Origin of the sequence: Planotetraspora phitsanulokensis (assembly GCF_016863295.1) — a bacterium.
In the GTDB taxonomy this organism is placed as follows: Bacteria; Actinomycetota; Actinomycetes; order Streptosporangiales; family Streptosporangiaceae; genus Planotetraspora; species Planotetraspora phitsanulokensis.
The window spans coordinates 57672-112026 of record NZ_BOOP01000029.1; the positions used below are offsets into that span (position 1 = coordinate 57672).

At 70.3% G+C, this 54355-nt stretch carries 59 protein-coding genes and 7 tRNA genes (2 of these 66 only partly in view); 24 read left to right on the plus strand and 42 right to left on the minus strand.

Going from position 1 to position 54355, the window contains the following annotated elements:
* Positions 1–73 carry the 5' end (the start) of a zinc-dependent alcohol dehydrogenase family protein gene (locus tag Pph01_RS29150; RefSeq protein WP_204076366.1) on the minus strand. The gene continues 971 nt to the left of window position 1, outside the view, so 73 of the gene's 1044 nt are visible here — the first part of the coding sequence; it begins with the start codon at positions 71–73; the stop codon falls past the left edge of the window.
* A gap of 151 nt (positions 74–224) precedes the next feature.
* Between Pph01_RS29150 and pgeF the strand changes: the two genes are divergently transcribed.
* Positions 225–911, plus strand: coding sequence for a peptidoglycan editing factor PgeF (gene pgeF / locus Pph01_RS29155; RefSeq protein WP_204076480.1), 687 nt, complete (start codon positions 225–227; stop codon positions 909–911).
* A gap of 9 nt (positions 912–920) precedes the next feature.
* Here pgeF and Pph01_RS29160 read toward each other — a convergent pair whose 3' ends face one another.
* From Pph01_RS29160 to Pph01_RS29185, 6 genes are all read right to left on the minus strand, one after another.
* Positions 921–1613, minus strand: coding sequence for a hypothetical protein (locus Pph01_RS29160; RefSeq protein ID WP_204076367.1), 693 nt, complete (start codon positions 1611–1613; stop codon positions 921–923).
* A 122-nt stretch (positions 1614–1735) separates the two neighbouring features.
* A complete protein-coding gene (locus tag Pph01_RS29165) occupies positions 1736–1942 on the minus strand; it encodes a DUF5302 domain-containing protein (protein WP_204076368.1) in 207 nt (68 codons plus the stop codon).
* A gap of 145 nt (positions 1943–2087) precedes the next feature.
* Positions 2088–2162, minus strand: a tRNA-Val gene (locus tag Pph01_RS29170).
* A gap of 14 nt (positions 2163–2176) precedes the next feature.
* Positions 2177–2247, minus strand: a tRNA-Cys gene (locus Pph01_RS29175).
* A 34-nt stretch (positions 2248–2281) separates the two neighbouring features.
* Positions 2282–2353 (minus strand) — tRNA-Gly (locus Pph01_RS29180).
* 55 nt (positions 2354–2408) lie between these two features.
* Positions 2409–3071 carry an ACT domain-containing protein gene (locus Pph01_RS29185; protein WP_204076369.1) on the minus strand — a complete coding sequence of 221 codons (663 nt, stop codon included), beginning with the start codon at positions 3069–3071 and terminating at the stop codon, positions 2409–2411.
* Between the two features lie 104 nt (positions 3072–3175).
* Here Pph01_RS29185 and dusB point away from each other — a divergent pair, with 104 nt between their 5' ends.
* From dusB to Pph01_RS29200, 3 genes are all read left to right on the plus strand, one after another.
* Positions 3176–4288: a tRNA dihydrouridine synthase DusB gene (gene dusB, locus Pph01_RS29190; protein ID WP_239117101.1), complete on the plus strand. Its 1113-nt coding sequence runs from the start codon at positions 3176–3178 to the stop codon at positions 4286–4288.
* A gap of 107 nt (positions 4289–4395) precedes the next feature.
* Positions 4396–6348, plus strand: a complete 1953-nt coding sequence (locus Pph01_RS29195) for a TRAP transporter permease (protein ID WP_204076370.1) — start codon at positions 4396–4398, stop codon at positions 6346–6348.
* The gene (locus tag Pph01_RS29200) at positions 6345–7310 is read left to right on the plus strand and encodes a TAXI family TRAP transporter solute-binding subunit (RefSeq protein ID WP_204076371.1); all 966 of its coding nucleotides are present in this window, start codon (positions 6345–6347) and stop codon (positions 7308–7310) included. Before Pph01_RS29195 ends, Pph01_RS29200 begins: the two co-directional genes overlap by 4 nt.
* Positions 7311–7350: 40 nt before the next feature.
* Here the strand turns inward: Pph01_RS29200 and Pph01_RS29205 are convergent, their stop codons facing one another.
* Positions 7351–9840, minus strand: coding sequence for a DEAD/DEAH box helicase (locus Pph01_RS29205; protein ID WP_204076482.1), 2490 nt, complete (start codon positions 9838–9840; stop codon positions 7351–7353).
* 136 nt (positions 9841–9976) lie between these two features.
* On the opposite strand from Pph01_RS29205, the gene Pph01_RS29210 reads away from it, so the two are divergent.
* Entirely contained in the window at positions 9977–11140 is a 1164-nt protein-coding gene (locus Pph01_RS29210; RefSeq protein WP_204076372.1) for a sensor histidine kinase, read from the plus strand.
* A 250-nt stretch (positions 11141–11390) separates the two neighbouring features.
* Here Pph01_RS29210 and Pph01_RS29215 read toward each other — a convergent pair whose 3' ends face one another.
* Together Pph01_RS29215 and Pph01_RS29220 are read right to left on the minus strand one after the other, a co-directional pair.
* Positions 11391–11792: a nitroreductase family deazaflavin-dependent oxidoreductase gene (locus Pph01_RS29215; protein ID WP_204076373.1), complete on the minus strand. Its 402-nt coding sequence runs from the start codon at positions 11790–11792 to the stop codon at positions 11391–11393.
* Positions 11793–11818: 26 nt separating this feature from the next.
* Positions 11819–12379: a TetR/AcrR family transcriptional regulator gene (locus Pph01_RS29220; protein ID WP_204076374.1), complete on the minus strand. Its 561-nt coding sequence runs from the start codon at positions 12377–12379 to the stop codon at positions 11819–11821.
* A 102-nt stretch (positions 12380–12481) separates the two neighbouring features.
* Here Pph01_RS29220 and Pph01_RS29225 point away from each other — a divergent pair, with 102 nt between their 5' ends.
* Positions 12482–14071 (plus strand): MDR family MFS transporter, encoded by a 1590-nt coding sequence (locus Pph01_RS29225; protein WP_204076375.1) that lies wholly within the window; start codon positions 12482–12484, stop codon positions 14069–14071.
* 122 nt (positions 14072–14193) lie between these two features.
* Here the strand turns inward: Pph01_RS29225 and gnd are convergent, their stop codons facing one another.
* Positions 14194–15615, minus strand: coding sequence for an NADP-dependent phosphogluconate dehydrogenase (gnd, locus tag Pph01_RS29230; protein ID WP_204076376.1), 1422 nt, complete (start codon positions 15613–15615; stop codon positions 14194–14196).
* Positions 15616–15819: 204 nt separating this feature from the next.
* On the opposite strand from gnd, the gene Pph01_RS29235 reads away from it, so the two are divergent.
* Positions 15820–16716, plus strand: coding sequence for a hypothetical protein (locus Pph01_RS29235; RefSeq protein WP_239117102.1), 897 nt, complete (start codon positions 15820–15822; stop codon positions 16714–16716).
* Between the two features lie 10 nt (positions 16717–16726).
* On the opposite strand, the gene Pph01_RS29240 is transcribed toward Pph01_RS29235, so the two are convergent.
* Entirely contained in the window at positions 16727–17701 is a 975-nt protein-coding gene (locus tag Pph01_RS29240; protein ID WP_204076377.1) for a sulfotransferase family protein, read from the minus strand.
* Positions 17702–17852: 151 nt separating this feature from the next.
* Between Pph01_RS29240 and Pph01_RS29245 the strand changes: the two genes are divergently transcribed.
* Genes Pph01_RS29245 through Pph01_RS29255 form a run of 3 tightly spaced genes read left to right on the plus strand, consistent with a single transcriptional unit; the run spans position 17853 to position 19886 of the window.
* Complete coding sequence (locus Pph01_RS29245) at positions 17853–18164, plus strand: hypothetical protein (RefSeq protein WP_204076378.1); 312 nt, start codon at positions 17853–17855, stop codon at positions 18162–18164.
* Complete coding sequence (locus tag Pph01_RS29250; protein ID WP_204076379.1) at positions 18161–19639, plus strand: C2 family cysteine protease; 1479 nt, start codon at positions 18161–18163, stop codon at positions 19637–19639. The genes Pph01_RS29245 and Pph01_RS29250 overlap by 4 nt, the downstream gene beginning before the upstream one ends.
* A gap of 1 nt (position 19640) precedes the next feature.
* Complete coding sequence (locus Pph01_RS29255) at positions 19641–19886, plus strand: DUF6406 domain-containing protein (protein ID WP_204076380.1); 246 nt, start codon at positions 19641–19643, stop codon at positions 19884–19886.
* A gap of 164 nt (positions 19887–20050) precedes the next feature.
* Here the strand turns inward: Pph01_RS29255 and Pph01_RS29260 are convergent, their stop codons facing one another.
* The gene (locus tag Pph01_RS29260; RefSeq protein ID WP_204076381.1) at positions 20051–20629 is read right to left on the minus strand and encodes an ATP-binding protein; all 579 of its coding nucleotides are present in this window, start codon (positions 20627–20629) and stop codon (positions 20051–20053) included.
* Between the two features lie 188 nt (positions 20630–20817).
* Between Pph01_RS29260 and nhaA the strand changes: the two genes are divergently transcribed.
* On the plus strand, positions 20818–22707 hold the full coding sequence (nhaA, locus tag Pph01_RS29265) for a Na+/H+ antiporter NhaA (protein ID WP_204076382.1): 1890 nt from the start codon (positions 20818–20820) through the stop codon (positions 22705–22707).
* Between the two features lie 26 nt (positions 22708–22733).
* On the opposite strand, the gene Pph01_RS29270 is transcribed toward nhaA, so the two are convergent.
* The 4 genes from Pph01_RS29270 to Pph01_RS29285 all read right to left on the minus strand — a co-directional run bounded on the left by Pph01_RS29270 (position 22734) and on the right by Pph01_RS29285 (position 27065).
* Complete coding sequence (locus Pph01_RS29270) at positions 22734–24029, minus strand: hypothetical protein (RefSeq protein ID WP_204076383.1); 1296 nt, start codon at positions 24027–24029, stop codon at positions 22734–22736.
* A gap of 141 nt (positions 24030–24170) precedes the next feature.
* A complete protein-coding gene (add, locus tag Pph01_RS29275; RefSeq protein ID WP_204076384.1) occupies positions 24171–25163 on the minus strand; it encodes an adenosine deaminase in 993 nt (330 codons plus the stop codon).
* 59 nt (positions 25164–25222) lie between these two features.
* Positions 25223–26737, minus strand: a complete 1515-nt coding sequence (locus Pph01_RS29280) for an LLM class flavin-dependent oxidoreductase (RefSeq protein WP_239117103.1) — start codon at positions 26735–26737, stop codon at positions 25223–25225.
* Positions 26718–27065, minus strand: coding sequence for a winged helix-turn-helix transcriptional regulator (locus tag Pph01_RS29285; RefSeq protein ID WP_204076385.1), 348 nt, complete (start codon positions 27063–27065; stop codon positions 26718–26720). Before Pph01_RS29285 ends, Pph01_RS29280 begins: the two co-directional genes overlap by 20 nt.
* An 87-nt stretch (positions 27066–27152) precedes the next feature.
* Here Pph01_RS29285 and Pph01_RS29290 point away from each other — a divergent pair, with 87 nt between their 5' ends.
* The 6 genes from Pph01_RS29290 (at position 27153) to Pph01_RS29315 (ending at position 32187) form a co-directional block, all read left to right on the plus strand.
* Complete coding sequence (locus tag Pph01_RS29290) at positions 27153–27857, plus strand: nucleotidyltransferase domain-containing protein (RefSeq protein WP_204076386.1); 705 nt, start codon at positions 27153–27155, stop codon at positions 27855–27857.
* On the plus strand, positions 27854–28615 hold the full coding sequence (locus Pph01_RS29295) for a nucleotidyltransferase domain-containing protein (protein WP_204076387.1): 762 nt from the start codon (positions 27854–27856) through the stop codon (positions 28613–28615). Before Pph01_RS29290 ends, Pph01_RS29295 begins: the two co-directional genes overlap by 4 nt.
* Positions 28616–28680: 65 nt before the next feature.
* The gene (locus Pph01_RS29300; RefSeq protein WP_204076388.1) at positions 28681–29484 is read left to right on the plus strand and encodes an SAM-dependent methyltransferase; all 804 of its coding nucleotides are present in this window, start codon (positions 28681–28683) and stop codon (positions 29482–29484) included.
* Between the two features lie 15 nt (positions 29485–29499).
* Entirely contained in the window at positions 29500–30402 is a 903-nt protein-coding gene (locus Pph01_RS29305) for a TIGR03619 family F420-dependent LLM class oxidoreductase (protein WP_204076389.1), read from the plus strand.
* Between the two features lie 112 nt (positions 30403–30514).
* The gene (locus Pph01_RS29310; RefSeq protein WP_204076390.1) at positions 30515–31765 is read left to right on the plus strand and encodes an esterase/lipase family protein; all 1251 of its coding nucleotides are present in this window, start codon (positions 30515–30517) and stop codon (positions 31763–31765) included.
* A 188-nt stretch (positions 31766–31953) separates the two neighbouring features.
* Positions 31954–32187, plus strand: coding sequence for a hypothetical protein (locus Pph01_RS29315; protein ID WP_204076391.1), 234 nt, complete (start codon positions 31954–31956; stop codon positions 32185–32187).
* Positions 32188–32351: 164 nt separating this feature from the next.
* Here the strand turns inward: Pph01_RS29315 and Pph01_RS29320 are convergent, their stop codons facing one another.
* The 6 genes from Pph01_RS29320 to Pph01_RS29345 all read right to left on the minus strand — a co-directional run bounded on the left by Pph01_RS29320 (position 32352) and on the right by Pph01_RS29345 (position 35643).
* Entirely contained in the window at positions 32352–32639 is a 288-nt protein-coding gene (locus Pph01_RS29320) for a DUF6295 family protein (RefSeq protein WP_204076392.1), read from the minus strand.
* A gap of 11 nt (positions 32640–32650) precedes the next feature.
* The gene (locus tag Pph01_RS29325; RefSeq protein WP_204076393.1) at positions 32651–33394 is read right to left on the minus strand and encodes a dienelactone hydrolase family protein; all 744 of its coding nucleotides are present in this window, start codon (positions 33392–33394) and stop codon (positions 32651–32653) included.
* Positions 33395–33472: 78 nt separating this feature from the next.
* The gene (locus Pph01_RS29330) at positions 33473–35209 is read right to left on the minus strand and encodes an MFS transporter (RefSeq protein WP_239117104.1); all 1737 of its coding nucleotides are present in this window, start codon (positions 35207–35209) and stop codon (positions 33473–33475) included.
* A 192-nt stretch (positions 35210–35401) separates the two neighbouring features.
* Positions 35402–35476 (minus strand) — tRNA-Val (locus Pph01_RS29335).
* A gap of 10 nt (positions 35477–35486) precedes the next feature.
* A tRNA-Cys gene (locus Pph01_RS29340) sits at positions 35487–35557 on the minus strand.
* A 14-nt stretch (positions 35558–35571) separates the two neighbouring features.
* Positions 35572–35643 (minus strand) — tRNA-Gly (locus tag Pph01_RS29345).
* Positions 35644–35774: 131 nt separating this feature from the next.
* Between Pph01_RS29345 and Pph01_RS29350 the strand changes: the two genes are divergently transcribed.
* Together Pph01_RS29350 and hutH are read left to right on the plus strand one after the other, a co-directional pair.
* A complete protein-coding gene (locus Pph01_RS29350) occupies positions 35775–36599 on the plus strand; it encodes an ArsR/SmtB family transcription factor (protein ID WP_204076394.1) in 825 nt (274 codons plus the stop codon).
* Positions 36565–38112: a histidine ammonia-lyase gene (gene hutH, locus Pph01_RS29355; protein WP_204076395.1), complete on the plus strand. Its 1548-nt coding sequence runs from the start codon at positions 36565–36567 to the stop codon at positions 38110–38112. Before Pph01_RS29350 ends, hutH begins: the two co-directional genes overlap by 35 nt.
* Before the next feature lie 8 nt (positions 38113–38120).
* Here hutH and Pph01_RS29360 read toward each other — a convergent pair whose 3' ends face one another.
* Together Pph01_RS29360 and Pph01_RS29365 are read right to left on the minus strand one after the other, a co-directional pair.
* Positions 38121–38348: a hexameric tyrosine-coordinated heme protein gene (locus Pph01_RS29360; protein WP_204076396.1), complete on the minus strand. Its 228-nt coding sequence runs from the start codon at positions 38346–38348 to the stop codon at positions 38121–38123.
* A gap of 109 nt (positions 38349–38457) precedes the next feature.
* Positions 38458–39681 carry an NAD(P)-binding domain-containing protein gene (locus tag Pph01_RS29365; protein ID WP_204076397.1) on the minus strand — a complete coding sequence of 408 codons (1224 nt, stop codon included), beginning with the start codon at positions 39679–39681 and terminating at the stop codon, positions 38458–38460.
* An 83-nt stretch (positions 39682–39764) separates the two neighbouring features.
* On the opposite strand from Pph01_RS29365, the gene Pph01_RS29370 reads away from it, so the two are divergent.
* Genes Pph01_RS29370 through Pph01_RS29380 form a run of 3 tightly spaced genes read left to right on the plus strand, consistent with a single transcriptional unit; the run spans position 39765 to position 42577 of the window.
* Positions 39765–40697 (plus strand): LysR family transcriptional regulator, encoded by a 933-nt coding sequence (locus tag Pph01_RS29370; RefSeq protein WP_204076398.1) that lies wholly within the window; start codon positions 39765–39767, stop codon positions 40695–40697.
* A gap of 27 nt (positions 40698–40724) precedes the next feature.
* Positions 40725–41732: an anthranilate synthase component I family protein gene (locus tag Pph01_RS29375; protein WP_204076399.1), complete on the plus strand. Its 1008-nt coding sequence runs from the start codon at positions 40725–40727 to the stop codon at positions 41730–41732.
* 14 nt (positions 41733–41746) lie between these two features.
* Complete coding sequence (locus Pph01_RS29380; RefSeq protein ID WP_204076400.1) at positions 41747–42577, plus strand: aminotransferase class IV; 831 nt, start codon at positions 41747–41749, stop codon at positions 42575–42577.
* A gap of 106 nt (positions 42578–42683) precedes the next feature.
* On the opposite strand, the gene Pph01_RS29385 is transcribed toward Pph01_RS29380, so the two are convergent.
* Positions 42684–44120 carry an LVIVD repeat-containing protein gene (locus Pph01_RS29385; RefSeq protein WP_239117105.1) on the minus strand — a complete coding sequence of 479 codons (1437 nt, stop codon included), beginning with the start codon at positions 44118–44120 and terminating at the stop codon, positions 42684–42686.
* Between the two features lie 39 nt (positions 44121–44159).
* Here Pph01_RS29385 and Pph01_RS29390 point away from each other — a divergent pair, with 39 nt between their 5' ends.
* On the plus strand, positions 44160–44810 hold the full coding sequence (locus Pph01_RS29390; RefSeq protein ID WP_204076401.1) for a DUF305 domain-containing protein: 651 nt from the start codon (positions 44160–44162) through the stop codon (positions 44808–44810).
* Between the two features lie 52 nt (positions 44811–44862).
* On the opposite strand, the gene Pph01_RS29395 is transcribed toward Pph01_RS29390, so the two are convergent.
* On the minus strand, positions 44863–45279 hold the full coding sequence (locus Pph01_RS29395; RefSeq protein ID WP_203884823.1) for an SsgA family sporulation/cell division regulator: 417 nt from the start codon (positions 45277–45279) through the stop codon (positions 44863–44865).
* A 445-nt stretch (positions 45280–45724) separates the two neighbouring features.
* On the opposite strand from Pph01_RS29395, the gene Pph01_RS29400 reads away from it, so the two are divergent.
* A tRNA-Val gene (locus Pph01_RS29400) sits at positions 45725–45799 on the plus strand.
* Positions 45800–45870: 71 nt separating this feature from the next.
* Here the strand turns inward: Pph01_RS29400 and Pph01_RS29405 are convergent.
* The 15 genes from Pph01_RS29405 to Pph01_RS29470 all read right to left on the minus strand — a co-directional run.
* On the minus strand, positions 45871–47136 hold the full coding sequence (locus Pph01_RS29405; protein ID WP_204076402.1) for a tyrosine-type recombinase/integrase: 1266 nt from the start codon (positions 47134–47136) through the stop codon (positions 45871–45873).
* Between the two features lie 2 nt (positions 47137–47138).
* Complete coding sequence (locus Pph01_RS29410) at positions 47139–47384, minus strand: helix-turn-helix domain-containing protein (protein ID WP_204076403.1); 246 nt, start codon at positions 47382–47384, stop codon at positions 47139–47141.
* Complete coding sequence (locus Pph01_RS29415) at positions 47344–48798, minus strand: replication initiator (protein WP_239117106.1); 1455 nt, start codon at positions 48796–48798, stop codon at positions 47344–47346. The genes Pph01_RS29410 and Pph01_RS29415 overlap by 41 nt, the downstream gene beginning before the upstream one ends.
* Positions 48795–49031 carry a hypothetical protein gene (locus Pph01_RS29420; protein ID WP_204076404.1) on the minus strand — a complete coding sequence of 79 codons (237 nt, stop codon included), beginning with the start codon at positions 49029–49031 and terminating at the stop codon, positions 48795–48797. Before Pph01_RS29420 ends, Pph01_RS29415 begins: the two co-directional genes overlap by 4 nt.
* On the minus strand, positions 49028–50164 hold the full coding sequence (locus tag Pph01_RS29425; protein ID WP_204076405.1) for a DNA cytosine methyltransferase: 1137 nt from the start codon (positions 50162–50164) through the stop codon (positions 49028–49030). The genes Pph01_RS29420 and Pph01_RS29425 overlap by 4 nt, the downstream gene beginning before the upstream one ends.
* The gene (locus Pph01_RS29430; protein WP_204076406.1) at positions 50161–50412 is read right to left on the minus strand and encodes a hypothetical protein; all 252 of its coding nucleotides are present in this window, start codon (positions 50410–50412) and stop codon (positions 50161–50163) included. The genes Pph01_RS29425 and Pph01_RS29430 overlap by 4 nt, the downstream gene beginning before the upstream one ends.
* A 224-nt stretch (positions 50413–50636) precedes the next feature.
* Positions 50637–50786 carry a hypothetical protein gene (locus Pph01_RS29435; RefSeq protein WP_204076407.1) on the minus strand — a complete coding sequence of 50 codons (150 nt, stop codon included), beginning with the start codon at positions 50784–50786 and terminating at the stop codon, positions 50637–50639.
* Between the two features lie 309 nt (positions 50787–51095).
* Positions 51096–51293, minus strand: coding sequence for a hypothetical protein (locus Pph01_RS29440; RefSeq protein ID WP_204076408.1), 198 nt, complete (start codon positions 51291–51293; stop codon positions 51096–51098).
* 23 nt (positions 51294–51316) lie between these two features.
* On the minus strand, positions 51317–51478 hold the full coding sequence (locus tag Pph01_RS29445) for a hypothetical protein (RefSeq protein ID WP_204076409.1): 162 nt from the start codon (positions 51476–51478) through the stop codon (positions 51317–51319).
* A gap of 25 nt (positions 51479–51503) precedes the next feature.
* Entirely contained in the window at positions 51504–51662 is a 159-nt protein-coding gene (locus Pph01_RS29450) for a hypothetical protein (RefSeq protein ID WP_204076410.1), read from the minus strand.
* A 12-nt stretch (positions 51663–51674) separates the two neighbouring features.
* Positions 51675–51995, minus strand: a complete 321-nt coding sequence (locus Pph01_RS29455; RefSeq protein ID WP_204076411.1) for a hypothetical protein — start codon at positions 51993–51995, stop codon at positions 51675–51677.
* Positions 51996–52021: 26 nt separating this feature from the next.
* On the minus strand, positions 52022–52735 hold the full coding sequence (locus Pph01_RS29460; RefSeq protein WP_204076412.1) for a DUF2637 domain-containing protein: 714 nt from the start codon (positions 52733–52735) through the stop codon (positions 52022–52024).
* A gap of 108 nt (positions 52736–52843) precedes the next feature.
* Positions 52844–53986 (minus strand): FtsK/SpoIIIE domain-containing protein, encoded by a 1143-nt coding sequence (locus Pph01_RS29465; RefSeq protein WP_308441926.1) that lies wholly within the window; start codon positions 53984–53986, stop codon positions 52844–52846.
* A gap of 42 nt (positions 53987–54028) precedes the next feature.
* Complete coding sequence (locus Pph01_RS43580) at positions 54029–54256, minus strand: hypothetical protein (protein WP_308441927.1); 228 nt, start codon at positions 54254–54256, stop codon at positions 54029–54031.
* Between the two features lie 96 nt (positions 54257–54352).
* Positions 54353–54355 carry the final stretch of an SCO3933 family regulatory protein gene (locus Pph01_RS29470; RefSeq protein ID WP_204076413.1) on the minus strand. 327 nt of this gene lie beyond the right edge of the window, so 3 of the gene's 330 nt are visible here — the last part of the coding sequence; its start codon lies off the right edge, out of view — the gene reads right to left on this strand; the stop codon is at positions 54353–54355.

Below are 54355 nucleotides of genomic sequence, written 5' to 3' on the forward strand. Positions count from 1 at the left end.
GGGACGCGACGGGCTCGGGGACCTCCCGCACCTCGGGATCTTCGCCGAACCCCTCGTACACCACCGCGCGCATCGGTTCTCCTCGCCCGCTCCATCACGTCCTGTCCGCCAGGTCGCGCCCGACAAATCATGCCCTGCCGTACGCGCCTGGTCCTCATGGCGGGGCGGCCGGGCCGTCCCGCGCTGAGTACGCTGGTCCGGTGATTGCGATCGAGCGGGTCCGCATGGCCTTCACCGACCGGCACGGCGGCGTGAGCGCGCAGCCGTACGGCTCGCGCAACCTCGGCGGGGCGGTGGGCGACGCCCCGGCGGCGGTGGCGGAGAACCGGGCCAAGACCGCGGCCGAGTTCGGCGTCGAGCAGGTCGTGTTCATGCGGCAGGTGCACAGCGCCGACGTGGCCTACGTAGACGAGCCGTTCGGTACGGAGCCGCCCGCACTCGACGCCGTCCTGACGGACCGGCCCGCGCTCGCCTTGGCCGTCCTCGTGGCCGACTGCGCGCCCGTGCTCGTGGCCGATCCCGCCGCGGGCCTGGTGGGGGCCGCGCACTCGGGGCGGCCGGGAACCGAGGCCGGGGTGGTCACCGCCCTGGTCGAGGCCATGACCGCGCGGGGCGGCGACCCCGCCCGGATGACGGCCGCCATCGGGCCGTGCGCCTGCGGCCGGTGTTACGAGGTGCCCGCGGATCTGCGGGAGCGGGTCGCCGGTCAGGTCCCCGAGACGTGGTCGACCACCAGTTGGGACACGCCGGCGCTGGACATCAGGGCCGGGATCGCCGCGCAGCTGGCGCGTGCCGGAGTCGCCGACGTCCGCCATGACGACCGCTGCACGATCGAGACGGCCGACCTCTACTCCTACAGGCGGGAACAGCGGACGGGCCGGTTCGCCGGATACGTGTGGCTCGGCGCCTGAGCGAGCCGCTCAGCGGGCGGTGATGCGGCAGGCCTCTCCCCAGCGGACCGTCTCGAACGCCGCCTCGGTCTGCGCGGGTGCGCCCGTGAGAGCCCTGCAGTCCTCGATCGCCTTGGCCAGCAGGTCCCGCAGCAACGGGTTCGGGTCCTGGACACAGGCCTGGGCGATTCCCCTGACAGCCAGCTGAACGGTGTTCGGCGCGGCGTAGCGGCGGAACCCCTTGGCCGAGATGCGGACGCCCCGTCTGAAGGCGAGAGCCCACCGCATGGCGTCGGGTACCTGCTCGAGCGCCTCACGGCTGGCGTCGCTGAGGCTTCCGGCCGGCCGGCCGTCCAGTTCGGCGAGGACGTGCTCGGCCGACAGGATCGAGACCGCCATGGCCAGCTGCCGTTCGTGCGCGACGACCGGCAGCGCCGTGGTCGCGGCGCGCAGGGCGATCTGCGCGTCGATCCGCAGATCGTCGCCGGTCAGCCCGATGACGGACGGGATGAGCTCGGCGAGATGTGGCCGGGCGGCGTCCGAGGTGTGATCGTTGACCAGCCGAGCGAGCCCCGCGAGCAGCGGATGGGTGCACGACGGGTGGTCGCTCCACCGCTCGCCCGCGAGATACGACGCGAGTTCCATGAAACACGCGCCCTTACTCGGGTTGCGATGCTTGCCGCGGGACAGCAACGGCATTGCTTGGGGCATCTGACCGTGCATGAGCTACTCCCACCAGAATCGCCCATCATGTCCCTTCCAGTGTGCGCTCAGGCGGGGCCGTTGAGAAGGACCCCGCCCGAGGCGGCATCGGAGGAGGGCTGGACGCCCGTGGGAGTGGGAGATCAGCCGCCGCTCTTGCGGCGGAAGGATCGCCGGCTCGCGGCCGGGCCCTGCGCTCCGTGGATCTTCGCGGAACCCTTGCCCTGGCCGCCCGAGTTGGCCTCGTCGTGGGCGCGCCGCTTACGTTCCAGGGCCTCCCGGAACTTCCGCTTCATATCGTCCTCAGAAGCTTCGGGCTCGGATCCGGGTTCCGGTTCGGTGGCAGCCATGAGGACCTCCTGCTGGGATGGGACCACCGCGCGGAACAGGTGAACCCGGCGGTGTGAGATCACTCTATCGCCACCCGTCCGCCGCCGGACGTCAGGCGGGGGTGCCCTGTCAGGAGGTTGTCAGACGCACCGGTGATGACGCTGGTGGTGGGCGATACTGGGATTGAACCAGTGACCTCTTCCGTGTCAGGGAAGCGCTCTCCCGCTGAGCTAATCGCCCTTCGTTCACATCAGAGGTGGAGACGGGATTTGAACCCGTGTACGCGGCTTTGCAGGCCGCTGCCTCGCCTCTCGGCCACTCCACCGAGCGAGGCCCCCGCAATTTAAAAGACCTCTCGGAGCGGAAGACGGGATTCGAACCCGCGACCCTCACCTTGGCAAGGTGATGCTCTACCACTGAGCCACTTCCGCGTGACGCCTCACGGCGACGACGTAACTGTATCGGGTTTTCGCGGCGGGTGCGTACTCATAGTCGCTCGGCCGACGTCCTCCGCAGTGCCCGCTCGGTGCCGCGCTCGATCGCGGGCAGCATCAGGAAGATCTCCAGGATCCGGGTGAGCCGATGGACTTCGGTGCGGTGGAACGCGGGCCCCTCGGTCCGCGCCAGGACCAGGGACAGCGCCAGCGGGGGCAGCGGGGCCGTGATGACGTGGATCCCCTCCGGGAGTGTCGCCGCGGCCGGGCGCGCCGGGATCTCGGCGGGGAAGGCGATGTCCGACGGCGCCCGCCAACTGGAGTAGACGATCGAGCGCGGGCTCCGCTCCGTGGCGGCCGCGGCCCAGTCGGCGCTGAAGAGCACCGGCATGGAGTCGATCAGGGTGGCGAGCGCGCGGTCGCCCGCCGTCGTGAGGAACTTGAGGATCTCCAGCTCCGGATAGGTCCCGGGAGCCTCCCGCGTCGTCCAGACCCCGTCGATCCGCACGTCCGCGACGCTCTCCAGTGCGTGCATGAGTTGTTCCCGCGGGACCGAGTCCGGCCAGTAGACCGTGAAGTCGTCCAGAGCGCGGCCGTCGCCCCTGTCCAGCACGACGACCTGGGTGATGTCGGCGCCGACCGTGCCCAGCGCCCGGGTGACCTGGCCGAGCGATCCAGGGCGGTCCGGCAGGCCGATTCTCAGCCGCAGCAGCATGGGTGACCTCCCCCGACCGTTGTCAGGCCCAGCGTAACCGGGGCAAAAGTCCCACGTCCACGATCTTGTACTGCTCACGCCCCGGCTCGGGCGAAAATGAAGAAGTGAAAATCGGGACGTTCGAGGTGTGGCCCCCTGTCGTGCTCGCGCCAATGGCGGGCATCACCAACAGAGGTTTCCGCAGACTTTGCCGGGAGCAGGGCGGCGGTGTCTTCGTCTCCGAGATGATCACCTCGCGGGCCCTCGTGGAGCGGATACCCACCACTTTCGAGATGATCCGCTTCGGCGACGAGGAGTCGCCGCGCAGCATCCAGCTCTACGGGGTCGACCCGGCCGTCATCGGCAGTGCTGCCCGGATGATCGCGCAGGAGGGTCTCGCCGACCACATCGACCTGAACTTCGGCTGCCCGGTGCCCAAGGTGACCAGGCGCGGAGGCGGGGCGGCCCTGCCGTACAAGCGGAACCTGCTGCGGGCGATCATCAGGGCCGCGGTCGAGAACGCGGGATCCCTGCCGGTGACGATGAAGATGCGCAAGGGCATCGACGACGACCACCTCACCTACCTGGAGGCCGCCCGGATCGCCGTGGAGGAGGGCGTGGCCGCCGTGGCCCTGCACGCCCGTACGGCGAAGCAGCACTACGGGGGGTTCGCCGACTGGGACGCGATCAGACGCCTCAAGGAGGCGGTGCCGGAGGTGCCCGTCCTCGGCAACGGCGACATCTGGAACGCGGACGACGCGCTGCGCATGGTCGCGGAGACCGGCTGCGACGGGGTGGTCGTCGGACGCGGCTGTCTGGGCCGTCCCTGGCTGTTCCGCGATCTCGACCGGGCCTTCGAGGGCTCGCCCGAGCGTGCGCGGCCCTCCCTGGGGGAGGTCGGCGCCATGATGTTCCGCCACGCCGAGCTGCTGTGCGAGGTTCTGGGCGGCGAACGGCACGGGCTGGTCGACTTCCGCAAGCACGTGGGCTGGTATCTGAAGGGCTTCACGATCGGCGCGGAGACCCGCCGCGCGCTCACCTCCGTCGCCACGCTGGCCGAGTTCGAGGCCAGGGTCGCCGAACTGGACCCGGACCAGCCGTGGCCCGACCTGGTCGACGGCCCGCGGGGCAAGAGCGGGGAACGGGCGAAGGTCATGCTGCCCCACGGCTGGCTGGACGATCCCGAGGACATGGCCGTCCCGGGCGCCGGCGCGGAGGACCCCACGTCCGGTGGCTGACCGGTCACGTAATGAGACTGTGATCAGATCATGACTCGCGGGAGTCAGCCTCCGGCGTAGCGTTCGGTCAAGGTTCGTCGGACTACCTCACGCGAGGGACGAGACGCTTGACCGGGACAGAGCAGGGGACGGCGCAGGCCTCGGCCGAGAGCCTGATCGCCGAACTCGACGCCGAACGGCCGGGCAGGCGCCTGCCGGGACGCGTGGCGGCGGCGGTGACGATCGTCGCGCTGGGGTTGTCGCTCTACGCGTTGTACTGGACGTTCCGGCCGGGGCCCGTCCTGCCGTACCGGATGGTCTTCCTCGCGGTGGTGCTGCCGCTGACCTTCGTCTGCTACAAGCCCAGGCGGAGCGGTGGCGACACCCCCTCGGTCCTCGACTGGGCACTCGCGGCGCTGTCGCTGGCGGTGTGCGCGTACCCGCTCGTCGTCTTCGACGACTTCATCCGGCGTGCCTTCGCCCCGACGGCGGGCGACGTGATCGCGGGGACCCTGCTGACGCTGCTGGTCCTGGAGGCCTGCCGCCGCACGGTGGGCTGGATCCTGCCCGCGGTGTGCCTCGGGTTCCTGGCGTACGCCTACTACGGCGGCTACCTGCCGATGGACTGGGCGATCGGGCACCGGGGCTACGACCTGGAGCGGATCGTCGCCTCGTTCGTGATGGGCACCGAAGGCGTGTACGGCGTGCCGCTCGACGTGGCCGCCACCTACATCATCCTGTTCACGATCTACGGGGCCGTGCTCGACCACTCCGGCGCGGGGAAGTTCTTCGTCGACGTCTCCTTCGCGGCCTTCCGCCGCTCACGCTCGGCTCCCGGCCGCACGGTCACGCTCGCCGGGTTCCTGCTCGGCACCGTGAGCGGGTCGGGGGTGGCGACGACCGTCAGCGTAGGCAGCGTCGCCTGGCCGATACTCAAGCGGGCGGGCTACCCGCGCGAGCAGGCCGGGGGAGTGCTCGCCGCCGCGGGCATCGGCGCGATCCTGTCGCCGCCCACGCTCGGCGCGGCGGCGTTCATCATCGCCGAGTACCTGCGCGTCAGCTATCTGACCGTGCTCGTCTACGCCACCATCCCGACGGTCCTGTACTACCTCGGCATCTTCCTCGCGATCGAGATGGACTCGCGCAGGTACGGCACCGAGAGCGTGGGGGTGGACGGCCCCCGGGCAGGGGAGCTGGTCAAGCGCTTCGTGTACCACTTCAGCTCGCTGTTCGTGATCGTCGTGCTGATGGCCCTCGGGCAGTCGCCGTTCCGCGCGGTCGTCTACGCCACGGTCCTCGCGTTTCTGCTGTCCTTCCTGGACCGGGAACGCCGGCTGACGCCGCGCCGCGCCGCCCGGGCGCTCGCGGAGGGCACCACCGGCGTCCTGCCGGTCGCCGTCACCTGCGCCGCCGCCGGGACCATCGTCGCCGTGGTCACGCTCACGGGCCTCGGGCTGAAGGCCAGTTCCGTGATCGTCGGCCTGTCCGGCGGGGTGCTCGCGATCACGGCCGTCGCGTGCGCGCTCGCCGTCCTGCTGCTCGGACTGGCCGTGCCGGTCACCGCGTCCTTCGTGATCGCGGCCGTCATCATCGCCCCCGCGCTGCTCGACCTGGGCGTCGAGCGGCCCGAGGCCTACATGTTCATCTTCTATTACGCCGTGCTCTCCGAGGTCAGCCCGCCCACGGCGCTGTCGGCGTTCGCCGCGTCCGCGATCACCGGCGGGAACGCCCACCGGACGATGCTGGCCACCTGGAAGTACACCCTCCCGGCGTTCCTCGTGCCGTTCGCGTTCGTGCTCGCGCCGTCGGGCTCCGCGCTGCTCGCCCAGGCGCCGGCCGGGGAGGTCCTCCTCGCGGCGGCCGTGTCCGCGCTCGCGGTGGCGGCGCTGGCGGTCGCCACCGGCGGCTGGATGCTGGGCCCGGCCGGCCCCGTCGAGCGGTCGTTGTGCGCGGTGGCCGCCGTGCTGCTCCTCGTGCTGTCCCGCACGCCCGTGCTCGCCGGGCTCGGCGTCGCGGTCCTGGCGCTCGTCGTCCATCTGGTCCGGAGAAACGTCCTGAGAAACAGGGAGGCGTCCTCGTGAGGTCCACGAAAGGCATCAGGTCCCTCGTCGCGCTGGTCGCGGCGGCCGCGCTGCTGGCCGGCTGCGGCGGCGACCGGTCCGGCTCGCGGAGCGGGGGCGGCACGCGGCTGTCGATCGCCACCGGCAACACGACCGGGGTCTACTACGTGCTGGGCGGAGGGTTGGCCGAGCAGATCGGCAGGCACCTCCCCGGCTACCAGGCGACGGCGGAGGCGACCGGCGCCTCGGTGGAGAACATCCAGCGCGTGGCCAAGGGGCAGTCCGACATCGCGTTCACGCTCGCGGACACGGCCGCCGACGCGATCGCCGGGAAGGGCTCCTTCACCGCCCCGCAGCCGATCCGGGCGATCGCCCGCCTCTACGACAACTACACCCACGTGCTCGCCAGGACGGACGCCGGTGTGAAGTCGGTCGCCGACCTGAAGGGCAAGCGGGTCTCCACCGGCTCGCCGAACTCCGGCACGGAGGTGATCGCGCTCCGGCTGCTCGCCGCCGCCGGGCTCGACCCCGACAAGGACGTCACCCGCCAGGCCCTGTCGCTGCCCGAGACCGTGCAGGGGCTCAAGGACGGCACGCTGGACGCGCTGGTGTGGTCGGGGGGCCTGCCCACCTCCGGCATCACCGACCTGGTGGCCGGCATGGGGGACGACGTGTCGTTCGTGCCGCTGGACGGCTCACTCGCGGCCATGCGCGGCGCCCACGGCGAGGTCTACGCCGCAGGGACGATCCCCAAGGCGGTCTACGGCACGCCGTCCGACGTGCCGACCATCGTCGTCCCCAATCTCCTCGTGGTGAACGAGTCGATGGACCCGGCCCTGGCGGAGAGCCTCACCCGGCTGCTGTTCGACCACAAGGCGGACCTGGAGAAGGTGCACGCCGCCGCCGAGGACATCACCCGGGACGCCGCGCCGAAGACCGACCCGGTCCCGCTCCACGACGGCGCGAAGAAGTACTTCGGCTGAGGTCTGCGCCCCGCCGGGCCCCGTGGCCCGGCCGGGCGGCTCACATCCGGGTAAGGCCGGTGACGTGCAGGACGGCCGTGCCCTCCTCGTCGGAGGCGGCGAGGTCGACCTCGGCCCCGATGCCCCAGTCGCGGTGGCCCGCCGGGTCGTCGATGACCTGGCGGACCCGCCACAGCTCCTTCTCCTCCTCGATCTGGAGCAGCGCCGGGCCGCGTGAGGCCGGGCCGGTGCCGATCTCCTCGTGCTCGTCGTAGTAGGCGTCGAGGCCCGCCGCCCAGTCCACGTCCGGGTAGAGCTCGACGAGTTCCTCCTCGCGGTCCAGGGCGGCCAGCTCGACCATCCGGAACATCGCGTTGCGCACCAGCACCCGGAAGGCCCGCGTGTTCGCCGTGACCGGCCGGATCCTGGTCTCCAGCTCGTCGCGGGACTCCAGGGCCTCGGACGGGTTGGCCAGCTTCTCCCACTCGTCGATGAGGCTCGAGTCGACCTGTCGTACGAGCTCGCCGAGCCACTCGATGAGGTCGATGAGGTCGTCGCTCTTGAGGTGCTCGGGAACGGTGCGCGACAACGTCCGGTAGGCGTCGGCGAGGTAGCGCAGGACCGTGCCCTCCGACCTGGCCAGCTCATAGAACTGGATGTAGTCGGTGAAGGTCATGGCCCGCTCGTACATGTCGCGCACGATCGACTTGGGGCTGACCACGTGGTCGCCCACCCACGGGTGCCCGCGGCGGTAGGTCTCGTACGCGCCGAACAGCAGGTCGGCGAGCGGCATGGGATGGGTGACCTCGGCGAGCAGCTCCATCCGCTCCTCGTACTCGATCCCGTCGGCCTTCATCTGGGCGACGGCCTCGCCGCGCGCCTTGTTGAGCTGGGCGTGCAGGATCTGGCGAGGGTCGTCGAGCGTCGACTCGATGATCGAGACGAGGTCGAGCGCGTAGGTGGGGGACTCCGGGTTGAGCAGCTCGAACGACGCGAGCGCGAAGGTCGACAGCGCCTGGTTGAGCGCGAAGTCCTCCTGGAGGTCGACGGTCAGCCGCGCCCGGCGGCCGTGCTCGTCGGGCTCCGGCAGCGCCTCGACGATCCCCCCGGCGAGCAGCGACCGGTAGATCGCGATGGCGTGGCTGATGTGCCGCCGCTGCGCCTTGCGGTCCTCGTGGTTGTCGGTGAGCAGGCGCTTCATCGCCTGGAAGCAGTCGCCGGGGCGGTTGATGACCGACAGCAGCATCGCGTTGCTGACCTTGAACCGGGACGTCAGCGGCTCGGGCTCGGCCGTCTGCAGCTTCTCGAACGTCTCCTCGGTCCAGCCGACGAAACCCTCCGGCGGCTTCTTGCGGGCGTAGCCGCGCCGCCGCTTCGGGTCATCGCCGATCTTGGCGAGCGCCCGCTCGTTCTCGATGACGTGGTCGGGCGCCTGGCAGACGACGTACCCCACCGTGTCGAAGCCGGCCCGGCCCGCCCGCCCGGCGATCTGGTGGAACTCCCGCGCCCGCAGCCGGCGCACCCGGTTGCCGTCGAACTTCGACAGCGCCGTGAACAGGACCGTCCTGATGGGCACGTTGACGCCGACGCCGAGCGTGTCCGTGCCGCAGATGACCTTCAGCAGCCCCGCCTGGGCGAGCCGTTCCACGAGCCGGCGGTACTTCGGCAACATCCCCGCGTGGTGCACGCCGATGCCGTGCCGTACGAGCCGGGACAGGGCCCGGCCGAAGCGGGTGGTGAACCGGAAGTTGCCGATGAGGGCGGCGATCGCCTCCTTCTCGGCCTTGGTCGCCATGTTGATGCTCATCAGCGCCTGCGCGCGCTCCATCGCGGCGGCCTGCGTGAAGTGGACCACGTAGACCGGGGCCTGCTGGGTGGACAGCAGCTCCTCGAGCGTCTCGTGCAGCGGCGTCAGCCGGTAGGAGTAGATCAGCGGGACGGGCCGCTCGGCGCTCTTCACCACCGCCGTCTCGCGGCCGGTCCTGCGGGTGAGGTCCTTCTCGAACCGGTCGACGTCGCCGAGTGTCGCCGACATCAGCAGGAACCGGGCCTGCGTCAGCTCGATCAGCGGCACCTGCCAGGCCCACCCCCGGTCCGCCTCGGCGTAGAAGTGGAACTCGTCCATGATCACGGTGCCGACGTCGGCCTCCGCCCCGTCCCGCAGGGCGATCTGGGCGAGGATCTCGGCGGTGCAGCAGATGATCGGCGCGTCCGCGTTGACCGACGCGTCGCCGGTCATCATGCCGACGTTCTCGGTGCCGAACAGGGCGCACAGGTCGAAGAACTTCTCCGACACCAGGGCCTTGATGGGCGCGGTGTAGAAGCTGACCTCGTCCCTGGCGAGCGCCGCGAAGTGCGCCCCGGCCGCGACGAGGCTCTTCCCCGAGCCGGTCGGCGTGGACAGGATCACGTTGTTGCCGGAGAAGACCTCGATCAGCGCCTCCTCCTGCGCCGGGTAGAGCGTGAGGCCCCGCTCGGCGTTCCACGCGACGAAGGCGTCGAACAGCGAGTCCGGTTCGGAGTCGTCCGGGAGGTGCCGCAGCAGGGTCATGTTCTCGCTCACCTCTCTATCCTGCCGAAGCGAGGCCGCTGGTTCGACCAGCACACAGACGACAACACCCGGCCAAGGTGCGCCAAAGGGCGTGGCGCTGTGAGAACGCCGCAGGTCAAACCCACAAACTAGGCCTATGGGGGAGAAGCGGGCCGGGTTCGTCTCGCGGCACCGGGACGAGATCGTCGACGTGCTGCTCGCGACCGCCGTGATCGCCTACACGGTCCCGCAGACGCTGCTGCGGCCGGACGCGTGGTTTCCCGTGCCCCTCTGGTTGTCCATCCCCTCCGCCGTGGTGGCCGCGCTCACCCTGCTCGTACGGCGGCGCACCGCGTGGCCGTCGCTCGCCGCCTCGATCGTGTGCGCGGCCTTCACCGGGCAGGGCGTGGCGCTCGCCGCCGCCGCCTACTCGATGGCGGCCGCGAACACGGTCCGCGCGTGGCGGGCGACGGCCGGCGGCCTGGCGGTTGTTTTCCTGCTGGCCGACTATCTCGCGCCGGAGGGCCACCGGATGGCCTTCCTGAGCGCCTTCCGGGCCGTGGCGTTCGTCTACCTCCCCGCGATGATCGGGAACTGGGAGTGGGCCTACCGCATGATGGTCAAGGACCTGCGCGAGTCGATGTGGCTGCGGGAGGAGCACGCTGCCTCACGGGAGCGCCGGCGAATCGCGGGAGAACTGCACGACACGGTGACCCACGCCGTCACCGTCATGGTCCTCAACGCGGGCATCATCCAGGACAACGAGGATCCCGGCGAGATCCGCAAACTGGCCAAGAACGTCGAGGACAAGGGCGTCCGGGCGCTGGCGGAGCTGCGGGAGCTGCTCACGGTGCTGCGCCGCGCGGACATGCCGGCCTCCGCGGCGGGGCTGGAGGCGATCCCGGCGCTGGTGGCGGAGGGCAATGTGACCGGTCTCCAGATCACCCTGCACCTCGACGTCCCCCCGGGGCTGCTGGAGAGGCAGGCGGAGCACGCGTGCTTCCGGGTGGTGCAGGAGGGCCTGAACAACGTACGCAAGCACGCGCCGGGGGCCCGGGTCCAGGTCGACTGCGAGGCGTGCGGTGACGTCGTGAACGTGTCGGTGGTGAACGGCCCCGGCGCCGACCATGATGGGCACCCCTCGGTGGAGCACCCGGGCAGATCGGGCTACGGCCTGGTCGGCCTGAAGGAGCGGGTCAACCTCGTCGGCGGCTGGATCATGTCGGGGCCCACGCCGGAGGGCGGTTTCGCGCTCACCGCCCGCGTCCCCTGCGTCCCGCCGGACGCTGCGTCCCGGCCTTCCGCGGTCAGCGCTCGCTGAGCGCCCTGAGCCGGCGCAGGGCCTCGTGCGGCCGCGAGCCCGGCACGGGCGCGCGGCCTGAACGGGCACTCCGGTCACCGGTCACCGGTCACCGGTCACCGGTCACCGGTCACCGGTCACCGGTCGGCGGTCACCGGTCGGCGGGGCAGGGCGCCGCGATAGCCGTACGGCCGGCCCTAGTCGACGAGAGCGGCCACACGGGGGCGTTCCTCGACGACGGCGGCGCGCTGCCCTGGTAGCGGCCCTGCCGTCAGACGCGTTCGATCACCACGACGGGGATCTCGCGAGAGGTTTTCGTCGTGTAGGCGTCGTAGTCGGGCCAGGTGGCGGTCATCGTCCGCCACATGTCGGGCCGCTCCTCCGGCGTGGCGGTGCGGGCCCTCGCCTTGAACCGGTCGCCCTTGACCTGGAGTTCGACGTCGGGGTCGGCCACGAGGTTCTTGTACCAGAGCGGGTGCTCCGGTGCGCCGCCATGGGAGGCGACGAGCAGATATGCGTTGCCGTACGGCTGGTAGATCAACGGTGTGCTGCGCTTCTCACCCGACTTGCGGCCGGTCGTGGTCAGGATCGCCACCGTCGTGCCCCGCCAGTCGTGGCCCTCTTCGCCGTCGGTCGCGATGTAACGCTCGACGTGTTCTTTACCAAAGAGCATCTTGCTCACCTCGCCTTTCCTCCGCGTCAACCGGCGGGGGCGTCGACCAATTCCAGGGCGACGTCGAGGGCGGCCTGCATGCGCTCCTCGTCTGTCACGTCCTCGTCGACGAGGACGAACCAGACCGCGTGCATCGCGAAGACGGCCATCGACCGCCTGAGCCGCACGGTGGGGCTGTCGCCGGGCTCGCAGAGCATGTCGAGGAGGCCGGTCATGCGCTCGCGCATCTCCTCGACCTTGCCGTGCCCGCGCAGGGCGGTCTGGTTGCGCTCCATGAACCGCATGACCTCGTGGTGGCGGCCGCGGGTCATGTCCTCGGAGTACCGTCTGATGATCTCCCGCCGGGTCTCCGGGGTGCGGGGCTGCTCCTTCGCCCACGCGACCAGGGCCTCGATGGCCTGCGCCCGGTCCTCGGTGAGGCTGGCGACGATGTCCTCTTTGGTCTTGAAGTGGTAGTACAGCGCGGCCTTGGTCACCCCGAGGGCTTCGGCGATCTCCCGCAAGGAGGTGGCCTCGTAGCCCTGTTCGGTGAAGAGCTTGATGGCGACTTCCTGGATGCGGGTCCGTGTGTTCGTTTGTGCACCCATTGTCCGATTATCCCTTATTAACTTGACGGCCGGCAAGTAAGGAGAATACCTTAGGTGTCTAACTTGCCGGGCGGCAAGTAAGCCACGAGGGGGGCTCCACTGATGACGGAAACCGCGGCCGCGCCGGCGCGGTCCAGAGAAGTAATGATCGTGCTCCCGGGTCTGGTGCTGGCGATCATGCTGGCGATGCTCGACAACATGATCGTCGGCACGGCGATGCCGAGGATCGTGGCCGAGCTGAACGGCCTGGAATATTTCACCTGGGTGACCACGGCATACGTGCTGGGCACCACCGTGTCGACCCCGATCTGGGGCAAGCTCGGCGACCTCTACGGCCGTAAGAACATCTTCCTCGGCTCCATCGTCCTGTTCCTCATCGGGTCCGCCCTGTGTGGAATGGCCGGTTCGGCGATGTTCGGCGGCACAGGCGACGGCATGACCGAGCTGATCGCCTTCCGCGCCCTCCAGGGCCTCGGCGCGGGCGGCCTCATGGTCAACGTGATGGCCATCATCGGTGACCTGGTGCCTCCGCGCGAGCGGGGTCAGTACCAGGGCATCATGGCCGCGATGATGTCGCTCGCCATGATCGCGGGCCCGCTCGTCGGCGGTTTCATCACCGACCACCTGAACTGGCGCTGGGCGTTCTACGTCAACCTGCCGCTGGGCGGCGTCGCCCTGGTCTGGCTGATCGCCAAGCTGCACCTGCCGAAGAAGCGCACCGAACACCGGATCGACTGGCTGGGCGCGGGCGTGCTCACCGTCGGCATCACCGCGCTCGTGCTGATCACCTCCTGGGGTGGCCAGGCACACGGATACGCCTGGGGTTCCTGGCAGATCATCCTGCTGGCGGTCCTCGCGGTCGTCTCGCTCGCCGTCTTCCTCCCGATCGAGAAGCGCGCGGCCGAGCCGATCATGCCGCTGCACGTGTTCCGCAACCGGAACTTCTCGCTGACCTCGCTGATCGGCTTCCTGCTCGGGTTCGCCATGTTCGGCGCGATCAGCTTCATGCCGCTGTTCCAGCAGACCGTCCAGGGCGCCTCGGCGACCAACTCCGGCCTGCTCCTGCTGCCGATGATGGGCGCGATGATGGTCGTGTCCCTCTTCGTCGGCCGGGCGATCACCAAGACCGGCAAGTACAAGATCTACCCGGTGATCGGCGGCGCCATCATGGCGGTCGGCATGTGGCTGCTGTCACTGCAGGACGTCAACACCACCACCTTCCAGACCGGCGTGTTCATCGCGGTCCTGGGTCTCGGCATGGGCTTCCTGATGCAGACCAGCATGCTGATCGCGCAGAACAGCGTCGAGCAGCGTGACCTGGGAGTGGCGAGCAGCGCCTCGACGTTCTTCCGCTCCATCGGTGGTTCGTTCGGCATCTCGCTGTTCGGCGCGATCTTCAACAACCACCTGACGGCGAGCCTGACCGAGAAGATCGGCCCGCAGGCCGCCGCGGCGGTCACGGCGAGTGGCGGGCAGATGAACACGGCCGCGCTCGACCAGTTGCCTCCGCAGATCAAGGGCGGGTTCCTGGAGTCGCTCGCCGGCTCGATCAGCTCGGTCTTCGGCTGGGCGGTCCTGTTCGCGGTGCTGGTTCCGATCCTCGCCCTGTTCATCAAGGAGATCCCGCTCAGGGGTGGCCCCACTTCGGCGAGCGAGGACCGCGAGCCGGTTCCGGCCGTGGCCTTCGAGTGACCCGCCCCGGGCGGCTCCCCGAGTAGACGTCCCTGAGAAAAGCCGTACGGCCTGCGCCCCCAGCTTGGGCGCAGGCCGTACGGTCTTCTGCGAGGTGGCGCGAGTTCTTCGGGCCGCCCTGGTCAGGCGGGGTTCTCCGAGCGGTCGGCGGACCAGTCGGTGTGGAACGAGCCGTCGCGGTCCACGCGGCGGTAGGTGTGGGCGCCGAAGAAGTCCCGCAGGCCCTGGACGAGCGCAGCGGGCAGGCGGTCCCTGCGCAGGGCGTCGTAGTAGGCGAGCGCGGAGGAGAAGCCCGGCGTCGGGACGCCGATCGTCGCCGCCGTCGCCACCACGCGCCGCCAGGAGTCCTGGGCCGCGGTGAGCGCGTCGGCGAACGTCGGGTCCACCAGCAGGGTGGGCAGCCGGCGGTCGGCGTCGTAGGCCTCGCGGATCCGGTCGAGGAAGCGCGCCCGGATGATGCAGCCGCCGCGCCAGATCGTGGCCATGGCCCCGAGGTCGATGTCCCAGCCGTACTCCTCGCTGGCCGCGATCATCTGGTCGAAGCCCTGGGCGTAGGCGACGATCTTGGAGGCGTAGAGCGCACGGCGCACGTCCTCGACGAGGTTCGCGTGCGCGGCCGTCCCGTTCGGGCCCGCCAGGGCGCGCGCGGCCGCCCGCTGCTCGGGGTGGCCGGACAGGGCGCGGGAGAACACCGCCTCGGCGATGCCGGTCACCGGGACGCCGAGGTCGAGGGCGCTCTGCACGGTCCAGCGGCCGGTGCCCTTCTGCTCGGCCTGGTCCACCACGACGTCGACGAACGGCTTGCCGGTCTCGGCGTCGACGTGGCCCAGCACCTCGGCGGTGATCTCGATGAGGTACGACTCGAGCTCGCCCTTGTTCCACTCGCGGAAGACGTCGGCGAGCTCCGCGGGGGACAGCCCCATGGCCTGCCGGAGCAGGTCGTAGGACTCGGCGATCAGCTGCATGTCGGCGTACTCGATGCCGTTGTGCACCATCTTCACGAAGTGCCCGGCGCCGTCGGGGCCGACGTGCACGCAGCACGGCGTCCCGTCGACCTTCGCCGAGATGTCCTCGAGCAGCGGTCCGAGCGTCTTGTAGGCCTCGGCGTCTCCGCCGGGCATGATGCTCGGCCCGTTGAGCGCGCCCTCCTCGCCGCCGGAGATCCCGGTGCCGACGAACAGCAGGCCGCGCTCCTTCAGCGCGGCCTCCCTGCGGCGGGTGTCCGCGAAGTTCGCGTTGCCGCCGTCGATGATCATGTCGCCCGGCTCCATGTGGGCGGCCAGCTCCTCGATCACCGCGTCGGTGGGCGCCCCCGCCTTCACCATGATGATCGCTTTCCGGGGCCGGTTCAGCGACGCGACGAAGTCCTGGACGGAGCCTGCCGGGAGGAACGAGCCCTCGGCCGCGTGGTCGTCCATGAACTGGTTCGTGCGCTCCTCGCTGCGGTTGTGCACCGCGACCACATATCCGTGATGAGCGAAGTTTCTGGCCAGGTTCCGGCCCATGACGGCCAGCCCGGTCACTCCGATGTCTGCCTTGTCCATGACACCAGTCATATACCGTTCGGGTGGTCAAGGCGCGACAGGGGGAGGCAGGGGAATCGCCGCTCTCGCTTATCATGTCAAAACCCGGCTAATCCGACGGGTTTTCTATAGAGATGGCAGCCGGGGGCGGGAAATGCTTGGCAGTCGCCTTGATCCTCTGTTAAGAGGAGGGATGCCCGAGGCCGGGCTGACCATCGTCATCATGTGATCAACGGAGAGTTCGACGTGTTCATACCGAAGCCGGAACGGTCGGTCGTCGCGGTGCCCCCGCCCGGGGACGGGGCCGGATTCTGGGCGGGTGCGCCCAGCGCCGTCAGCAGGGACGGGTGGATCTATCTCGCCTACCGGCTGCGCCGGCCCATCGGCGAGGGCCGCGGATACGCGGTCGAGGTGGCGAGGTCGGCGGACGGGGTGCACTTCGAGACGCTGCTCACCATCTCGAAGGAGCAGATGAACACCGAGTCCCTGGAACGTCCCACGCTCGTGGTGACCCCCGACGGCAAATGGCGCCTCTACCTCAGCTGCGCCACGTACGGCACCAAGCACTGGCGGGTGGAGGTCATGGAGGCCGCCGACCCCGCGGCCTTCGACCCCGCCGCCGCCCGGGTCGTGCTCCCCGGAGACCTCAAGACCGGCGTCAAGGACCCGGTGATCCTCCACCACGGCGGCATGTGGCACCTGTGGGCGTCCTGCCATCCGCTGGAGGACGCGCAGGAGGCCGACCAGATGGTCACCGACTACGCCACAAGTCTCGACGGGCTCGACTGGGCCTGGCAGGGGACGGCTCTCGACCGGCGGCCGGGCGCCTGGGACTCCCGGGGTGTCCGCGTCAGCGCGGTGACGTTCACGGGGGAGACCGTCATCGCCTACTACGACGGCAGGGCGTCGGCGGAGGAGAACTACGAGGAGCGCACCGGCGTCGCGATCGGCCCCGACCCGTCGACGCTGACGGCGACCGGCAACGGGCCCGCCGCGCAGTCAGGTCACGCCCGGGGCGGGCTGCGCTACCTGGCCATCGTGCCCGTCGACGGAGGCCACCGCCTCTACTACGAGCTGACCCGGGCCGACGGAGCCCACGAGCTGCGCACCGAACTGCGCTGACCCCGGGCGACTACGCCGCTCCCCGCCTCGGCCGACCGTTGCGCGCCTGCCGCTGGCCCGACGGCCGGCTGCCCACGAGGCCGCCCGACCTCTCCCGGGGACGGAGCCAGTCGCTGAAGTCCTCCTCCGTGATCTCCTGGAGGAGGGCGATGTCCGCGGCGAAGTGGGACAACAACTCCTGACGCTGCGCCCAGGTCAGGGGCCGCCGCGCCCGGCCGCCCCACTGGAGGACCCTCTCCATTGGCGTCGTCAGCCGCTGCCCGAGGACCCGGTCGCCCAGCCGTACGAGCTGGGAGAGCATCTCGTGCCGCCGTGTCTCGGGAGGGTGGGCCGTGACGTTTTCCCGGGGGATCTCGGTGATCACTCCCCGCTCGACCCCGAGGAACACGCAGATGCGGTCCAGGGTGTCGGCGGGCCGGTCGACCAGGTCGCGGTAGCGGAAGAGCAGCACCTGCTCGCGCGGGAAGAGCGTGAAGAGGTGCCTGAGCTGCTCGCCGTACCTGCCGATCGCGACGTAGTGCCAGAACGGCGCCCAGCCCGCGGCGATCCTGCTCCGCTCCCGCGCGCAGGCCTCGATCACGTCACCCATCGGTTCGAGCCCGGCGGACCAGAGATGGGTCCAGTTGGAGTGCGCGCGCTCGACGGGGTCGCGCAGCGAGATGATCAGCTTGGCTCCCGGAACCGCGTCCCGGATCCGCCGCTGGGCGGCCAGGTCGTAGAGGTAGAACGGGGTCGCCTCGCCGCGCGGCGCCCCGGCGGGAGCCGCGTCGAAGAGCGCCTCGTAGTCGGCCCGCCGCCACACGTGCTCGCGGTAGGTCTCGGCGTCTCCGGGGCCCACGCCCGCTGGGGGCGGCCCGTCGGTGAGGAAGAACTTCGGCTCCTTGACGGCCGACATGAACAGCCCCGGATGCCGGTTCAGGGCGGTGTGCAGGGCGGTCGTCCCGGCCTTCGGGACCCCCATCACCAGGAAGTCAGGCAAAGCCATGCTTATCCTCCCTATTTCCCTACAAATTTAGTTGGAAATATCACCTCCTGGAAGCATCCTTTCGGGGTTGGTGTACCACCCTGGCGGCCGTCCTATCGCGGTTCTCCGGAGTCGCCCCCCGGGCAGGATGATCGTCGTTAGCATGGCCTCCATGATCCCCACGGATCCGGTGGAAAGCCCCGAATCCCTACGCAGGCGGGCCCACGAGCTGAGGGAGTGCGCGCGGCGGGCAAGGACCATCGCCGAGACGCTCGGCCCATTCCTCGACCAGGCCGTGGCCGCGGCCACCGCCAAGGACGCCTGGCAGGGCTGGTACGCCAGAGAGACGACCGGCCGCCTGCAGGACCACAAACGGCATCTGAGCGGGATGGCGAACCGGCTCGTCATGGACGCCGGCGCGTGGGTCAGGGAGGCCGAGAGCCTGGAACGGCAGGCCGACGCGGCGAAGAAGGCGGCCGAATGACCTACGCCGGCTTCGACGTCGACAAGATCCGCCTTCTGGCCAGGGAGCTCAGGAAGGCGGGAGGCGGTGCCGGCGGGCTCCAGCGTGACCTCGCCAAGGTGCTCGGCGACGCGGAGTCGGCCCTGAACGGCGCACCCCCGACGTCGTACCAGCCGCTGCTGGACACGATGCGCGGCGGGGAGGCCAGGGGCGTGCCCGGGGTGCTGGCGACCGTCCTGCCGGACACCGCGGGGGAGATCGACCGCCGGTGCGACCGGATCTCACCCCCCGGCGCCCCCTTCCCGCCCGGCACGGTCGTCGACCCGATGATCGTCTTCGACCGGGACGAGCCGGACCAGGGCAAGGTCAACCAGGCGCTCGACGCGATCAAGGGGCTGGGCGGCAAGGACTTCGGGATGAACGGAAACCGCGACGATCTGAGCGCGGTCGCCAAACGCCTGGAGGAGCTCACCCCCGCCGAACTCGACCTGTTCCTGTCGAAGGTGAGCGACGAGGACCTCAAAAGGTACGGCAGGCTCATCTCCGACACCGGGGACAGCTGGCTCAACCCGTTCGACCACAACGGGCTGCCCGACGGCGAGCGGCGCGAGCACCTCAGCCACCTCCTCGAGCGCGCGGGGCCCGGCCTGTGGGGCAAGCTCGCCGCCGACCTGCCTGGCGTGCAGCCCGGGTTCGACTCCACCGACGTCTTCCTCGACGGCGTCAACAGCCAGAGCGGCGTGAGCACCACGGGGCTCCGGTACGGCATGCCGAACGTCCCGATGTTCGCCGACGGCGTCCAGGCGGACGAGGTCGCCCAGGGAACGCTGGGCGACTGCTGGTACATCGCCTCGCTGAAGGCCACCGCCGCCGCCGACCCGAAGTTCATCCAGGACGGCATCCGGCAGAACGCCAACGGCACCGTCTCCGTGCGGGTGTGGGACAAGGAGGGGAAACTGCACTGGGTGACGGTGACTCCCGACCTGCCGGTGGACGCCAACGGCAACCTCGCGTTCGCGCGGAGCGTCAGCGGCGGAAAGATCACCGAGAGCTGGCCCGGCTACTACGAGAAGGCGTTCGCCCTGCTGTACGCCGAGGACGGCGGCGGCGCGCCCGACTCGAAGGGCGGCGACGACCGGTACGACCGTGAGGAGCGCGGCAGTTACGGCGCCATCGAGTGGGACTTCACCGAGAAGGCCCCGCCGTACCTCACGGGCAACGACGCCGACGGCCTCGACCTCGACTACGACGATGTGAAGAAGGCGTTCGACTCGGGGCATCCGGTGATCGTCTCGACCCACTCCACGGCGGACGGCGTGCCGGCGAACCTGAAGGGCGCCTACGTGGCCAGGCACGTCTTCTACGTGAAGGGGTTCAAGGACGGAAAGATCATCCTGGGGAACCCGTGGGGACCGGACTCGCCCGACGCCGTGGTCACGCCGGACGAGTTCAAGAAGTGGTTCGACGATCCGCAGAAGCTGAGCGTGGGGGACTGACATGGAAGAGTGGCGGCTGCGCCGAGGCATCCCGTACCGGCTGGAGCACGGCGGGGCGTCCCTGCTCGTGGGGATCAACGACCTGAAGCCCGGGCAGGTCGTCGTCACCGTGAACGTGGACGGCGTGCCGAGCGGCACCTACGAACTGGGCGTCGGTGACACCCTCGACATCGCCGACCGGTCGTACCGGGTGACCGCGATCGAGGCGGACGGGCGGGGATACGCCGACCTGGAGGCCGGGTCATGAGGCGCGCGGCCATCCTTCTCGCCGCGCTATTCGCGGTCTCGGCGTGCCAGTCCACCGGTGAGCAGGCCACGGAGGCGTGTTCCGGGGCCGATCGCGCCGGCGCCGTGCACATCCTCCAGGGCGGCGCCTACCCCCTGGCCGGAGGCGCCCGAGCCGGGCTCAACTCAGTCGGGGACGACCATGAGGCGACGCTTGCGCTGATGGGGGGCGCGGCGGGCGATCCCGGCTCGGTGAGCGTCAAGGTGGGTGACCAGTTCACCGTTGCCGGACACCGGTTCGAGGTGGTGCAGGTCTGCGCCGACCGCGTCTCCGTGGTCGCCGGCTCCTGAGGCCTCCCGCGCCGTCTCGGCGCGGACCTCGAACCACACGTCGTTCCTGCCGCCTTCCCGGATGATCCCCCAGCGGTCGGACAGCACGTCCAGCAGGGGCAGCCCCCGTCCGCTGGAGCCGTTCGGCACCACGTGCCCCGCACACGGTGGGGCTGCGGATCCGTCGTCCTCCACGCGGATCCGCACCCGGTCGGCAAGGCGCGAGACGGTGATGACGAACGTGCCGCCCTGTCCCGATCGTGAGTGGATGACCGCGTTGGTGACGATCTCACTGGTCAGCAGCACGCAGTCGTCATGGCGTGGATGGTCGCGCCCCAGGACGGCGGACACCAGCCGGCGTGCCTGCCTGACCTGCTCGCGCGCACCGGCGAGCCGCGCCACCCGATTTCCCGCGGCGTCCCCCGAGATCTCCATCGAGCCTCCTCTGTGGTCCCACAGATTGGACGCCCGCGAGTCAGCCGGAGATGTCACAAGAAGGTAGGAGTGTAGTTGCCTGCGGCGTATGTCCGCGAGGATCGAAGATTTGTTGTCCATCCGCTGACTTTTGCGAAGTCAATCGCCGTTCCGGGAATGTGTCGCCGACGATATATGTCTCAGGAGACGTGACGGAACCGCGCGAAGCCTCCACCACGTTCTCGGGACGGACCACCTGGGTCCGGCAGCTCGAGACGCCGTTGCGCGAATTCCTGCGCACCGAGACCGGCAGTGCCGCCATCCTGCTGACCGCCACGCTGGCCGCCCTCATCTGGGCCAATGTGGATCTTCGGTCCTACGACGCCGTATGGGGCACCGAGCTGTCCGTACGGCTCGGCGACGCGGCCGTCGCCCAGGACCTGAGGCACTGGGTCAACGCAGGCCTGATGACCTTCTTCTTCTTCGTGGTCGGCCTGGAGGCGCGGCGCGAGTTCGACATGGGCGAGCTGCGCGACCGGCGCAGGCTCGCCCTGCCGGTCCTCGCCGGCATCGGCGGGATGCTCGTGCCCATCGCGATCTACGCGGTGTTCAACCGGGGCCTGCCGTCCGTGCACGGCTGGGGCGCCGCCATGTCGACGGACACGGCGTTCGCCCTGGGGATGCTGGCCCTGGTCGCCTCCCGGTTCCCCGCCCGCGCGCACACCTACATGCTCACCGTCACCGTCGTCGACGACCTCATCGCCCTCTGCGTCATCGCGATCTTCTACAGCGAGCACGTGTCGGCGTTCCCGCTCCTGGTCGCGATCGCGATCTTCGCGGTCACCGTGGTGCTCAAGTCCAGATCGGTGCGCGGGGGATTCCTCTACGCGGCACTGGGGATCGGGGCCTGGACCGCGCTGTTCGAGTCGGGGGTCGAACCCGTCGTCATCGGCCTGGCGATGGGGTTGCTGACGAACGCCTCGCCCGCGGCCCGCACCGACCTGGAGCGGGCGAGCGACCTGTTCCGGCTGTTCCGCGAGCAGCCGACGGCCGAGCTGGCCCGGTCGGCGACCGCGGGCGTGGTGAACGCCGTCTCGCGCAACCACCGGCTCCAGCAGCTCTACCACCCCTGGACGAGCTATGTGATCGTGCCGCTGTTCGCGCTGTCGAACGCCGGGATCCCGCTCAGCGGCGAGTTCCTGGTGCACGCGATCACCTCGCCGATCACGCTGGGGATCCTGATCGCCTATGTGGTGGGCAAGCCCGTCGGCATCATCGGCTCGACCTGGCTGGTCACCCGCCTCAGCGGCGGGCGGGTGCGGCCCCCGGTCGGGTGGGCGGCGGTCACCGGCGTCGGCACCATCGCGGGAATCGGGTTCACCGTCTCACTGCTGATCGCCACGCTCGCCTTCAGCGGTTCCGAGCTGGAGGAGGCCAAGTTCGGCATCCTCGCCTCCGCCCTGTGCGCCTCGGTGATCACGTGGATCGTGTCGCGCGTGACCGCCATGTTGCCGAGGAAGACCAGGGCCAGGGCGCTGCTCGGCACCGCGGAGAGCATCGTCGACCTCGCCGACCCGGTCGACCCGGACCGCGACCATCTGCGGGGCCCGGAGGACGCGCACGTGACCCTGGTCGAGTACGGGGACTTCGAGTGCCCCTACTGCGGCCTGGCCGAGCCGGTGGTCCGTGAGATCCTCGCCGACTTCGGGGACGTCCGGTACGTCTGGCGGCACCTCCCACTGCGCGACGTCCATCCGTCCGCGCAGCTCGCCGCCGAGGCGGCGGAGGCCGCGGCCGAGCAGGGGGCCTTCTGGGAGATGCACGACCTGCTGCTCAGCCACCAGGGCGACCTGCTGCTCCCCGACCTCGTCGTCTACGCCGAGCAGATCGGTCTCGACGCCGAGCGGTTCCGGGAGGACCTCGACGCCCACGCCGGGGCCGACCGGATCGAGGAGGACATGGACTCCGCCGACCTGAGCGGGGTGTCCGGCACCCCGACGTTCTTCATCAACGGGCGGCGCCACCACGGCGCCTACGACATCGTGACGTTGTCCGCCGCGGTCAAGGCCGCGCGGGTGCGCGAGGCCCTGAGGTCGTAGGCGCCCGGCTCAGGCGGGCGGGCTCGTCACCGGCCGGCCGGTCCTCCGTGGACCGACGAACCGTTCATGGACGGGCCGCTCGCCGCCGAACCGGCGGCCGGTGTGCCGCTGACCGACAGGACCGGCTCGTCCACCTCGATGGCCGGGAACGTGCCGGTGTCGAGGATGCCGTGCTCGTTGTAGGCGGCCTCGATCAGGGCGTACGCCTTCGCCTCGAGCTTCCACAGGGAGCGGTACTCGCGGGCGGTGTCGAGCGGGATGCCGATCTCGAGCGCGATGTCGGCCGCGCGGGGCACGTACCTGCGCTCGATCTGCTGGTCCCAGTACTCCCGGGCGGCCCGGATGCCGGCGGCGCGCTGCGCGGTGTCGACGATCTGGGGGGCGTTCGCCCGTCGGATCTCGTCCTCGTCGTCGACCTCGCCCGCGGCCAGGGCGGGGCGGGCGGGAGGCTCCTCCGGCTCTGGCGCCCACGGGACGGGCGGGTTCAGGTCGATCAGCGCCGCCGTGTTGTAGAGCGCTCCAATCTGGGACAGCAGCGCCTCCTGGCGCTCGGCGTCGACCGCGAGGCCGGTGTACTCCACGGCCCGGTCCATCTCCTTGTCGAGCCGGGTGAGCGCGGCGCGCATCCTGCGGTCGGACGCCCCGGCCTCGCGCAGGGCCCGGGCGCGTTTGGCGGCCAGGGCGACGCGGGTGAGCCTGCGGTGCGCGTCCACCTCGCTCGCGGTCCTGTCGCTCGCCTCGGCCAGCCCGATCCGGACCAGCACGCGCTCGGGGGTGAGCCGCCAGTTGATCCGGGCGCGGCCCGTGATGCGGTGCCGCTCGATCGCCATGCCGCGTTCCCACAGCCACGCGGCGACGAGCGGCGCGGCGAGCCGGAACAGCGCCTCGGCGAGGCTCCTGGCGTCCAGGCTGGACAACACCGCCGACAGGCCGGTGAGGGCCCATACGGCGATCCCGTCGATGCCGGCGGAGTAGTTCTCCCGCATGTTGCGGCGGGCCCGGACGGCGCTGGTGATCACTGCGACTTCGATGAACGCGAACAGCAGCAGGCGCAGCGGCCCGTCGAACCCGAGGACGTCGCCGGAGAAGCGCCACATGCCCTGAGCGGAGACGCCGGTGGCGATGCTCGCGGCGACGATGGTGAGGATGTCCTCCGCCGGGCGGCCGGCGGCGTAGCGGCGGAGGAGCCGCGTCACGGCCCGGAAGGCGGCGCGCAGGACGAAGAAGACCAGAGTCAGCACGGCCAGGGATGACACGCAGATCACGACGGTGCCGACCGGATGGGCCGAGGTGAAGGCGGTTATTTCATCTAAAGGTGGCATCGGTCACTGTCTTTCGATCTCCGACACGATATCTGCGAGATCATTCCAGAACGTGGGCATGTTCCGTGAGTAAACCGTTGCTCACCGTCGGAAACGAAGTGATTACGGAGGACCGATACGCCACACGAGTCGCCGCGCGACTCAGGAGTCCGGGGCCGCCAGCCAGTCGTCCACCCGCCGGGTCAGCCGCTCCTTCGTCTCCGCCGGTGCGAACGAGGCCGCGATCGAGGCCCGAGCGAACTCGGCCATGACCTCGTCGCCGTACCCGAAGGCGTCCCGGACACGGGCGTACTCCTGCGACAACGTCGTCCCGGCGATCGACGGGATGTCGGTGTTCAACGTGACGACGAGACCGGCGTCGCGCAGCCGGGGCAGGGGATGGGCGGCGAGGGAGTCCGCGACTCCCAGGGCGACGTTCGACGAGGGGCACACCTCGAGCGGGATCGCCCGGTCCCGCACCTCGGCCACGAGTTCCGCGTCGTCCAGGACCCGGACCCCGTGCCCCAGCCGCTCGGTGCCGCCGCCGATCGCCTCGCGGATGCTCGCCGCTCCGCAGGTCTCGCCAGCGTGGTGGACGACGTGGAGGCCCGCGTCCCTGGCGGCCGCGAACACCTCGGAGAACGGAGCCAGTGGATGGGACTCCTCCCCGGCCACTCCCACGCCGACGACGGCCGCGTGACGGGCGGCCAGCTTCACCGTGCGCCACGCCCGGTCCACCGACCGGCGCCGCGAATGGTCGAGCACCACCCGGCACTGCACGCCGTAGGCCGCCTGTCCCTCGGCGAGCCCGTCCAGCACGGCCTCCAGCGGCATCTCCAGGTCACCGAGCCGTTCGCCGTGGGAGGCCGCGGTGAACGTCACCTCCGCGTATCCGGTGCCCTGCGCCGCCTCGTCCTCGCAGAACTCGACCGCGATCCGGCGGAAGTCCTCCGGACGGCGCAGGCAATCGCGCACGAGAGAGTTGTGGTCGGCGAATTGCCGGAAGCCGTCGAAGGCGAGGGACGCCCCGCCGGCTCCGCTGGAGGGGACGGCCACGCCGTTCGCCGCCCCGATCTCCTCCAGGGTCTCCCACCGGATCGTGCTCTCCAGGTGGACGTGCAGATGCGCCTTCGGCAGCAGCGTGATGTCCCGCATGGCCGGGAGGATAGGCAGGCCGGTCCCCGTCCCGCATCCGAATTTCCGCCGCTCCGGCCTCAGAAGCCGAGGTTGAGCCGGGCGAGCGGCTCCACCAGTTCCTCCTCCTCGTAACCGAGGTGCGACAGAAGCGCGTCGGCGAGCAGGTCCACCTGGAGGCGGACGCCGTCGAGCTTCTCCGGGTCCTCGATCATGGCGACGAGCGCCGCGTCGAGCCCGGTCAGCACGCCGGCGATGACCTCGTGCTCCTCCTCCAGGCGCTCGACCACCGGTCCGAGGGACGGCTCCGCCCCGGTCAGCATCGGGAACATGTGCTCGTCCTCGATGGTGTGGTGGGTGGTGAGCAGCCTGCAGTACGACGCGCAGAAGGTGCCGAGCGTCCAGTAGTTCTGCCGCATCGTCAGCTGGTTGATCAAAGAGCGGAGGGACTCCGCGTCGGCCTGTCCGTCCGCGACCTGCTCCAGCGCGTCCCTGATCTGGGTGAGTTCCTGCCGGAGGTGGTCGTGGATGAGCACCAGGCGCTGCCCGTTCGCCTGCTGGGCGGGGGACAGGGCGTTGATGTCGCGCTTGGCGGACCGGGGCCGGGTCGCCTCGTCCAGGACGCTCACGGAGCCCCGCTCCGCCGCCATGACGGCCGGGGGAGCGACCGGGACGTGCTCTCCGGCAGGTGCGGCCGCGGGGCGCTCGCGGGTCACGGCCTCGCGGACCGCGGGCACGACCTCCTCCGCGAACGTCCTCAGGCTGCGCTCGTCGTCGGCGGCGAGCACGAACACGCTCATGCCGTGCCGGAACGTGAGCTCGGCGAGCTGCTCGGCCCAGACCCGCGGCGGGCCGTCGAGGAATCCGCCGCCCGCCAGGCTGGAGAAGCGCCCGGAGACGTTGTAGACACGCCGGACGTCGGACGGTTCCCGCCCGGCCCGCTCGGCGGCGGCGTCGATGACAGCCGACATGCCCGCCAGCTCGGACGGCGCCGCGTAGCCGGACGAGGGGACCCACCCGTCGCCGAGCCGCCCGGTCAGCTCGAGCATCCTGCGCTTGTAGGCGCCGATCCACAGGCCGATGGGGTGGGCGGGGAACGGCCCGGGCCGGGCGCCGTCGAGCCGGTAGTGGCGGCCGTCCAGGCGCACGCCGTCGCCGGGGGTCCACAACGCCCGCATGACCCCGATGGCCTCCTCCAGCGCGTCGACCGACTCCGCGGGTGTGCGCTGCGGCCCGCCCAGGGCCGCGACGCCGCCGGGGAACGCGCCGGAGCCCAGGCCCAGCTCGACCCGGCCGTCGCTCAGCAGGTCGAGCGAGGCGGCGCTGCGCGCGAGCACGGCGGGCGGGCGAAGCGGCAGGTTGACCACGTCCGGGAACAGCCGGATGCGTGACGTGCGTGCGGCGAGCACCGACAACAGCGTCCACGTGTCGAGGAAGGACGGCTGGTACGGGTGGTCCTGGATGCCGATGATGTCCAGCCCGAGGTCCTCGGCCAGCACGGCCTGCCGTTCGAGCCTGCGGCGTCCGGCCGCGTCCGGCGTGAGGAACGCGCCGAACCACAGTTCGTGCCCGAAGTCAGCCATCGTGTTCTTCACTACCTCTCCCGAGCCAGCGTTCCCCCCACGCGATCAGTGGCTGAACGGCGAGGGCCAGCTCCTTGCCTCTCTCGGTCAACGTGTAGGTGATCTGGACGGGCGTCGTCGGCTGAACCTCGCGGACCAGCACCTGGGCGGCGTCCAGCTCGCGCAGCCGCTGGGCCAGCACGCGCTCGGAGATGCCCGGCACGGCGGCGAGGAACTCGCTGTAGCGCCGCGCGCCGTCCCGCGCCGCCATCAGGATCGCGCCGTTCCAGCGCCGCCCGACGAGCTCGATCGCGGCCTGGAACGAGGGGCAGCGCGCCTCGAAATCATCTTTTGTCGTCATAAGTCAGATCACCGCCGGACAGCATAGCTTACTTTTGAGAAGCTACTTCCATTGTGGAAGTTTCCTGATATGGCATGATCTCGCGTCATGGAGCTCCAGGTGCCGGAGGGCACCGTGTTGTCGGTGGTGACCGGCTCCCGTGCGTACGGGCTGGACGGCGAGGGCTCCGACGTGGACCGGAGGGGCGTCTTCGTGGTCCCCACGCCGATGTTCTGGCGTCTGGACAAGCCGCCCACGCACATGGACGGCCCGATGGCCGAGCAGTTCTCCTGGGAGATCGAGCGGTTCTGCGTGCTGGCGATGCGCGCCAACCCGACCGTCCTGGAGTGCCTGTGGTCGCCGATCGTCGAGCACGTGACCCCCGTCGGCGAAGAACTGCTCGCGATCCGGCAGGCCTTCCTGTCCAGGGAGGCCGAGCGCACGTTCGCGGCCTACTCCGACGACCAGTTCCGCCGCCTCGAGTCCCGCGGGGCCGAGCAGCCCGGGCCCGACGCCAGGTTCGCCGGCGATCCGCGGATCAGGAAGATGGCGATGCATCTGCTCCGGCTGCTGGTCAGCGGGCTGCACCTGGTGCGCCACGGCGAGCCGTTGGTGCGCGTCGACGACCGCCTCCGCGCGCGCCTGCTCGCCGTACGGCAGGGCGCGACCGGCTGGCAGGAGGCGAAGCGCTGGCGCGAGGAGCTGACGGGCGAGCTGACGGCGGCGATCGCCGGGGGAAGCGTGCTTCCCGACGAGCCCGGCAAGGACGTGATCGAGGATTTCCTCATGAGGGTGCGGAGGTCCGCCCTGTGACCGCGGTGCTGCCGGCGTGGCTCGACCGCATCCCGGGAGAGCAGCCGCATCCGCTGGCGTTCGCCACGGTCAGCGGCGCGCATCTGTACGGCTTCCCGTCCCGCGACTCCGACGTGGATCTGCGCGGCGTGCACCTGCTGCCCGTCGAGGACGTCGTCGGGCTGCGGCCGGGGGAGGAGACGGTCACCCGTTCCTGGGTGCGCGAAGGCGTCGAGGTCGATCTCGTCACCCACGACCTCGCCAAGTTCTGCCGGCTGCTGCTCGGCCGCAACGGATATGTGCTGGAGCAGCTGCTCTCGCCGCTGGTGGTGGCCTCGTCGCCGGTCCACGAGGAGCTGACCGCTCTGGCCCCGGCGTGCCTCACCCGCCACCACGCCCACCACTACCTCGGGTTCGCGCGCACCCAGCGGCGGCTGTTCGGCAAGACCGGCGAGCTGAAGCCCCTGCTCTACTCGTTCCGGGTGCTGCTCACCGGCGTCCACTTGATGCGCACGGGGCGGCTCGTCGCCGACCTGACCGGGCTGCTGGACAGCGGCCCGCCGTACCTCGCCGAGCTGGTCGCGGCCAAGCGCGAGGCCGAGCACGGCGCGCTGCCCGGCGACGCCCCCGGCGCCGGCGTGCTGGACCGCGACCTGGACGCGCTGACCGCCGAGCTGGAGGAGGCACGCGACCGCTCCCATCTGCCGGACCGGCCCTCAGCGCAGGACGCTCTGCACGATCTCGTCGTACGGACGCGCCTCGCCTCCCCCCGATGCTGACATTCCGGACAAGCTGGATATGCTGATCACTGTCGAGATCATGAACACGCACGGGGGAGTGCTCCTTGGAGCAAGATCGCCGATCCTGGGGCTTCGATCCGACCACGCCCAACATCGCGCGGTTGTACGACTACTACCTGGGCGGCAAGGACAACTTCGCCGCCGACCGTGAGGCCGCCGAGCGCATCCTCGCCGTCGCCCCTGAACTGCGGCTCGCCGCCCGCGAGAACCGCGCCTTCCTCGGCCGGGCCGTGCGGTTCCTGGCCGAGTCGGGCATCACCCAGTTCCTGGACATCGGGACCGGGCTGCCCACCCAGGGCAACGTCCACGAGGTGGCCGCCGAGGTCATCGACGACGCCCGGGTCGTCTACGTGGACAAGGACCCCGTCGTGCTCGGTCACGCGCGGGCCCTGCTGGCGGGCGCGGGCGGGACGACCACGGTCGTCGAGGGCGACCTGCGGCGCCCGGAGGAGATCCTCAACCACGACGACGTGGTCAAGGCCCTCGACTTCGGCAAGCCCATCGGCCTGCTCCTCGTCGCGATCATGCATTTCATCCCGGACGGCGACGACCCCGTCCGCATCCTGACCACCCTGCGGGACGCCTTGCCCCCGGGCAGCTTCCTGGTCCTGTCGCACGGCACGCGTGACGCCCGGGCCGAGGCCGTGAAGACCGGCACGCAGGTCTACGAGGGCGCGACCTCCCCGCTGGTGCTGCGCAGCCGGGACGAGATCGGCGGCCTGTTCGACGGGTTCGACCTGGTGGAGCCCGGCCTGGTCTGGCTGCCGGAATGGCGGCCCGACGTCTCGGTGCAGTTCGACCCGCCGGAGACGTCACTCATCCTCTGCGGCGTGGGCCGCAAGATCTGACAGCGAGGTCCCAGCGTGGAGATCGGTCTTGCGCTCGCCCAGTACGGGCGGTTCGCGTCGCTGGACAGCGTGCGGCTCGTGGCGCGGGAGGCCGAGTCGCTCGGGTTCTCGAGCCTGTGGGTCGGGGACCGGCTGATGACCCCGCTCAAGCCGAAGGACCCTTATCCCGGCGGGGACGGGACCATCCCGGAGGCCCACCGCGTCTTCCTCGACCCCGTCGCGGTGTTGTCGGTCGCCGCGGCGACCACCACGCGGGTGCGGCTCGGCACCAGCGTGCTCAACGCCTGCTGGTACCCGCCGGTGCTGCTCGCCCGCTCGCTCGCCACCGTCGACCAGCTGAGCGGTGGCCGCCTGTGCGTGGGACTGGGGCTGGGCTGGTCCTCCGACGAGTACGCCGCGGTCGGGGTGCCCTGGAAATCGCGGGGATCCCGGTTCGACGCCGTCCTCGACGTGCTGGACGCCGTCTGGACCACCGACCCGGTCTCCTACGAGGACGAGCGCTGGGCGGTCGCCCCCAGCCACATCTTCCCCAAGCCGGCCGCGAGGCCGCCGCTCTACCTGTCGGGGTTCGCCCCAGCGGCCCTGGAGCGGGTCGGGCGCAGGGCGGACGGCTGGCTGCCCGCCTCGCTCCCGATCCCCGTCCTCACCTCCATGTGGAGGGCCATCAGGCGCAGTGCGGAGGAGGCGGGCCGCGATCCCGACGCGCTGCGCATGGCCCTGCGCAGCAACCCCGTCGTCACCGACGAGCCCGCGCCCGAGTCGCGGGTGCCGCGAGCGGGAACGGTGGCGCAGATCGCCGGATACCTCTCCGCCGCGGCGGACGCCGGAGTCCATGAGATCTTCGTGGACCTCCAGCTCACCGCCCGCGACGACCACCACCTCCTGGAGCTCGCCGAGGCCTTCCGCGCCGCGCTCTGAACGTCCTCCCCACCGCCGGGGCCTCTGGCATGTGGGCCGCCCACATTGATCCGGCCGCCTCCATAGGGCGAACTGGTGTCTGTCACGGGGGTCGACCGTCAAGGGAGATGTGATGAGACGACGTCCGTGGGGCCGCCTGCCGGCCGCCCTTGCGATGGTGGCCGCCATCGTCCTCGCGGCACCGGCCGCGCCCGCCTCGGCCACCGGCTCCGTGACGCTGGAGGCGACCTACACGTCCGGACTGCAGAACGGCTGGGCCCAGGTCGAGCGGTACAAGGACAACTCCAGCGCCTTCATGGCCGAGACGTACCCGTCGGACGGCCGGGGCGACCAGACGGGCCAGACGAAGCACCTGTTCGGCGACGTGGCCCGCCCGCACTCCTCGCGCTTCCTGCTCTACTCCGCACCGGGATGGCAGACCGGCTCCAAGCCCGTGCCCGTCCTGCTCGTCCACGGCGCCAACCAGACGGCCGACCAGGCGTGGGCGAACCCCAACGCCGCCGGCGCGTACGGCTGCGGCCAGGCGAGCTGCCCCACGACGGGGCTCATGCAGAGCCTGAGCGGCAAGGGATACAAGGTCTTCGCGATCGGCTTCCCGCACACCACCGGCGACGGGTACTACTGGTCGGAGCAGATCGCCGACGCAGTCTCCCTGATCAGGGCCAAGACGGGGGCCTCCCAGGTCGACGTGGTCGGCTGGTCCAAGGGCGCGTTCAACGCCCGCATGTACGTCTCGTCGTTGCGTAAGTCGTGGGGCACCGCGTACAGGGGGGACGTCAGGAAACTGATCCTGCTCGGCGGTCCGAACAAGGGCTTCGACTGGGGTTACCGGCACGGCTGGACCCACGATTTCGCGATATTTCCTGAATGCGGCGGCACGCTCAACGCGCCCGCACCGCACACGAAGATGGTCTGCTACGGCCTGTGGCGCACCCACACCGACCTGAGCTACGAGGGCGACGCCTACCCGGGCTCCGACGACATGCTCTACCGCTGGGACGACGTCTATCCGCTGTCCACCCTCGAGCAGGACTGGTACACCACCTACTACGGCGGTACGGGCTTCTACACGGCCGGCCGAGGCATCCAGTACGCCATCGACCGGGGCTCACTGGTCGTGCCCCTGATCAACGCCGGCACCCCCGCGAGCGTGCCGGTTTACCAGCTCTGCGGCAACACGCCGGACATGGCGCTTCTGCACAACGAGCACACGGGCCCGTCCGACGGAGCCGTCTTCGTCGCCAGCTGCTCCGCGGCCGACGGGATCGGGAACCGGGCGGCCACCGCCGTCCTCGGCCTGAACCACCTCAAGCTCGGCTGGGCGTCCAGCGCCATGAACCAGGTCGCCGCCTGGCTCGGCTGATCAGGATCGGCCCGGCGCCCGAAATAGGGCGTCACGGCCCCCACGTCCACCGGCCCCGGATCCCGTACTGAGGACCCGGGGCCGGTTCCATGAGCAGGGCTCACAGGAATGACACAGGTGGGCGATGGTCGCATGCGGGCAGGGATGACTGATAATGGCTCCAATCACGACCACTCCAGGAGACCTCGGTGACCAGCCCATTCAGCAGGGACAACCTCGATCTCGCCACGAGCGCCCAGGAGCTGGCGGACAACGCGCCCGCCGGATCGCTTCGTCACGCGGCCGCCGCGTCGGTCGCGATCACCTGCGCCACCACTCGCGACAACGACCATGCCCGCAGCACCCTGGACGGCATCGCCCCCGACGACGTCCGCCAGGCCGCCCTGGAGTTGTTCGACCAGCTCTCCGGCCGCGCCGGTTGATCCTTGCCGCCTGATCTGGGCCTGGCTGATCTGGGCCTGGTTGATCTGGGCCTGGCTGATCTGGGCCGTCTGACCTGCCGCCGCCTGACCTGGGCCGGATGACCCGCGCCGCTCAGCGCCGCTGAGACGGGCGCGGGCCCCCCCGGGCCGCCGCGAAGTGAGCCTCAGGAGGCGGCGCGCGCGTGCCCGCCCGACGCGAGCCCGGGCGGCGCCGAGGCCAGGGCCTTCTGGATGGCGTCGACCAGCGCCAGCGCGGCCTCTTCTGTGAGCTCGACCGCGACCCGGGCCGACGGGCCCTCGGCGGGGTTCGTGAAGTCGATGTTCAGCGTGTGCTCGTGGCAGGCGTGGAACGGATGGTCGACGTAGACGGCGCCGTCGCTGACCGTGAACCAGCCGGTCGCCCCCTTCGCGGCCCCGTCAAGCTCGATCTTCTGGGTGAGATAGGTGCACATCGTGGCTCCTGTCAGGCGCCGAGGTGGCGGCCGTAGAAGTCGAAGATCTTCTTCCAGCCGTCCACGGCGGCAGCGGGGCGGTACGAGGGCCTGTCGACGGCGAAGAACCCGTGCCCGGCGTCGGGGTAGGTGTGGAACTCGTGCTCCTTGCCCAGCTTGTCGAGCTCCGCGGAGAGCACCCCGACCTCCTCGGGCCCGGGGAAGGAGTCGTCGGCGCCGAACAGCCCGAGCAGCGGGCAGGACAGGTCGGGCGACTTGGACAGGACCGACGTGGCCTTCATGCCGGACCCCGCCGGCGGCTCGTTGACCACGAAGGCGCCGTAGCAGTCCACCGCCGCGTCGATCTGGAGCGAGCAGGCGGCCAGGAACGTCTGACGCCCGCCGGAGCAGAAGCCGATCACGCCGATCTTGCCGTTGGCGTGCTCGAGCCCGTTCAGGTGAGCCGCCGCTCCGGCCACGTCGCCGACGAGCTGCTCGTCGGGCACGCCGCCCTTCGCCCGAGCCGCCGCCGCCTGGTCGTCCGGGCTCACACCCGCGCCCTCCCGCGAATACAGGTTCGGGCAGACGGCCGCGTAGCCGTGGGCCGCGAACCTGCGGACGATCTCCTTGGAGGCCTGGTCGTAGCCGGGCATGTGGTGGATCACCACCACGCCGCCGCGGGGCTGGTCACCGAGCGGCCGGGCCAGGTAGGCCTCGAGCTCGGCGTCCTCGTGCCCGGCGACGGTGACCGTGCCGGCCCAGATCGCGTCGTTCATCGCTGTTTCCTCTTGCTCGTGTTTGTTTACGCGTGCTGCGAAAGCCCGTCCCGGCTCGCAGTGGGATGGAAGATTCGGTCAGGTCGTCCTCCGCCGCCTGCCGTCCAGCAGCGAGGCGATGGCCCCGACGACCATCATGACCGCGGCGGCGGAGAAGACCACGACGAGGCCCTGGTGGACGGGCGCGGAGATCAGATTAGGGAAGAACTCGTTTCCGGTCAGCCGGGCCTGCGTGTCCGGCGGCAGCGAATTCAGCACGTCCGGCGGCAGGATCGTCCGGATGGGGTTGTAGCCCAGGAAGGCGGCGAACAGGCTGCCGACGGGCGGCAGGTGGCCGACCGACTGCGCGACCGCCGCGGGGACGCCGGATCTCTCCAGGCCCGAGGTGAGGGCGTTCGGCAGGCCCGCCGCGAGGCCGATGATGAGCAGGGAGAAGAAGACGCCGATGGACAGGGCCTGCCCGGAGTTCTGGAAGGTGCCGCGCATGCCGGCGGCGGCTCCCCGCTGGTGGGCGGGCACGCTGCTCATCACCCGCGAGGTGTTGGGGGAGGAGAACACGCCTGAGCCGATCCCGCTGATCGCCAGCAACGCCGCGAAGACCCAGTAGGGGAAGTCGACCGGCAGCGCCACGAGGCCGAGGAAGGCCGCGGCCACGATGATCAGGCCGCCGGAGGCGAACAGCCGCTGCCCGTACCTGTCCGACAGGTAGCCCGACACCGGGCCGGCGGCGAGGAAGCCCACCGTCAGCGGCAGCATGTAGATGCCCGCCCACAGTGGCGTCTCCTCGAAGGCGAAGCCGTGCAGCGGCAGCCAGATCCCCTGCAGCCAGATGATCAGCATGAACTGTAGACCGCCCCGCCCGATGGCCGACAGCAGCACGGCCAGGCTGCCGGCGGAGAACTGCGGGATCCGGAACAGGCTCAGCTGGAACATGGGCTCGGCGACCTTGCTCTCGATCACGCAGAACACGGCCAGCAGCAGGACTCCGCCGCCGATCCCGCCGAGGACCCACGGGTTTGCCCAGCCCGTCGAGTGCCCGCCGTACGGCTGGATGCCGTAGGTGATGGCGGCGAGCACCACGCCGAGCCCCGCCGCGAAGGTGAGGTTGCCGGGCAGGTCGAGCCGGCCGGGGCGGCGCTCGCCCAGCTCGTGGAGCGAGGCGTAGGACCAGATCGTGCCGACGAGGCCGATGGGGACGCTGACCAGGAACACGACCCGCCAGTCCCATTCCGCGAGCAGCCCGCCGATGATCAGGCCGAGGAACGAGCCGGCGATGGCGGCGACCTGGTTGACGCCCAGTGCCGTGCCGCGCTGCTCGACGGGGAAGGCGTCGGTGAGGATCGCCGTGGAGTTCGCGAAGAGCATGGCGCCGCCCACGCCCTGCACGACCCGCCAGCCGATCAGCCACAGCGCGCCCGATCCGCCGTGCAGCGGGTCGAGCGACAGCGCGATCGAGGCGACGGTGAACACCGCGAACCCGGCGTTGTAGATCCGCACCCGGCCGAACATGTCTCCCAGCCGGCCGGCCGGGACGACCAGCACGGCGGACACGAGCAGGAAGCCCATGATCATCCACAGCAGGAAGCTCACGTTGCCGGGCTCCAGCGGATTGAGCCCGATGCCCCTGAAGATCGCCGGTAGCGAGATGATGACGATCGACGAGTTCACGGTGGCCAGCAACATGCCCACCGTCGTGTTCGACAGCGCCACCCACTTGTAGCGGGGGTGGTCCCGGTTGAGCCGTCCGGCCCGCCGGGCCGGGTCCGAACCCGTCGAGGTCTTCAGGGCGTCCATGGAGCTATCCGCGTCACGCATGCGCACGTTCTCCTCCTTCGCCCCGATAGTAGTTGCTTTGCCTAACTAACTACTCGCGGGGTGGCCTGGTCCGACCGGGACGCGGCAGGGGTGGCCTGCCGGCGCGACGCGGTGATTCCAGATTCGGTGAGAAATGCGAAAAGCCGCCGGAGATCCGGCGGCTTCGAACAGACCGTCAAGGCCGAGAAAAGATGGTGGGCGATACTGGGATTGAACCAGTGACCTCTTCCGTGTCAGGGAAGCGCTCTCCCGCTGAGCTAATCGCCCGTCAAACCAGAGGTGGAGACGGGATTTGAACCCGTGTAGACGGCTTTGCAGGCCGTTGCCTCGCCTCTCGGCCACTCCACCAGGTGCAAACTCCGAGCGGAAGACGGGATTCGAACCCGCGACCCTCACCTTGGCAAGGTGATGCTCTACCACTGAGCCACTTCCGCGTGCCGCTCGCCGGGGGCGAACTCACGCGTTGCACTTTATCGAATCACCGCCCACACCCCAAATCAGTGCGAGGCACGGGGGAGGGGATGCTTCGGCGAGCGTCGAAGCATAGGTGGGTTAGCGTCGAAACATGCCCGCCGAATACATCGCACAGGACGCGGAGATCGCCCCGGTCGCGGCGCTGATCGCCGACGCCACGCGCGCCGCCATGCTCACCGTGCTCCTGGACGGCCGCGCGCTCGCCGCGGGCGAGCTTGCCCGGATGGCCGGGGTGACCCCGCAGACCGCCAGCGCTCACCTGGCCCGGCTGCGGGACGGCGGCCTGATCACCATGATCAGCCAGGGCCGGCATCGCTACTACCGGCTCTCCGGACCCGAAGTCGCCCAGGTCCTCGAGGTGCTCGCGACCATCAGCGGGCGCCCCGCCGTGCGTTCGTTGAAGCAGTCGCGGCAGGCCCGGCTGCTCCGGGAGGCGCGGACCTGCTACGACCACCTCGCGGGCAGGGTGGGCGTCGAGCTGTACGACGCCCTGCTGCGCGAGGGGCACCTCGTGGAGTCCGACGACGGCGCCTGCGAGGTCACCTCTCGCGGCAGGGACGCCGCCGCCGCGTTCGGGGTCGACGTCGACGCCGTACGGCTCAGGCGCCGCAGGTTCGCCCCCGCGTGCCTCGACTGGCTGGAGCGCCGGCCCCACCTCGGCGGCGCGCTCGGCGCGGCGATGTTCGAGCGGATGGTCGCGCTGGAGTGGCTGGCGCGGGGGACCACCCGGCGGGCGATCGAGGTGACCGCCGCCGGAAGGGCCGGTCTGGAAGCGACCTTCGGATGTAAGGAGCTAACATGCAATACGCTGGTTACCTCCTCGGTCGCCGGCGGGCCTGCAAGCGCACGAAGAGCCACTGGGGCTCCGGGAGAGTGGGACGATGCACGACAGCAAGGCAACGGCGGTCGGGCCTGAGCCGCTGACCTTCGAGGACGTCATCCAGGTCGCCAGGCACGGCGGAGCCGTGCGGCTGACGGACGACGCGCTGGCGGAGATGGCCGCCTCCCGTGGGCGGATCGAGGACCTCGCCGAGGCCGACACCCCCGCCTACGGCGTCTCCACGGGCTTCGGAGCCCTGGCCACGCGGCACATCGACCCGGCGCTGCGGGCACAGCTCCAGCGCAGCCTCATCCGCTCACACGCCGCCGGATCCGGCCCCGAGGTGGAGACCGAGGTGACGCGGGCGATGATGCTGCTGCGGCTGCACACGCTCGCCACCGGTCACACCGGCGTGCGCCCGAAGACCGCCCGCGTCCTGGAGTCCCTGCTCAACGCGGGGATCACACCCGTCGTCCACGAGTACGGCAGCCTCGGCTGCTCGGGCGACCTGGCCCCGCTCTCCCACGTCGCGCTGACGCTCATGGGCGAAGGCGTCGTCCGTACGGCGGACGGGCAGGTGCAGCCGGCCGGGGAGGTGCTCAAGCAGAGCGGCATCGAGCCGGTCGAGCTGGCCGCCAAGGAGGGGCTCGCCCTCGTCAACGGCACGGACGGCATGCTCGGCATGCTGATCCTGGCCATCGACGACCTGATCAGGCTGCTCAAGACCGCCGACATCAGCGCCGCGATGAGCGTCGAGGCGCTGCTCGGCACCGACGCGGTCTTCGCCGCGGACCTGCAGGCGCTGCGGCCGCATCCCGGCCAGGCGGCGGCCGCGGCCAACATGCGCGGCCTCCTCGAGGGCTCGGGGATCATGGAGTCGCATCGTGACGGGTCCTGCACCCGCGTCCAGGACGCGTACTCCCTGCGCTGCGCGCCGCAGGTCGCGGGGGCGGCCAGGGACACGGTCGCCCACGCCGCCACGGTGGCCGCGCGCGAGCTGGCCAGTGCCATCGACAACCCGGTGGTCCTTGACGATGGCCGGGTCGAGTCCAACGGCAACTTCCACGGCGCCCCCGTGGCGTACGTCCTGGACTTCCTGGCGATCGCGGTCGCCGACCTCGCGTCGATCTCCGAACGGCGGACCGACCGGATGCTCGACGTGGCCCGCAGCCACGGCCTTCCCGCGTTTTTGGCGGGCGACCCGGGGGTGGACTCCGGCCACATGATCGCCCAGTACACCCAGGCCGCCATCGTCTCCGAGCTCAAGCGGCTGGCCGCCCCGGCGAGCGTCGACTCGATCCCGAGCTCCGCGATGCAGGAGGACCACGTCTCCATGGGCTGGTCGGCCGGCCGCAAGCTGCGGCGGGCGATCGACGGGCTCACCCGGGTCCTGGCCATCGAGGTGCTGACGGCCGCCCGGGCGCTCGACCTGCGCGCGCCGCACCTGCCCGCCCCGGGCACGGGCGCGGTGGTCGCGCTGCTGCGCGAGTCGGTCGCAGGGCCGGGTCCCGACCGGTTCCTCGCCCCCGAGATCGAGGCGGCCGTCGAACTCGTCGCGGGCGGCGCGGTGGTCGCCGCGGCGGAGACGGCCACGGGCCCGCTCGCCTGAGGCTCAGGTCAGCGCCAGTAGTTGTTGGCCGCGGCGATGGTCGCGAACTCGATCGAGATCATGTGCGCGGCCACGGCGCGGCCGTCGGGATCCGCGGCGTCCTCGCCGCGGTTCCTCCGGAGGACCTCGACGTCCGGCTGGATCGCGTGGATCGTGTTCCTGGCGATCAGGACGGCCAGCGCCCGCCCGTCCTCCGGGCTTGCGGTGATCAGGGAGTTGCCTGGGATGAGTTCCATCACGCCCCCGGATATGTCGCAGATTGTCACCATAAGAAGACTTATGGTAATCGATGTGAATCGGGGCGCGGCCCGTGGATGCCGGCCGCGCCCCCGTTCGCGTGGGGTGTCAGCCTGCGGCGGCGACCACCTCGATCTCGATGAGCAGGCCCGGCTGGAACAGGCGGGAGACCTCCACGGTGGTGCTGGCCGGGGGCTCGCCGGTGAAGTACCGGCTCCGGACGTCGCGGTGCTCGCCGAGCAGCGACATGTCGGTCACGAACGTCCGCACGTGGAGCACCCGGTCGAACGACGATCCCTGGTCCTCGAGGATGCGCCCCAGGTTGGCGTAGATGAACTCGCTCTGGCGGGCCATGTCGCCCTCACCCACGACCTGGCCCTTCTCGTCGAGGGACACCTGTCCGGACACGAACAGGAGGTCGCCTGTCCGGGTGGCGTGCGAGTAGTACCCGTTGGTGGCGGGGACGGCCGCCGGGTTGATCTTCAGCACCGGCTGGGCCGGCGCTTCGGGGGCGGGGGCGTCCAGGGCCGCGGTGAAGATGGCGGTGACGTCCTGCCCGCCCAGCCCGTCCCGGACGGCCTGGGCCAGCCGGTCCCGGGCCGCTGCCGTCACGGTCTGCGCCGCTCCCGGTCCTTCGCCCGCCAGTCGCAGGTCCTTGGCCGCCAGTCCGAGCGCGTAGCCGGTGGGCGGCGGGCCCGACTCGACCGCGGGACGGACGCGGTCGACGAGCCCCGCGAGGGCGGTGCCCGACAGCGTGTCCAGGAAGTCCGAACGGTCCAGGCCGAGCGCCCGCACGTAGGCCAGGTTCTCCGCCAGCATCACCTGGGCGGAGACGATCGCGCTCATCACGGCGAGCTTCAGCGCCGCCCCCGCGCCGACGGGACCGGCGTGCCTGATCGTCCCGAAGATCGTGAGCACGTCGTCGACACTGGCGAGATCCTCGGACGCGCCGCCCGCGAGGATGGTCAGCGTGCCGTCGGCGGCCGGCTTCAGGCTGCCGAGCACGGGAGCGTCGACGAGCCGCACGGACCCGGGGAGCAGGTCGCGCAGCCGCGCCACCGCCTCCGGCCCGATGGTGGACATCTCCACGAACACCGACCCGGGCCGCAGCCCCGGCAGCGCGGCCCTGGCGACCTCGTCCACGGCCGCGGGATCGCTGAGCATCGTCACGACCAGATCGGCGTCCGCGACGGCGTCGGCGGGGGAGGAGGCGATATGCGCGCCGGGAAGCTCCTTCGGCGTCCGGTTCCACACGGTGACCTTGTGGCCGGCGTCCACGAGCCGCCCGGCCATGAGAGCGCCCATGCGCCCCAATCCAAGAAAGGCAATCATGCGACGACGCTATTGGTGAACCGTCCCATTCCACCAACGAGTAGATTGCATGCGGCGCATTCCTCCCACTCATGGATGGACGGATGTTCGAGACGGACATGCTCCGGCTGCTCGACGTCGTGGCCCGTACGGGCTCCTTCACGGCGGCGGCGACGGAGCTCAACTACACCCAGTCGGCCGTCTCCAGGCGCGTGGCGACGCTGGAGGCCGAGGCGGGCGGCCCGCTCTTCGAGCGGCTCCCTCGCGGCGTACGGCTCACGCCCGCCGGCAACGCGCTCCACCGGCACGCCTGCGACGTGCTCAATCGGCTCGCGCGGGCGGAGGAGGAACTGGCCGCCATCCAGCGGGGCACGGGCGGTCGGCTGAGGGTCGGCGCGTTCGCGACGGCCAACGCCGCGCTGGTGCCCGGTGCGCTCCGCGACTTCCGGGAGGTCTTTCCCGGGGTCGCCGTCGGCCTGGTCGAGGGCCTGAGCGGTGAGCTCATGGAGGGCGTCGCGGACGGCATGATCGACATCGCGGTGGTCAGCGACTACTTCGCCGGCGTGCCGCTGGGGGACGAGACCGAGATCACGCCGCTGCTCGAGGACGAGCTGCTGATCGCGCTGCCCGCCGACCACCGGCTCGCCGGGGCGGACGTGGTCGACCTGCGTGATCTGCGGGACGAGAGCTGGATCGCCGGCGCCCAGCCCGACGGCACGACGACGCTTGGGGAGGCGTGTGCCAGGGCGGGCTTCACTCCGCGGGTCGAGGTCCGGATCGGCGAGTGGACGGGCAAGCTCGGCTACGTCGCCGCCGGGCTCGGGATCACGATGGTGCCCGCCATGGCGGCGCCCGCCGTACGGGCCGATCTGGCGCTGCGGCCGCTCGGCGACTTCGCGCCACGCAGGACTGTCTACGCGGCCCTGCCGCGCCCCGCGCTGGCGTCGGCCCGGGCGCTCCTCGGCTTCCTCCGGCGCGGCCTCCCGCTGACGGCCGGGTCGCACCTGCCGGCGGCGCCTGCTGGACGTTTCGCCTGATATCCCGCCGATTGGGAGAATGGATCCGTGTACGACGGCTTCGCATATATCGGCGGATATCTGGCCACCGGACTGCGCGACGTGACCACCGACCTGGCCGCGCTGGACGGCTCCGGCTGGTGGGCCGTCGTGGTGTCCTACGAAGGCAAGGTCACCTGCGCCCGGTTCGAGGACGTGCGGCGCGCTCCGCTGCCGGCCGCGACGCGGCCCTGGCGCGGGCCGGACAGGGACGCCTGGCGCAGCTCGCTCGGCCGGGAGGGCTACGAGGAGGGCGTCCGCAGAATCAGGGACTACATCGAGCAGGGCGAGGTCTACCAGGCGAACCTCTGCCGGGTGTTGTCGGCGCCGCTCCCCGGTCCCGCCGATCCGCTCGCCCTGGCCGTACGGCTGGCCGAGGGCAACCCCGCCCCGTACGCCGCGGTGATCGACGTTCCGGGACTCGCGGTCGTGTCCGCCTCGCCGGAGCTGTTCCTGTCGCGCCGGGGCGACGTGGTCGAGTCGCGGCCGATCAAGGGAACCGGGGCGACCGCGAGTGACCTCCTGGAGAAGGACTATCCCGAGAACCTCATGATCGTGGATCTCGTGCGGAACGACCTCGGGCGGGTCGCCACGGTAGGCTCTGTGTCGGTGCCCTCACTCTTCGAGATCGAGGAGCACCCCGGGCTGGTGCACCTGGTGTCGACGGTGCGGGCGAGACTGGCGGACGGGATGGGCTGGCCCGAACTGTTCGCCGCGACCTTCCCTCCCGGCTCGGTGACGGGAGCGCCGAAATCCTCGGCGCTGAGCATCATCAACGAGCTCGAACCCGAGCCCCGGGGTCCATACTGTGGGGCGGTGGGCTGGGTCGACGCCGACCGGCGCGAAGCGGCGCTGGCCGTGGGCATCCGGACCTTCTGGATCGAGCACGACACGATCCGGTTCGGCACGGGGGCGGGCATCACGTGGGGTTCGGACCCGCGGCTGGAGTGGGAAGAGACGGAGCTCAAGGCCGCCCGGCTCATCGGACTCGCGTCACGGAACGAGCCGGAAGCATAGAGATGGAGTTGGAGATGGCTGTACCCATCTGGGTGAACGGGGACCTCGTGGACCCCGGCAAGGCCGTGGTCTCGGTGTTCGACCACGGGCTCATGGTCGGCGACGGCGTTTTCGAGACGATCAAGAGCGTCGAGGGCGAGGCCTTCGCGCTCACGCGCCACCTCGACCGGCTCGCACTGTCGGCCAAGCGCATGGACCTCCCCGAGCCCGACCTGGCCTCGATCGCCGACGGCGTCCGCCGCTGCCTCGCCGCCGCCCCGAAGTGGCCGCTGGCCAGGATCAGGATCACCTACACGAGCGGGCCGGGCCCGCTGGGCTCCGACCGCGGCTCGGACGGGCCGAGCGTGATCATCATCGTCGGCGAGCAGAAGCCGTTCCCCGCGACCGCGGACGTCACCGTCGTGCCGTGGCCCCGCAACGAGCGCGGCGCGCTCGCGGGCGTCAAGAGCACGTCCTACGGTGACAACGCCAAGGCGCTCGCGTACGCCAAGGAGCGCGGCGGCGCCGAGGCGATCTTCGAGAACCTGGCCGGCAACCTGTGCGAGGGCACCGGGAGCAACATCTTCATCGTGACCGGCGGGCGGCTGATCACGCCGACGCTGGACTCCGGCTGCCTGGCCGGCGTCACCCGCGCGCTCACGCTGGAGTGGTACGGCGGCGAGGAGACCGACGTGCCGATCTCGGCGCTGTACGAGGCCGAGGAGGCGTTCCTCACCTCCACCACGCGGGACGTCCAGCCGATCAACCTCGTGAACGGCACCGCGCTGCCGCAGGCGCCGGGTCCGATCACGCGGGCGGCCATGAAGGCGTTCGCCGAGCGGTCGGCCGCCGACGTCGATCCGTGAGTCCGGTCGTTTCGGTCAGGTTCCGCCCGATCCGGCTCCGCTCGGGGCGGGTTCCGCTCGGTCAGGCTCCGCTCGGGCGGGTTCCGCTCGGTCAGGCACCGCTCGGTCAGGCACCGCCGTACGAATGCTGGCTCTGCGCGTTGAGCTCCGTCATCCGGACCGACTTCGCGGGGTCGGTGAGGGGGTCGTCGACGCGCAGGACGTCGAGGCCCTTGGTGATGTCGCTCGAGTAGATGTAGCCGTTGTAGTAGTACGCCGACCAGGAGCCGCCGAGTTGGAGGCCGCGCCTCAGCGGCCCGCGCTCGAAGTACGCGATCTCCTTGGGATTGTCGGAGTCGGTGAAGTCGAAGACAGAGACGCCGCCCATGTACCAGGCCTGGACCATGATGTCCCGGCCTGGGACCGGGATGAGCGACCCGTTGTGGGCCACGCAGTTCTCGTCCGCGGTCTGGATCCGGGGGATCTTGAAGTAGCCGCGCCGTACGAGCTCGTGGCCGGGCGTGATCTCGTAGACCGCGTCCGCGCCCTTGGTGGGCTCACCCGACGCGCCGCACGTGGCGGCCAGCCCGCCGCCGAGCTCGTCACTGAAGACCACCTTGGTCCCCGCGTCGTTGAACGTCGCCGAGTGCCAGATGGAGAAGTTCTCCTTGTCGCTCACCAGTTGGAGTAGGCGCGGTTTCACCGGGTCGGAGACGTCCATCAGGATGCCGTCGCCGAAGCAGGCCCCGGCCGCCAGGCCCTTCTCCGGGTAGACCGTGATGTCGTGGCATCCCGCCGAGGGGAAGTCCTCGTTCTCGTCGATCACGCGGTCTTTGAGGATCTCGGGCTTGGCGACGACCCGTGCGCTCGCGGGCTCCTTCATCGGTACCTCGACGATGGAGATGTTCTCGTGCGGCTCGGGGCAGCCCTTCGAGCCGGGGATGGGCCCGGGAGAGGCCACGTAGAGGTACAGCGTGCCGGCGTCCTTCCCCGGGACGATCGTGTGGGTGTGCGATCCGCATTCGGTCCGCACGGCCGAGACGTACTTGGGATGGGTCTTGTCCGCGATGTCGAAGATCCGGATGCCCTCCCACTCGGAGTCGCTCAAGGGGTCGGCCGGCGTGCTCGCGCATGTGTCGTCCGACCGCGGCTCGTCGATCGAGAGGAACAGCAGATCACCGGAGACGGAGACGTCGTTCTGACCGCCCGGGCACTCGACCTGGGCCACCGCCTTGGGGTGGGTGGGATCGCCGATGTCGTGGACGGTGAACCCCTCGTAGTTGCCGACGAAGGCGTAGTCACCCTGGAATGCCAGGTCGGTGCCCCAGGCCTCCGGGCCGTTGAAGGGCGCCTGCGGGGGCACGTTGGCGATCACCTTCATGTTGGGGCTGTGACCGATCGCGTCCTCGCTGAGGTCGGACACCGTCGTGCCCGTGCCCGTACCCGTGGCCGTCGGCTTCGCGGAGAGCGCCGACCGCGTCGGTGACGGGGATTCGGCCGTCGTGCACGCGGCCGCGGGGATGAGGACGACGGCCAGAACGGCCGCGGCGATCGGTCGTTTCACAGTGCCCCCATGCTCGTGAATTGGTTCAGTATGGAACCTATGTTGGGGAGCAGGGCGGCGTGCGGTGCTTTCATAACGCTTGCGCTGACATCGGGTGCCGTGCTCACCGGCTGCTCGCCGGCCGATCAGCCGACCCCGCTGGTCGTCGGCTCACAGGTACCGGTCGTCGTCCCCGGTGGACCAGGAGAGCCAGGCCGTACGGCTCAGCCGGGGGAGCGCATCGGACAGTCGGAGGCCAGGGCGGCCGCAGCGGACGTGCGCTTCGCCGAGATGATGATTCCGCACCACCGGCAGGCGCTGGAGATGGCGGCGCTGGCGCCGGACCGGGCCGCCGAGCCCCTGGTCAGGGCCATCGCCCAGCGGATCGAATCTGGGCAGGGGCCGGAGATCGCCGTGATGACGTCCTGGCTCGAGACGCTCGGCCGTGCTGCTCCTGATGGACACGATCATGGCGAGGCCGGCTACGGCATGGCCACGCTGGAGGAGATGAACCGCCTGCGGGCGGCGAGGGGCGCGGCCTTCGACGACCTGTTCCTCCGGCTGATGATCAGGCACCACGGAGGCGCGATCACGATGGCGGGGGAGGAACTGGGCAAGGGCCAGGACAGGGCGATGCGGAAGATGGCGCAGGACGTGATGTCCGGCCAGCAGATCGAGATCGCCCGTATGCGGAAGATCCAGGCGGCCTAGGCCGGATCAGGAACTTGGGACGAGGCTAGGCCGGGGGGCCTGGTCGCCCAGGTCAGGAGCTCCAGAGCATGTTGATGAGCTCTTCGTCGAGATCCATGAAGTCTGTCTCCCGCCCGGCGGGGACGAGCTCGTAGGTGCGATGGAGGAATTCTGTGAGGGGGGCCAGCGGGACCTCGAAGAGGGCCTGGCCGAAGGGGGAGGTGAGACTGATGTTGAGCGTCCGCTCGCCGTCGGCGCGGGCCGGCCAGACCTGGACGTCGCCGTCGCCCACGCGCCGGACGATGCCGACGGTCAGCAGCTCACGGGCGAAGATCCACTCCACGGGCTCGTCGTTGCCCACGTGGAACGCCATCCTGATGGCGTAGGGATCCTCGGCGGTGTAGCTCAGTCCGGCGAGGAGAGGGACGGTAGCTCGGTCGGGGACCACAAGCCGAAGGCCTAGCTCGGCAGAGACGGTGGTGCTGTGCATCGTCAGCCAAACCTTTTCGTCGTCGGGTCCCCGTATAGGGGCTAATCACTGCTATGTCGGGTTTCGTTCGCGCTCTCGCTACCGAGGCGAACGAGGAGACCCGTAAGAAAGATTCCGCCTCCGGGCCCTTCTGTAACGCAGATCACAGGTTGACATTCGGTCACCTACCTGCGCAAACATCACCATCGGGCGCATCTTTTCTCGGGCTTTACCTATCCTTGAACTCTTCCCGGCGGAGCCATTGTGGGCAAAGGATCTTACGTAGTGCGTATCGGTCGAGCACGATGCTATGACACCACACCGTCACGCCGTGGACTCTCCAGGGAACCTTTCGGCGCCTTTGGTGAACATCGGACGATCAGGTCGGCCCGGCCTGCTTTTCGCCAGCACCCCGTAGGTTGCGGTATGGTTTTCCCCGTCGGCACCGCGAGGAGCCGGCCATCCCGGGCGATTAGCTCAGCGGGAGAGCGCTTCGTTCACACCGAAGAGGTCACTGGTTCGATCCCAGTATCGCCCACCAATCCGAAGACCCGCAGAGACCTTGATCTCTACGGGTCTTACTGCTGTTCAGAGCTAGTTTTCGCGGAGCGGTCAGTCCGCCGCAGTCTCTCCCGCAGGTGGCTCCTGAGCTGGCTTCGCCTGCTCCGTGGTGATCGAAGTCAGCGAAAAGTCAGCGAAGGCCGCGCGAGCCCTGCCGTACCGCTCGTCCGTACCGTGCGTGTACAGGTTGAGCGTGGTCGAGATCTGCTCGTGCCCGACGAGGCGCGCGACGTCGTTGACGGGAACCCGATCGGAGATGAGCCAGGTCGCGTAGCAGTGTCGAAGGTCGTGGAACCGAAGGGCCTCCCCGGCATTCGTGGCAACACACGCGATCGCTTCTGCTTCGGTCAGAAAATCCTTGCTGTGCTCTGATCCGTCCTTGTCCTGCCATACAGCGACAAAAGCGCCGGAGGCGGTTTTCAGTACGGACCCGACCAGGCCGGCCCGCACCAGCGCGGGGCGCCAGACCCGCGAGCGGAAGAGCGTACGGCGGACTGGACCACCGGCCGTGTTGGTGAAAACCTCCCCGAGGGGACCAGGCATGTACACCACCTTGTGCGCGGCGAGCAGCTCCGCGACGAACTGAGGTAGTGGCACCTCACGGCGGCCGGCTTTCGACTTGGGGTAGGGCTTGCTCGTCACGTGTCCGGCGACCTCCACCGCGACGCGTACGACCTTGAGGGTCCGAGTGTCCAGGTCCACCGCATCCCAACGCAGTCCCGTGGCTTCACCCCAACGCAGTCCGCAGCCGGCGGCCAGGGCCACGAGTGCGCGGTATCGGTCGGGGGCATGTTGGAGGAGTACGGCCAGTTCGTCGCGACTGATGATGCGATCGTCTCCAGCCTTACGCCGCCGTTTGGGCAGGCGGACGCCTTCCGCGGGGTTGGTGCCGATGATGCGGTCTCTGACCGCAGCTTTGAGGACCACGGATAGGAGCCGATGACATTCCGCCACGGTGGCCGGTGACAGCCGCTTGCCGAGGTCGCTCACCCAGGTTTGTACGGCCATGTAATCGATCTTCCCGAGAGGGGTTTCCTGCCAGCGAGGAAGGACGTGGGTCCGCATGATCGAGTCGTCACGGGCCACTGTGGTGATCTCGTGATTCCTGGAGAGCATCCACGTGCCGGCATACGGTCCGAACTTGCGCTTGGCCGCATGAGGATCGATGTAGGTTCCCCGGTTGAGCGCGGTGCCTACCTCGGACAGGAACGCGTCGGCCTCTCGTTTGGTGCGAAAGGTCTTGGCCCGTTGACGGCCCACCTCGTCGCGCCAGTTCGCGCGCCATGTTCCGGCTTTGGTCTTGGTGATGAAGCCCAACGTCAGCCCTCCCCACCATCGATGAGGCCGTCAAGCCAGGCGTGGAAACGGCGCTTGGGGATGACCCAGCGGCTTCCGACTTTCATGGCCGGAATCGTCCCGTTGCGGACCAGGGTGTAAGTGCTTCCTCGCGACAGCGAGAGGAGGTGGGCCGCCTCCAGAACCGTGTAAACCGCTCGACTTCCCGCATCGCTGGACGCGTCGGTCTCATTCGGCTGGACGCGCACGAGATGAATCACATTCGTCATGGGTCATTTCCTCCTTCGCTGATTGGGCGGTCAGATCAGTGGCGAGCAGTGATTCGCCGGGGGTATAGCCCTGGCCGGCGAAGCTCCAGTGGGTGAGTACGAGGGTGGTGTCGGGGTCGGGTGCCCAGCCGTTTTCGAGGGCGTGGGCGTGCCAGTAGTCGGTGCGTTCCTGGCGGATCGCGGTCATGGTGGTGGAGTAGGCGCGGGATCGGGTGGAGAAGTGGCCGCGGAAGCCGAGCATGTGCGCCCACTGGCGGAGCCGCAGCGGTAGCAACCAGGGGTAGGCGATCGGGTCGCCGAGCTTCCAGGCGGTGCGGATCAGCCGGGCGGCGTGGTCGGTGACGCCCTTCTCGTGCAGGCGGACCAGGTCGTAGGAGCGCACACGACGGTCGAGGGTGCCTGCGTTTTCGGCGGCTTTGGTGGCGTACTTGGCGATGTAGCCAGCGACCTTCTGTTCGGTCAGTCGGGCTCCGTCCGGGTCGGTGGTGTCGTCGAGGTCGCCGGGGGCGATGGTCTTGACGTCGACTTGGTCGCCCCAGACCAGGGAGCGGGTGGGCTGGCCGAGGTCCGGTGCGCGGAGCCGAGCGACTCGGGCGGCGGATCTGATCGCGCCGTCGAGGAGTTGCAGGGTGGCCCAGTCCGGCGGCGGGATGGTGGCGTCTTCGTCCTGGTTTTCGTCGGGGCGTCCGTCGAGGCGGATGATGGCGTGGAAGTGCACGACGCCGCGGGTTTGGTATTCGGCGACTTTGGCGAAGGAGACTTTGACCTGCCGGTTGAACGCTGCCTGGGTGAGCCCGGAGGCGCTGGCGAGGTGGCGGCGTAGGTAGATGGTGAAGCGGCGCCATAGGTCGCCGGCGTAGGCGTTCCACAGCACGTGGCCGACGTAGTCGTAGGTGGCGGGGTCGAGGGGTTGGCCGAGCCGGACGTCGTCGGTGGTGTGGCGTTCGTAGCAGGCCGGTCCGGTGCGGCGGGGGTGGCAGATCTGCGGGGTGCCGTGTTTGTCGGGTCCGCGGTGGACGGGGCCGAAGCTGGGCGCGGTCAGGGTGGCGAACACGCGAGGGTGGGTCCGGACGGTCTGGGGGACGCCTTTGGATCCGCCGAGCAGCCCGGCTCGGATCAGGTGGAAGGTGTCGGCGCGGTAGGTCTCGGCGCAGGAAGGGCAACGGGACGCGCGCCGGTTGCCGCAGCGGACCATCAGGTGCCCCTGCGGCTCTTGCTCGCTGGAGTACCGGTGCAGGACTTCCCCGGTGGCGGCATCCAGGGTGAGGGATTCGCCGGTCAGGCGGATGGGTTCGGTGCACCCGCGCAGGCGGGCGACTTGCTCGAGCCAGCGGGACAGGTCTTTGCCGGAGCGGCGGGCCAGGTCACGGATGACCGGCCCGACCAGTTCCGAGAGCGGCGCAGGGGCGCTCAAGCGGTAACCCTCCTTACCTCGGTGATCAGGATTCGGGGCGCGCAGTTGCGGCACTGCTGGCCCATGGGGAGCCGCCTGCCGCAGGCGATGCGCCGGCGGCGCCCTGCAAGCCGGACGAGCACCGGGGACAGGCAGGGCGCGGACTCGGCCGACAAGACGCGGCGGGTGACGTTCCACGGGCGGTCGGCACCGGGGGCGCGGGTCTCGGTCACCTCGACGCGATACAGGCTCATCCGGCCACCCCCACCGGGACGGCAGATACGGAGGGCACCGGGTCGGGGGTTCGGCGGGTGGTGAGTGCGGTGCGCCAGTCGAGGCCGAGCAGGGAGCCGAGGACCGCGGCGGCCAACGGCGGGGGTACGGCGTCGCCGATCTGCCGGAATTTGGCTGTCCGGGACCCGGCGAACGGGTAATCGGGCGGGAAGCCCTGAAGGACTGCCGCCTCCACGGGGGCGATGCCGCGGACCGGGGTGCCGTCGAGGGTCTGCCAGTTCACGTCCTTGACGGCGTGGCCGAAATGCAGGGTGGGCGCGGGTTGGGCCAGGCGGCGGACGGCGGCGTTGGTGCGGTTGCCGTTGCGGAGGACCCAGGAGCGTGCCCTGCCGGTCAGCAACCAGGAGGGGCGGTCGCAGGGAAAGACGTTGCCCCCGACTCCGGGCCGGCGGTTGGCGCGGGTGACGGTTTCGACGCCGTCGGCGAGGTAGAGCGCGTCGGCCATGGTGACCCACGGGCGGCGGTCGGTGCCGAACAGGCCTGGCTGGACATCGGTGGGAGGGGCGTGGGTCGGTTCGGGCGGGGAGACGGGGCGGGTTTTATGGGCGAGCAGGATGCGGCGGCGCCGGGTCTGCGGCACCCCGTAGTCGGCGGCGTTGAGTTCCCCGTGCCACACCTGGTAGCCGCGGGTCCGCAGGACGACGGCGATGTGGGTGAACAGCGGCGCGGCTTGCGGAACCTGTTCCAGGGCGACCCATTCCGGGCGCAGGGCAAGGGCGTAACGCAGCGGTTCGGCGATCAGGAGTGAGCGCCGGTCCTGGCATCGGGCGGCGAGTTCGGGTCGGGTGTCCCGGCCCGTTGCGAGATCGGTGATGGCCTGGTGGCACAGCGCCAGGTCGTCGGTGACGCCGAGGCGTTTTCCTGCAGCGGAGAAGGTCTGGCAGGGCGGGGAGCCGATCAACCCGGTGATGCCGTCGAAGGTGGCGGGGTCGAGGGCGGCGACGTCGGCGCACACGGTGGCGTGTCCGGCGGCGGTGCGGGTGGCGCAGGCGTCGGGGTTGATCTCGACGCCGAGGTCGGCGAGGCCGAGCAGGCGCAGGCCGAGGGACCAGCCGCCGGGGCCGGCGAACAGGTCGAGGATCGGCGGGGTCATTTGCGGCCTCCGGTGTAGAGGCGGCCGGTGGCGTTGCAGGTCAGGCACGGCTTGGGCCGGTTGTTCGGGTCCCGGCCGACGAAGCAGAACCCGTCGCAGTCCGGGCAGGTCCGGTAGAGACCGCGCCCAGTCGTGCGGGTCGTGCCGGTGGTGGTCATCGGCCGCACCGGCCGCAGGTGGTCGAGGTGCGGGGGTTGATGCCGCCGCAGCGGCACACCCAGGTCGAGGCGGTGCCGGGCGGAAGCCATGCCGACCCGCGGGCGACTGCGACCACCATCAGGGCCGGGCGGTAAGGGGGGTGAGCGGGCGCGGACAGGGGCGATGTGTGGGCAGGGTGGCGCATACTGGTGGCTCCTTTGCTGTGGGCGAAGGACGCGCCGGCGGGGCGGTGGTGGCTGCCAGGCTTTGGCCGCCCCGCGGGCGCCTTCCAAAGGGATGAGCAGAGGCGACGCCGGATCAGGTGCGCGGTGGTTCAGCGCTTGTTGTCGCCGGAGTTCTTGCCGCCGCTCTTGTTCTGGTCGGCGACCATGCGGTCGTAGGCGTCGCGGACGGACTTGGGTTCGCCGTTGGGCCAGACGCCGTTCTTGCGCGGGTGGTCGACGCGGGTGATCCGTGGAGGCATGGGGGAGCTCCCTGGTTGCGTGGGCGAGCAGACGGGATGGTGCGCCGGGTCATTCGGCCGGCGGTGGTTCGGTGGTGGGGGCGGTGGTGGCTGCCAGGCGGTTGACCGCTCCCGGATGGCGCCTCAGGCGGGCGCATTGCGTGGCGTGGTTTTAGGTGTGGTTGTCGATGCCGGTGCCGTTGCAGTCGCGGCAGCAGTGGTTGTCACCGTCGATGCCGGTGCCGTTGCAGGTGCAGCACAGGTGACGCACGCGGGTTCACCTCCTTCGTGTCGGGTCGCGGGGCGGGTGGTTCGAGCCCCGGTCCGGGGTTAGTCGAGGTTGGTGCCGGTGCCCGAGCAGGTCAGGCACAACGCGAAAGCTTCGATGGTGCGGCGGCGCAGCCGGCCGACGACCTGAGCGGTCAGGACCTGTCCGTCCCCGTTGCAGTCCTCGCAGGGGTTCGGCACGGGCGGCTGCTCGAGCGACGGGGCGGGTGCGGGTGGCGCGGGGGTGCGTCGGGTTGCCATGGCCGGATACCTCCGAGGTCGGATCAGGTGCGGTTCTGCTCTTGCTGGTCGTGCCAGGCTTCCTCGCGCTCGTGGAGGCGCTGCGAGGCTTCCCGGTAGGCGATGGAATGCGCCTCGACGGCGCCTTTGCCGCTCTTGCGGAGCTCGGCCTTCCGCGCTTCGAACTTGTCGTATTCGCTGGTCATCGGCCCTTCCTCCTTCCTGCGTAGGTCAGTTCAGGCGGCTGATGAAGCCGGCGACGTTGTCGGCCGCGATGTGCAGGACGATCACGCTGCGGTTGACCAGGTCGGCTGCGGACACGGGGCGGGTGAACAGGTAGAACACGGCGAAAATCAGCAGGGCGCGGGCGAATAGCTTGCGGAGGAACACCACGCCTCCCGTTCAGGCGGTGACGGCGCCGTAGTAGGTCGACCAGGCGTCGTAGTCGCGGGACTGTTCGGCGGGGATCGCGACGGCCCGGTAGGTGATCGGTCCGAAGTCCCGGGCGGCGACGTAGAAGGTGCTGTCGGAGGTCGGGGCGCCGATCAGGTGGGCGATCCGGTCCACGGCGGCGCGCTGCTGGCGGTCGGTGCCTTCGGCGAGGACGGTTACGTCGAGCCCGCCCGTGCTGACGGGCACCTTGGGGTTGTCGGCGAGGAACGCGGCCAGGCGGCGCAGGCCGGCGATGAATTCGCTGCGGGCGGTGGAATCGGTGGTCATCATGATCAGTGGCTTCCTTCGGTCGAGGGTCAGGCGGTTTCGGGAATCAGGCCGATCTGTCGCAGTACTTCCGAGGAGAGATCGGGGGACAGGCGTAGCCGGCGCTGGAGTTCGCCGGCGGTGATCGAGGTCCCGTGCAGGCGGGCGTGTTCGTCGGCGAGGTAGCGGGCGTCGTCCAGCACGGCTGGGCTCAGGACCGGAGTCACGGCAGGGCGAGCAGGCGCGGACGGCGATAGCTGCGGGTGCGGCTCCGCAGCGATAGCCGGCGTAGCGGCAGCGGGTGCAGGAGCCGCGGGCGAGCTCTGCTCCGGGATGAGTTCGGCATCGACGACCCGGGGCTGTGGGGTGTGGCCGGCGCGGCGTTCGAGCATGGACATGGCGATCAGGAACGCCCCGGCGGGTGTGCCGGCGACGATCCAGCCCCACGGTGAGTGGTGGGCTTCGGCGAGGTTGGCCGCCAAGGTGAGGACGATCCCCCCGGACAGGACCAGGGACGGCCAGGACAGCAGGCCGCGGCGGGGGCGTCCGGTGCGCTTGTCCCGCTGGATCTCGCGGGCGGCCATCACGCACATCAGGTCGATGCAGACCGCGACGGCCCAGGACTGCCAGCCCTTTTGGCCGTACTTGGCGGCCAGGGTGCTGATGTGGGTGAAGGAGCCCACCGCGGCGATCCCGGCGAGGATGAGCACCGGGGCGGAGTCGACCACCGCAGCGCGGAACCGGCCGGGGCGGGGAGCGGACACCGCGGCTCACCTCCTTCCTGTTTTCGGCATGGGTCGGGTAGGGACACGGCGGTGCGGGTGGCGTGATCAGGGCTCACGCCAAGCCCAGAGCGAGGAGAACGAGCAGGGTTAGACGGGGGACAGTTCGTCGTCGCTGGCTGCGGGGTCGGGGATGAAGTCGCTCAGGTCCGCCTCATCCAGGTCACCGGTGACCGGGGATGCGGTGGCGGTGAGGTCGGCCCACGCGGGTGCCAGGTGGGCGTGCGTTGCGGCGGCGGCTTCGGCCTGCTCTTCGGTCACGTGGACCGACCGGCTGCGGTGCCAGCGCCCTTCGGAGCCGATGACCACGGCGGTGCCGGGCATCGCGGGGGAGATCTGCCGCGCGGCGACCAGGGCGGCGGGGTCCATGTCGCCGAGCGCCATCTTCGCGGTCTCTTCGTCGTTGACCATGTGGCAGATCCGCCCGGTGAGCTGCGCGCGTAGCGCGGTGACGCCGGCGCCGAGGTCGGAGCCGACCCGCTGCCCGCACACCACCAGGTAGATCCCGAAGGCTCGGCCGAGTTGGGCGACCCGCAGCAGCCGGGTGGCGACCGCGGACACCTCCTCCTGCTCTTTCTTCTTGTCGGCCATCAGGAACAGTTCGGCCACCTCGTCGACGAGGACGACGATCGGTGTTGGCCGCAGCGCGTCCGGGAGGCGTGGGTGCCAGATGTTGCGCACCCTGTGCTGGCGGCACAAGGCCATGCGGGTTTTGATGATGCCGACCAGGTCAGCGAGCAGGTCTGCGCATTCGGCGCGTTCGGTGGCCAGGGCGGACATGCGTGCTTCGTAGGGGGTGAATTCGACGCCGCCTTTGAGGTCGAAGCCGACCAGCGCCACCGGCTGCGGCGCCAACCCGACGATCAGGGCGTTGGCGAGGTTGGATTTGCCGGACTGGGTCGCGCCGACGTTCAGCCAGTGCGGCACTGTCCGGAAATCGAGGATGAACGGGTCTCCGGTGTCGAGCAGGCCGGCCCGTACCCGCAGCAGCCCATCCGACAGCACCGGGATGGAGACCTGCTCGAGCGGATCCACCAGGGTGGCCGCGAGGGTGACCTTGCCCGGCTTCCACGAGACTAGGCGTACGGAGTGGACTTTCCAGGCGTGGGCGAGCTTGTCCAGCACCCGGGTGTAGTCCTCCGGAGTCTGCCCATCGTGCAGGCGGATCGTGAGGCGGAACCCCAGAGCGGTGGGGCGGATCAGGCCCAGGCGCGGGGCGCGTTCGACGTCCACGCGGCGGATCTTGCGGCGTTCACCGAGGAACATCACCACGGTTCAGCCCCCCAGACCGGGGAAGCCGCCGAAGGTCCAGCGCCAGCGCTTACGGCGCCGAGCCAGCCCGCACCCGGAGGCCACCGACCGCCAGGTGCCGTAGACGACCAGGGCGCGGAGCGGGAAGCCGACCAGCAGCCAGAACGAGCCCCGGTGCAGCTTGCGCCACACCAGCAGAGTGGCCACCACAGCAGCAGCGATAACGCTGGCGCGGATCAGAAGGTCGGTCATACTGGGCTCTCCTTTCTTCCTTGTGGGCGGAGTGGAGACCCCGGAGCGGCGTGAGCTGCCAGGCGATGGCCGCTCCGGGGACTACCAGGTGACAGGTCA

Coding starts and splice junctions, on each gene's coding strand:
- pgeF (WP_204076480.1), top strand. CDS start 225: ATGGCCTTCACCGACCGGCACGGCGGCGTGAGCGCGCAGCCGTACGGC.
- Pph01_RS29160 (WP_204076367.1), bottom strand. CDS start 1,613: ATGCACGGTCAGATGCCCCAAGCAATGCCGTTGCTGTCCCGCGGCAAG.
- Pph01_RS29165 (WP_204076368.1), bottom strand. CDS start 1,942: ATGGCTGCCACCGAACCGGAACCCGGATCCGAGCCCGAAGCTTCTGAG.
- Pph01_RS29185 (WP_204076369.1), bottom strand. CDS start 3,071: ATGCTGCTGCGGCTGAGAATCGGCCTGCCGGACCGCCCTGGATCGCTC.
- Pph01_RS29205 (WP_204076482.1), bottom strand. CDS start 9,840: ATGACCCTGCTGCGGCACCTCCCGGACGACTCCGAACCGGACTCGCTG.
- Pph01_RS29210 (WP_204076372.1), top strand. CDS start 9,977: ATGGGGGAGAAGCGGGCCGGGTTCGTCTCGCGGCACCGGGACGAGATC.
- Pph01_RS29215 (WP_204076373.1), bottom strand. CDS start 11,792: ATGCTCTTTGGTAAAGAACACGTCGAGCGTTACATCGCGACCGACGGC.
- Pph01_RS29220 (WP_204076374.1), bottom strand. CDS start 12,379: ATGGGTGCACAAACGAACACACGGACCCGCATCCAGGAAGTCGCCATC.
- Pph01_RS29225 (WP_204076375.1), top strand. CDS start 12,482: ATGACGGAAACCGCGGCCGCGCCGGCGCGGTCCAGAGAAGTAATGATC.
- gnd (WP_204076376.1), bottom strand. CDS start 15,615: ATGGACAAGGCAGACATCGGAGTGACCGGGCTGGCCGTCATGGGCCGG.
- Pph01_RS29240 (WP_204076377.1), bottom strand. CDS start 17,701: ATGGCTTTGCCTGACTTCCTGGTGATGGGGGTCCCGAAGGCCGGGACG.
- Pph01_RS29245 (WP_204076378.1), top strand. CDS start 17,853: ATGATCCCCACGGATCCGGTGGAAAGCCCCGAATCCCTACGCAGGCGG.
- Pph01_RS29250 (WP_204076379.1), top strand. CDS start 18,161: ATGACCTACGCCGGCTTCGACGTCGACAAGATCCGCCTTCTGGCCAGG.
- Pph01_RS29255 (WP_204076380.1), top strand. CDS start 19,641: ATGGAAGAGTGGCGGCTGCGCCGAGGCATCCCGTACCGGCTGGAGCAC.
- Pph01_RS29260 (WP_204076381.1), bottom strand. CDS start 20,629: ATGGAGATCTCGGGGGACGCCGCGGGAAATCGGGTGGCGCGGCTCGCC.
- Pph01_RS29270 (WP_204076383.1), bottom strand. CDS start 24,029: ATGCCACCTTTAGATGAAATAACCGCCTTCACCTCGGCCCATCCGGTC.
- add (WP_204076384.1), bottom strand. CDS start 25,163: ATGCGGGACATCACGCTGCTGCCGAAGGCGCATCTGCACGTCCACCTG.
- Pph01_RS29285 (WP_204076385.1), bottom strand. CDS start 27,065: ATGACGACAAAAGATGATTTCGAGGCGCGCTGCCCCTCGTTCCAGGCC.
- Pph01_RS29290 (WP_204076386.1), top strand. CDS start 27,153: ATGGAGCTCCAGGTGCCGGAGGGCACCGTGTTGTCGGTGGTGACCGGC.
- Pph01_RS29310 (WP_204076390.1), top strand. CDS start 30,515: ATGAGACGACGTCCGTGGGGCCGCCTGCCGGCCGCCCTTGCGATGGTG.
- Pph01_RS29320 (WP_204076392.1), bottom strand. CDS start 32,639: ATGTGCACCTATCTCACCCAGAAGATCGAGCTTGACGGGGCCGCGAAG.
- Pph01_RS29325 (WP_204076393.1), bottom strand. CDS start 33,394: ATGAACGACGCGATCTGGGCCGGCACGGTCACCGTCGCCGGGCACGAG.
- Pph01_RS29330 (WP_239117104.1), bottom strand. CDS start 35,209: ATGCGTGACGCGGATAGCTCCATGGACGCCCTGAAGACCTCGACGGGT.
- Pph01_RS29350 (WP_204076394.1), top strand. CDS start 35,775: ATGCCCGCCGAATACATCGCACAGGACGCGGAGATCGCCCCGGTCGCG.
- hutH (WP_204076395.1), top strand. CDS start 36,565: ATGCACGACAGCAAGGCAACGGCGGTCGGGCCTGAGCCGCTGACCTTC.
- Pph01_RS29360 (WP_204076396.1), bottom strand. CDS start 38,348: ATGGAACTCATCCCAGGCAACTCCCTGATCACCGCAAGCCCGGAGGAC.
- Pph01_RS29365 (WP_204076397.1), bottom strand. CDS start 39,681: ATGATTGCCTTTCTTGGATTGGGGCGCATGGGCGCTCTCATGGCCGGG.
- Pph01_RS29370 (WP_204076398.1), top strand. CDS start 39,765: ATGTTCGAGACGGACATGCTCCGGCTGCTCGACGTCGTGGCCCGTACG.
- Pph01_RS29380 (WP_204076400.1), top strand. CDS start 41,747: ATGGCTGTACCCATCTGGGTGAACGGGGACCTCGTGGACCCCGGCAAG.
- Pph01_RS29390 (WP_204076401.1), top strand. CDS start 44,160: ATGTTGGGGAGCAGGGCGGCGTGCGGTGCTTTCATAACGCTTGCGCTG.
- Pph01_RS29395 (WP_203884823.1), bottom strand. CDS start 45,279: ATGCACAGCACCACCGTCTCTGCCGAGCTAGGCCTTCGGCTTGTGGTC.
- Pph01_RS29410 (WP_204076403.1), bottom strand. CDS start 47,384: ATGACGAATGTGATTCATCTCGTGCGCGTCCAGCCGAATGAGACCGAC.
- Pph01_RS29420 (WP_204076404.1), bottom strand. CDS start 49,031: ATGAGCCTGTATCGCGTCGAGGTGACCGAGACCCGCGCCCCCGGTGCC.
- Pph01_RS29425 (WP_204076405.1), bottom strand. CDS start 50,164: ATGACCCCGCCGATCCTCGACCTGTTCGCCGGCCCCGGCGGCTGGTCC.
- Pph01_RS29430 (WP_204076406.1), bottom strand. CDS start 50,412: ATGGCTTCCGCCCGGCACCGCCTCGACCTGGGTGTGCCGCTGCGGCGG.
- Pph01_RS29435 (WP_204076407.1), bottom strand. CDS start 50,786: ATGCCTCCACGGATCACCCGCGTCGACCACCCGCGCAAGAACGGCGTC.
- Pph01_RS29440 (WP_204076408.1), bottom strand. CDS start 51,293: ATGGCAACCCGACGCACCCCCGCGCCACCCGCACCCGCCCCGTCGCTC.
- Pph01_RS29445 (WP_204076409.1), bottom strand. CDS start 51,478: ATGACCAGCGAATACGACAAGTTCGAAGCGCGGAAGGCCGAGCTCCGC.
- Pph01_RS29455 (WP_204076411.1), bottom strand. CDS start 51,995: ATGATGACCACCGATTCCACCGCCCGCAGCGAATTCATCGCCGGCCTG.
- Pph01_RS43580 (WP_308441927.1), bottom strand. CDS start 54,256: ATGACCGACCTTCTGATCCGCGCCAGCGTTATCGCTGCTGCTGTGGTG.